Source organism: Helicobacter sp. 23-1045 (assembly GCF_053654655.1).
Genome location: NZ_JBSIUR010000005.1, coordinates 113,447 through 157,166 on the forward strand (window position 1 = coordinate 113,447; position 43,720 = coordinate 157,166).

Annotated in this window: 50 protein-coding genes and 1 pseudogene (1 of these 51 only partly in view); 31 read left to right on the forward strand and 20 right to left on the reverse strand. The window is 41.4% G+C overall.

All coding sequences use genetic code 11. From position 1 onward, the window contains the following. The 6 genes in view from leuS to ACWIUE_RS06710 are tightly spaced (at most 33 nt apart) and all read left to right on the forward strand, a layout consistent with a single transcriptional unit that may run on beyond the window. Positions 1 to 1,960, forward strand: partial view of a leucine--tRNA ligase gene (gene leuS / locus ACWIUE_RS06685; protein WP_454135938.1) — the 3' portion only. Its footprint begins 545 nt before the window's first position; only the last 1,960 of its 2,505 coding nucleotides appear in the window; its start codon lies off the left edge, out of view; it ends in the stop codon at positions 1,958 to 1,960. Further along, positions 1,957 to 2,460: an LPS assembly lipoprotein LptE gene (gene lptE, locus ACWIUE_RS06690; protein ID WP_454135939.1), complete on the forward strand. Its 504-nt coding sequence runs from the start codon at positions 1,957 to 1,959 to the stop codon at positions 2,458 to 2,460. Before leuS ends, lptE begins: the two co-directional genes overlap by 4 nt. Before the next feature lie 2 nt (positions 2,461 to 2,462). Continuing rightward, positions 2,463 to 4,517 (forward strand): Mur ligase family protein, encoded by a 2,055-nt coding sequence (locus ACWIUE_RS06695; RefSeq protein WP_454135940.1) that lies wholly within the window; start codon positions 2,463 to 2,465, stop codon positions 4,515 to 4,517. After that, positions 4,456 to 5,499 (forward strand): M23 family metallopeptidase, encoded by a 1,044-nt coding sequence (locus tag ACWIUE_RS06700; protein ID WP_454135941.1) that lies wholly within the window; start codon positions 4,456 to 4,458, stop codon positions 5,497 to 5,499. The genes ACWIUE_RS06695 and ACWIUE_RS06700 overlap by 62 nt, the downstream gene beginning before the upstream one ends. Before the next feature lie 33 nt (positions 5,500 to 5,532). After that, positions 5,533 to 6,480 (forward strand): M23 family metallopeptidase, encoded by a 948-nt coding sequence (locus ACWIUE_RS06705; protein WP_454135942.1) that lies wholly within the window; start codon positions 5,533 to 5,535, stop codon positions 6,478 to 6,480. Beyond that, positions 6,384 to 6,755 carry a bactofilin family protein gene (locus tag ACWIUE_RS06710; protein WP_454135943.1) on the forward strand — a complete coding sequence of 124 codons (372 nt, stop codon included), beginning with the start codon at positions 6,384 to 6,386 and terminating at the stop codon, positions 6,753 to 6,755. The genes ACWIUE_RS06705 and ACWIUE_RS06710 overlap by 97 nt, the downstream gene beginning before the upstream one ends. 352 nt (positions 6,756 to 7,107) lie before the next feature. Here the strand turns inward: ACWIUE_RS06710 and ACWIUE_RS06715 are convergent, their stop codons facing one another. Further along, complete coding sequence (locus ACWIUE_RS06715; RefSeq protein ID WP_454135944.1) at positions 7,108 to 7,806, reverse strand: hypothetical protein; 699 nt, start codon at positions 7,804 to 7,806, stop codon at positions 7,108 to 7,110. Positions 7,807 to 7,915: 109 nt separating this feature from the next. On the opposite strand from ACWIUE_RS06715, the gene mfd reads away from it, so the two are divergent. Both mfd and ACWIUE_RS06725 read left to right on the forward strand, forming a co-directional pair. Beyond that, positions 7,916 to 10,903 carry a transcription-repair coupling factor gene (mfd, locus tag ACWIUE_RS06720; RefSeq protein ID WP_454135945.1) on the forward strand — a complete coding sequence of 996 codons (2,988 nt, stop codon included), beginning with the start codon at positions 7,916 to 7,918 and terminating at the stop codon, positions 10,901 to 10,903. Between the two features lie 5 nt (positions 10,904 to 10,908). Then, positions 10,909 to 11,064: a hypothetical protein gene (locus ACWIUE_RS06725; RefSeq protein WP_454135946.1), complete on the forward strand. Its 156-nt coding sequence runs from the start codon at positions 10,909 to 10,911 to the stop codon at positions 11,062 to 11,064. Positions 11,065 to 11,082: 18 nt separating this feature from the next. Here ACWIUE_RS06725 and ACWIUE_RS06730 read toward each other — a convergent pair whose 3' ends face one another. The 3 genes from ACWIUE_RS06730 to ACWIUE_RS06740 all read right to left on the reverse strand — a co-directional run bounded on the left by ACWIUE_RS06730 (position 11,083) and on the right by ACWIUE_RS06740 (position 12,003). Beyond that, a complete protein-coding gene (locus tag ACWIUE_RS06730) occupies positions 11,083 to 11,556 on the reverse strand; it encodes a hypothetical protein (protein WP_454135947.1) in 474 nt (157 codons plus the stop codon). A 68-nt stretch (positions 11,557 to 11,624) separates the two neighbouring features. Further along, positions 11,625 to 11,792 carry a hypothetical protein gene (locus tag ACWIUE_RS06735; RefSeq protein WP_454135948.1) on the reverse strand — a complete coding sequence of 56 codons (168 nt, stop codon included), beginning with the start codon at positions 11,790 to 11,792 and terminating at the stop codon, positions 11,625 to 11,627. After that, positions 11,773 to 12,003, reverse strand: coding sequence for a transcriptional regulator (locus ACWIUE_RS06740; protein WP_454135949.1), 231 nt, complete (start codon positions 12,001 to 12,003; stop codon positions 11,773 to 11,775). The genes ACWIUE_RS06735 and ACWIUE_RS06740 overlap by 20 nt, the downstream gene beginning before the upstream one ends. Positions 12,004 to 12,178: 175 nt before the next feature. Between ACWIUE_RS06740 and ACWIUE_RS06745 the strand changes: the two genes are divergently transcribed. The 12 genes from ACWIUE_RS06745 to gltX all read left to right on the forward strand — a co-directional run bounded on the left by ACWIUE_RS06745 (position 12,179) and on the right by gltX (position 20,898). Beyond that, entirely contained in the window at positions 12,179 to 12,454 is a 276-nt protein-coding gene (locus ACWIUE_RS06745; RefSeq protein ID WP_454135950.1) for a DUF6150 family protein, read from the forward strand. 14 nt (positions 12,455 to 12,468) lie between these two features. Further along, the gene (locus ACWIUE_RS06750) at positions 12,469 to 12,936 is read left to right on the forward strand and encodes a hypothetical protein (RefSeq protein WP_454135951.1); all 468 of its coding nucleotides are present in this window, start codon (positions 12,469 to 12,471) and stop codon (positions 12,934 to 12,936) included. Continuing rightward, on the forward strand, positions 12,933 to 13,829 hold the full coding sequence (locus tag ACWIUE_RS06755; RefSeq protein ID WP_454135952.1) for an HTH domain-containing protein: 897 nt from the start codon (positions 12,933 to 12,935) through the stop codon (positions 13,827 to 13,829). The genes ACWIUE_RS06750 and ACWIUE_RS06755 overlap by 4 nt, the downstream gene beginning before the upstream one ends. Before the next feature lie 168 nt (positions 13,830 to 13,997). Next, a complete protein-coding gene (gene plsY, locus ACWIUE_RS06760) occupies positions 13,998 to 14,660 on the forward strand; it encodes a glycerol-3-phosphate 1-O-acyltransferase PlsY (protein WP_454135953.1) in 663 nt (220 codons plus the stop codon). 1 nt (position 14,661) lies between these two features. Further along, entirely contained in the window at positions 14,662 to 15,390 is a 729-nt protein-coding gene (locus ACWIUE_RS06765; RefSeq protein ID WP_454135954.1) for a hypothetical protein, read from the forward strand. Next, the gene (locus ACWIUE_RS06770; protein ID WP_454135955.1) at positions 15,371 to 16,495 is read left to right on the forward strand and encodes an MlaE family ABC transporter permease; all 1,125 of its coding nucleotides are present in this window, start codon (positions 15,371 to 15,373) and stop codon (positions 16,493 to 16,495) included. Before ACWIUE_RS06765 ends, ACWIUE_RS06770 begins: the two co-directional genes overlap by 20 nt. Positions 16,496 to 16,498: 3 nt before the next feature. Next, positions 16,499 to 17,521 carry an ABC transporter ATP-binding protein gene (locus ACWIUE_RS06775; protein ID WP_454135956.1) on the forward strand — a complete coding sequence of 341 codons (1,023 nt, stop codon included), beginning with the start codon at positions 16,499 to 16,501 and terminating at the stop codon, positions 17,519 to 17,521. Continuing rightward, on the forward strand, positions 17,506 to 18,318 hold the full coding sequence (locus ACWIUE_RS06780) for an MlaD family protein (RefSeq protein WP_454135957.1): 813 nt from the start codon (positions 17,506 to 17,508) through the stop codon (positions 18,316 to 18,318). Before ACWIUE_RS06775 ends, ACWIUE_RS06780 begins: the two co-directional genes overlap by 16 nt. Then, positions 18,315 to 19,007 (forward strand): hypothetical protein, encoded by a 693-nt coding sequence (locus ACWIUE_RS06785; protein ID WP_454135958.1) that lies wholly within the window; start codon positions 18,315 to 18,317, stop codon positions 19,005 to 19,007. The genes ACWIUE_RS06780 and ACWIUE_RS06785 overlap by 4 nt, the downstream gene beginning before the upstream one ends. A 31-nt stretch (positions 19,008 to 19,038) precedes the next feature. Continuing rightward, positions 19,039 to 19,254 (forward strand): hypothetical protein, encoded by a 216-nt coding sequence (locus tag ACWIUE_RS06790; RefSeq protein ID WP_454135959.1) that lies wholly within the window; start codon positions 19,039 to 19,041, stop codon positions 19,252 to 19,254. Further along, positions 19,251 to 19,511 (forward strand): type II toxin-antitoxin system RelE family toxin, encoded by a 261-nt coding sequence (locus tag ACWIUE_RS06795; protein ID WP_454135960.1) that lies wholly within the window; start codon positions 19,251 to 19,253, stop codon positions 19,509 to 19,511. The genes ACWIUE_RS06790 and ACWIUE_RS06795 overlap by 4 nt, the downstream gene beginning before the upstream one ends. 10 nt (positions 19,512 to 19,521) lie before the next feature. Next, entirely contained in the window at positions 19,522 to 20,898 is a 1,377-nt protein-coding gene (gene gltX, locus ACWIUE_RS06800; protein ID WP_454135961.1) for a glutamate--tRNA ligase, read from the forward strand. A gap of 118 nt (positions 20,899 to 21,016) precedes the next feature. Here gltX and ACWIUE_RS06805 read toward each other — a convergent pair whose 3' ends face one another. Then, entirely contained in the window at positions 21,017 to 21,955 is a 939-nt protein-coding gene (locus ACWIUE_RS06805; protein WP_454135962.1) for a methyltransferase FkbM, read from the reverse strand. Between the two features lie 270 nt (positions 21,956 to 22,225). Then, entirely contained in the window at positions 22,226 to 23,209 is a 984-nt protein-coding gene (locus tag ACWIUE_RS06810) for a hypothetical protein (RefSeq protein ID WP_454135963.1), read from the reverse strand. Positions 23,210 to 23,228: 19 nt separating this feature from the next. Here ACWIUE_RS06810 and ACWIUE_RS06815 point away from each other — a divergent pair, with 19 nt between their 5' ends. Next, on the forward strand, positions 23,229 to 23,423 hold the full coding sequence (locus ACWIUE_RS06815; RefSeq protein ID WP_454135964.1) for a hypothetical protein: 195 nt from the start codon (positions 23,229 to 23,231) through the stop codon (positions 23,421 to 23,423). Here the strand turns inward: ACWIUE_RS06815 and ACWIUE_RS06820 are convergent. Next, on the reverse strand, positions 23,381 to 25,888 hold the full coding sequence (locus tag ACWIUE_RS06820; protein ID WP_454135965.1) for an ATP-dependent helicase: 2,508 nt from the start codon (positions 25,886 to 25,888) through the stop codon (positions 23,381 to 23,383). The two genes, ACWIUE_RS06815 and ACWIUE_RS06820, sit on opposite strands and share 43 nt — an antisense overlap. After that, the gene (fliW, locus tag ACWIUE_RS06825) at positions 25,889 to 26,266 is read right to left on the reverse strand and encodes a flagellar assembly protein FliW (protein WP_454135966.1); all 378 of its coding nucleotides are present in this window, start codon (positions 26,264 to 26,266) and stop codon (positions 25,889 to 25,891) included. A 61-nt stretch (positions 26,267 to 26,327) separates the two neighbouring features. Between fliW and ACWIUE_RS06830 the strand changes: the two genes are divergently transcribed. Genes ACWIUE_RS06830 through ACWIUE_RS06855 form a run of 6 tightly spaced genes read left to right on the forward strand, consistent with a single transcriptional unit; the run spans position 26,328 to position 32,560 of the window. Further along, positions 26,328 to 29,606, forward strand: coding sequence for a valine--tRNA ligase (locus tag ACWIUE_RS06830; protein ID WP_454135967.1), 3,279 nt, complete (start codon positions 26,328 to 26,330; stop codon positions 29,604 to 29,606). Beyond that, the gene (locus tag ACWIUE_RS06835; protein ID WP_454135968.1) at positions 29,603 to 30,550 is read left to right on the forward strand and encodes a glycosyltransferase family 2 protein; all 948 of its coding nucleotides are present in this window, start codon (positions 29,603 to 29,605) and stop codon (positions 30,548 to 30,550) included. Before ACWIUE_RS06830 ends, ACWIUE_RS06835 begins: the two co-directional genes overlap by 4 nt. 21 nt (positions 30,551 to 30,571) lie before the next feature. Then, the gene (locus ACWIUE_RS06840; RefSeq protein WP_454135969.1) at positions 30,572 to 30,940 is read left to right on the forward strand and encodes a hypothetical protein; all 369 of its coding nucleotides are present in this window, start codon (positions 30,572 to 30,574) and stop codon (positions 30,938 to 30,940) included. 39 nt (positions 30,941 to 30,979) lie between these two features. Next, positions 30,980 to 31,291: a hypothetical protein gene (locus ACWIUE_RS06845; protein WP_454135970.1), complete on the forward strand. Its 312-nt coding sequence runs from the start codon at positions 30,980 to 30,982 to the stop codon at positions 31,289 to 31,291. Positions 31,292 to 31,346: 55 nt separating this feature from the next. Next, positions 31,347 to 31,862, forward strand: coding sequence for a hypothetical protein (locus ACWIUE_RS06850; RefSeq protein WP_454135971.1), 516 nt, complete (start codon positions 31,347 to 31,349; stop codon positions 31,860 to 31,862). Continuing rightward, complete coding sequence (locus ACWIUE_RS06855; RefSeq protein WP_454135972.1) at positions 31,862 to 32,560, forward strand: hypothetical protein; 699 nt, start codon at positions 31,862 to 31,864, stop codon at positions 32,558 to 32,560. Before ACWIUE_RS06850 ends, ACWIUE_RS06855 begins: the two co-directional genes overlap by 1 nt. 134 nt (positions 32,561 to 32,694) lie before the next feature. Here ACWIUE_RS06855 and ACWIUE_RS06860 read toward each other — a convergent pair whose 3' ends face one another. The 3 genes from ACWIUE_RS06860 to ACWIUE_RS06870 all read right to left on the reverse strand — a co-directional run bounded on the left by ACWIUE_RS06860 (position 32,695) and on the right by ACWIUE_RS06870 (position 34,688). After that, positions 32,695 to 32,907 carry a hypothetical protein gene (locus ACWIUE_RS06860; RefSeq protein ID WP_454135973.1) on the reverse strand — a complete coding sequence of 71 codons (213 nt, stop codon included), beginning with the start codon at positions 32,905 to 32,907 and terminating at the stop codon, positions 32,695 to 32,697. A gap of 66 nt (positions 32,908 to 32,973) precedes the next feature. Beyond that, a complete protein-coding gene (gene pseI / locus ACWIUE_RS06865) occupies positions 32,974 to 33,981 on the reverse strand; it encodes a pseudaminic acid synthase (protein WP_454135974.1) in 1,008 nt (335 codons plus the stop codon). After that, a complete protein-coding gene (locus tag ACWIUE_RS06870; RefSeq protein WP_454135975.1) occupies positions 33,978 to 34,688 on the reverse strand; it encodes a GNAT family N-acetyltransferase in 711 nt (236 codons plus the stop codon). The genes pseI and ACWIUE_RS06870 overlap by 4 nt, the downstream gene beginning before the upstream one ends. A 71-nt stretch (positions 34,689 to 34,759) precedes the next feature. Here ACWIUE_RS06870 and glmS point away from each other — a divergent pair, with 71 nt between their 5' ends. From glmS to ACWIUE_RS06885, 3 genes are read left to right on the forward strand one after another with little or no spacing between them, the layout of a single operon-like run. After that, positions 34,760 to 36,658, forward strand: a complete 1,899-nt coding sequence (glmS, locus tag ACWIUE_RS06875; protein WP_454135976.1) for a glutamine--fructose-6-phosphate transaminase (isomerizing) — start codon at positions 34,760 to 34,762, stop codon at positions 36,656 to 36,658. Positions 36,659 to 36,693: 35 nt separating this feature from the next. Then, positions 36,694 to 38,673: a GGDEF domain-containing protein gene (locus ACWIUE_RS06880; RefSeq protein WP_454135977.1), complete on the forward strand. Its 1,980-nt coding sequence runs from the start codon at positions 36,694 to 36,696 to the stop codon at positions 38,671 to 38,673. A gap of 14 nt (positions 38,674 to 38,687) precedes the next feature. Continuing rightward, entirely contained in the window at positions 38,688 to 39,344 is a 657-nt protein-coding gene (locus tag ACWIUE_RS06885) for an RBBP9/YdeN family alpha/beta hydrolase (protein WP_454135978.1), read from the forward strand. A gap of 58 nt (positions 39,345 to 39,402) precedes the next feature. Here the strand turns inward: ACWIUE_RS06885 and ACWIUE_RS06890 are convergent, their stop codons facing one another. Genes ACWIUE_RS06890 through ACWIUE_RS06900 form a run of 3 tightly spaced genes read right to left on the reverse strand, consistent with a single transcriptional unit; the run spans position 39,403 to position 40,122 of the window. Continuing rightward, positions 39,403 to 39,651 (reverse strand): hypothetical protein, encoded by a 249-nt coding sequence (locus ACWIUE_RS06890; RefSeq protein ID WP_454135979.1) that lies wholly within the window; start codon positions 39,649 to 39,651, stop codon positions 39,403 to 39,405. Positions 39,652 to 39,675: 24 nt separating this feature from the next. Further along, positions 39,676 to 39,885, reverse strand: coding sequence for a hypothetical protein (locus ACWIUE_RS06895; RefSeq protein ID WP_454135980.1), 210 nt, complete (start codon positions 39,883 to 39,885; stop codon positions 39,676 to 39,678). A 9-nt stretch (positions 39,886 to 39,894) separates the two neighbouring features. Beyond that, positions 39,895 to 40,122, reverse strand: coding sequence for a hypothetical protein (locus tag ACWIUE_RS06900; protein ID WP_454135981.1), 228 nt, complete (start codon positions 40,120 to 40,122; stop codon positions 39,895 to 39,897). Here ACWIUE_RS06900 and ACWIUE_RS06905 point away from each other — a divergent pair. Next, positions 40,095 to 40,277: a hypothetical protein gene (locus ACWIUE_RS06905; RefSeq protein WP_454135982.1), complete on the forward strand. Its 183-nt coding sequence runs from the start codon at positions 40,095 to 40,097 to the stop codon at positions 40,275 to 40,277. The two genes, ACWIUE_RS06900 and ACWIUE_RS06905, sit on opposite strands and share 28 nt — an antisense overlap. A gap of 57 nt (positions 40,278 to 40,334) precedes the next feature. Here the strand turns inward: ACWIUE_RS06905 and ACWIUE_RS06910 are convergent. The 6 genes and pseudogenes from ACWIUE_RS06910 to ACWIUE_RS06935 all read right to left on the reverse strand — a co-directional run. Then, a pseudogene (locus ACWIUE_RS06910) lies at positions 40,335 to 40,559 on the reverse strand (BRCT domain-containing protein); the annotation flags it as partial. A 368-nt stretch (positions 40,560 to 40,927) separates the two neighbouring features. Beyond that, complete coding sequence (locus tag ACWIUE_RS06915) at positions 40,928 to 41,224, reverse strand: hypothetical protein (protein ID WP_454135983.1); 297 nt, start codon at positions 41,222 to 41,224, stop codon at positions 40,928 to 40,930. Further along, positions 41,187 to 42,251: a protoporphyrinogen/coproporphyrinogen oxidase gene (locus ACWIUE_RS06920; RefSeq protein WP_454135984.1), complete on the reverse strand. Its 1,065-nt coding sequence runs from the start codon at positions 42,249 to 42,251 to the stop codon at positions 41,187 to 41,189. The genes ACWIUE_RS06915 and ACWIUE_RS06920 overlap by 38 nt, the downstream gene beginning before the upstream one ends. 37 nt (positions 42,252 to 42,288) lie before the next feature. After that, positions 42,289 to 42,681: a glycosyltransferase 61 family protein gene (locus ACWIUE_RS06925; RefSeq protein ID WP_454135985.1), complete on the reverse strand. Its 393-nt coding sequence runs from the start codon at positions 42,679 to 42,681 to the stop codon at positions 42,289 to 42,291. After that, positions 42,678 to 42,881, reverse strand: a complete 204-nt coding sequence (locus tag ACWIUE_RS06930) for a hypothetical protein (protein WP_454135986.1) — start codon at positions 42,879 to 42,881, stop codon at positions 42,678 to 42,680. The genes ACWIUE_RS06925 and ACWIUE_RS06930 overlap by 4 nt, the downstream gene beginning before the upstream one ends. Before the next feature lie 142 nt (positions 42,882 to 43,023). Beyond that, positions 43,024 to 43,581 carry a hypothetical protein gene (locus ACWIUE_RS06935; RefSeq protein WP_454135987.1) on the reverse strand — a complete coding sequence of 186 codons (558 nt, stop codon included), beginning with the start codon at positions 43,579 to 43,581 and terminating at the stop codon, positions 43,024 to 43,026. Positions 43,582 to 43,720 lie beyond the last annotated feature (139 nt).

Genomic DNA, 43,720 nt, shown 5'->3' on the forward strand with positions numbered 1-43,720 from the left:
GCAAAAAGAGATGTATCAATATTATTTGAAAATCACGGATTATGCTGATGAGTTGCTTCGCGATTTGGGGCGTTTGGAGTGGAGCAATCAAGTGCTAACAATGCAAAAAAATTGGATTGGCAAATCTAGCGGTTTGGAGTTTAGTTTTAAATTGGATTTTGGGGATTTGGGCGATTTTGGCGCGAATCTAAATGCAAATAATGACGCGGATTTGTGCGAATCTAGCGAATTTTTTACCGAACTGCCCGTTTTTACCACGCGCCCTGATACGATTTATGGCGTAACTTATTGTGCTTTGTCGCCTGAACACCCGCTAGTGCGACATTTGATTGAAAAAAATGCGATTGATTCGGCAAAAATCGCAGAGATTAAAGCCATTCAAAACACAAGTGCGCGGGATAGGTTGAGCAAAGAAAAAATCGGCATTAAGTTAGGGATTCACGCCATTCACCCGCTGAGCGGCGAAAAGTTAGAAATCTTTGTGGCAAATTTCGTGCTTATGGATTATGGTAGCGGGGCGATTATGTGCGTCCCTGCGCACGATGAGAGAGACTTTGAGTTTGCCAAAAAATACGGACTAAAAATCATTGATGTAATCGAAAATGACAATCGATTCGAGGCAAATGGCACTCTAAAAAATAGCTTTGAGTTTGACAATTTAAGCGTGAAAGAGGCGCAAGAGAAAATCATAGCGCATTTTGAAGCGCACGATTTAGGACGGCGCGTGATAAATTACAAACTGCGCGATTGGGGCATTTCTAGGCAGCGATATTGGGGGACGCCCATACCGCTTATAAATTGCCCAAAATGTGGCATTGTCCAAGAGCCAAATTTGCCCGTGATTTTGCCAGAGCGCGTAGATTTTAGTGCGGAGGGCAATCCGCTTTTGTCAAACAAAGAGTGGCTTTGCGTGAAATGCCCCAAATGTGGCGCAGACGCGGAGCGCGAATCTGATACGATGGATACATTTGTTGAATCTAGCTGGTATTTTTTGCGCTACACAACGCCCCGCCAATTGTGGGAAAAAAGCGCGTTTGATGCGGATTCGCTTCGATATTGGCTAAATGTCGATGAATATATCGGTGGCATCGAACACGCAGTGCTTCATTTGCTCTATGCGCGGTTTTTTACGAAAGTTTTAAGGGATTTGGGATATTTAGATATTGATGAGCCGTTTGCTAGGCTTCTTACGCAAGGAATGGTGCTAAAAAGTGGCGCGAAAATGAGCAAATCCAAAGGCAATGTCGTTGAGCCAAAAAGCATTATTGAGAGCTATGGCGCGGATTCGGCAAGGCTTTTTATACTTTTTGCTGCGCCACCTACAAAAGAATTAGAATGGAATGATGACGCGCTAAAAGGCGCGTATAACTTTTTAAATCGCCTTTATAATAACGCTTCGCATTTGGATTTGCTAAAAAACGCGGACTTTGAATCGCTCACATTTGACAATCTAAATGACGCTCAAAAACTCGCACGGCGCAAGGTTTATGAGGCTTTGCAAAAAAGCAACGCCGTTTTTAGCAATAAAGATTATCCATTTAATACGCTTATTGCTGCTTGTATGGAGGCGTTAAATGCGCTGGTTGCGATGGATTTGGCTGAATCGGGCAACGAATCTAACGCCGAATCGCAAAAAGTTTGGTATGAATCCTATTACATTTTGCTAAACATTTTAGAGCCGATAATCCCACATATTTGCTATGAATTAAGCGATAAATATTTTGGTTGCAAAAATTTTCGCAATATTGCAATCGACAAATCCGCGCTAAAAAGCGACACAATCACCCTTGCCGTCTCAATCAACGGCAAACGCCGCGCTGAAATTAGTGTGAGCGCGGATTCTCCAAAAGAAGTCATTTTAGATTCGGCAAAAAGCGCAGTGGCAAAGTGGCTTGAAAACGCCCAAATCGCAAAAGAAATCATCGTCCCAAATAAACTAATAAATTTCGTCCTAAAATGAGAGCTGTTTTTTCACTAATTTGCGCCATAATTTTTGCCACAAATTTCAGCGGTTGCGGATATTACCCGATGTCATATTTTGTCAAAAAATCGCTTGGCGAAAATATCTATGTCGAATCTGTGGTAAATCTATCCGACCCTGAAAACTCGCTAATCGCCAAAGACGCGCTAAATCAAGCCATCGCACAAAAATTTCACTTGCGCCTTGTGGATAAAGAAAGTGCCGACACCATTATCCGCACGGAGATTACCGCCGTTAGCGTGGATTCAATCGCTGATAATGACGCGGGATTTGCGAACTTTTATCGCGCAAGTGTGACTATGAGCTTTGACTACACGGACAAAAACGGCAATGCAAGGCGATTTCAAAACTACGGCTTTTATGACTTCCCTGTCGATGTCGTCTCCACAATCACCGATGAAACCCGCTTCAACGCGATAAAAGAAGCCTCCATTAGCGCGATTGATAAATTCATCGCGCAAGTGGCATTTTGGCAATGAAAATGGCGAAAAATAGGGTAGATTCTGCGAATTTTGCGCTAGATTCGCAGAATCTAAACGAAGTTGAAATTTATATGACAAAAAAAGGGCAAGAATATCGCACAATCAATAAAAGCCGCTCTGCGCGCATTTATGTGGAGTTAAAAACGCATATCGCCCCGCCAAAGCGTGTCATTCAAGTGCTTGGCACAAATGGCAAGGGTAGCACGGGGCGATTTATCGCGCAGATTTTGGCACAAAGTGGCTATAAAATCTTGCATTTTACAAGTCCGCATATTTTTAGCTTTAATGAGCGATTTTACGATAATAACGGCGTTGTGAGTGATGAAAATCTCACAAAAGCGCATAGATTTTTGCAAAAGTTTGCGTTTGCAAGTGAATGCAGTTATTTTGAGTATGCGACATTTTTGGCGCTCTTTTTATCGCAGGGCGTGGATTTTGCGATTTTGGAGGCGGGAGTTGGCGGGGAGTTGGATAGCACTAGCGTTGTGCGCCGTGATTTGTGTGTGTTTAGCGTGATTGACTGCGACCACACCGATATTTTGGGCGATTCGATAGAAGCAATCGCCACGACAAAATTAAATGCTGTTTTTTACCCAAACAAAGTGCCAAAAATGCTTTTGGGTGCGCAAAAATATGAGATTGTCCAAAAAATCGCAGAATCTATTGCAAAAAAGCACGAAGTGGAGATTTTTGCGTTAGATTCGCGTGAATACAATAATCCCCCCTCCCTTGCGGAGGGTAACTCCAATTCTCTCTCCCTCCCAAATGCGCGCGGGGGATTAAGGGGGTGGGTAGATTCACAAAATAATAGTAGCGCGAAATTTGTAAATAGCGACTTTACCCACCCCCTAACCCCCTCCGCAAGGGAGGGGGAACAAAAGGTAGAATCTGCCCCCACGCCGTCATTGCGAGGCGCACAAAGCGAAGCGAGTGCAACGAAGCAATCCAAATTAAATTGTCATACTGAGCGAAGCGAAGTATCTCTTTTGGATTCTGCGAATCCATCGCCAAACCCCACCTTAAAGTCTCTTTCTTTTTCGCAAAAAGGGCTGCACCCCCCGCCCCGCTCCCCCTACGCGCCAAAAAGCAGCCGCTTTTTCGCTTTTAGGGGGAGTGCCTCGCTTTCTCCGCTTCTAGCAAAAAATCGGCACTCGCACTACTGCTCGTTTGAATCCGATTTTTTGCACCACGAAGTGGGCGAGATTAAGGGTGCTTCGCACGAATTTTTATTAGATTCTGCGAAAAACGCTTCATTTTGTCATACTGAGCGAAGCGAAGTATCTCAAAAAAATAGAGATTTTTCGCCTACGGCTCAAAATGACAATTTTAATTTGGATTGCCACGATTCGCAAAGCGAATCTCGCAATGACGAATCTTTTGTGGATTGCTTCGGCGATAAATCGTCTCGCAATGACGAATTGAGCGTAGATTCACGCCATTTGGATTGCCACGATTTGCCTTTGGCAAATCTCGCAATGACGAAAAAAATGCAGAATCTAAATAGAGATTCTTCGCTCGTTTCACTTGCTCAGAATGACGAAATTCATATCGAATCCTACATTCAAAAGCATAATCTTGCCCCGTTTTTGGCGCAGAATCTCGCCCTTGCCTTAAAAGCAACGCAGATTTTTGGCATAAATGCGAATCTCAAAACGCTCCCAAAGCTCGACTTGCACGGGCGATTCGAGTGCATTTCGCCAAATATCACAATCGATGTGGGGCATAATGAAAACGCCGCATTTGCGATTAAGCAACTTTTGGGCGACAAAAAAGTGATTTTAGTGTATAATAGCTATTTTCAAAAAAATATTGGCGAAATTTTAGGCATTTTGAAAGATAATATTTTGCGTGTGGAGATTTTGCCTGTTCGCGGGAATCCTCGCATTATAAAAAGGGATATTTTGGAGGGCATTTTGACAAATCTAAAAATCAAATTTTGCGAGTTTGGTGGCGCAGAATCTATCAAGGATTCAGCGCAAAATTATCTAATCTTTGGTAGTTTTAGCGTGGTGGAGGCATTTATGCGTGATTTTGCAAAGGCGAAGCGAATCTAAAATGAAAAATATCCGCGAAAAGTTCATCATCTCAATCATCGATAATGACGGCGTTAGGCAGTTTAATGTGCATCGATTTATCACAAAGGTTCTTGCGTATTTTGTGGGATTTTTTGTGATTGCCTCTGTGGTGCTGTTTTTCACCATTCGATTTTTGGCAGATGAGCTCAAAAGTATGCAAGGGCACAAGGACGATACGCTCGATAAATACGCCGAAGTTTATAAAGAAAATCTCGCTTTGAAAGGCGAGATTAAAAAAAGCAAAGAGCATTTAGAAGAGATAAATCAAAAAATCGTGGATTTGGAGGATGTCATCTCGATGAAAAATGCGATAATTGAGGCAAAAGAGACAAATCCATTTGACATTAGCACGCTCACGCTCGCGCAAAAAAAGATGATTTTACAGATAATCCCGCACTCTACGCCTTTTAAAAGCAAAAACGCAGAATCTAGCGTAGATTCTGAAGCGAAAAATCCAAAAGATTCTGCGAAAAAATCCACAGATTCTGCGAATCAAAAAGATTCTACAAAAGCGCAATTTCAGCGAATCGGCGTCCTTTTTGAAGTGCCAAAATCAACTCCCATCATCGCTGCCGCCGATGGTATCGTGGATTTAACGCGGGGCAATGATACAAAGGGCATCGGCAAATTTGTCAAAATCGTCCATACTTTTGGTTTCAACTCAATCTATGGGCATCTCTCAAAGGTTAGCGTAAAGCGGGGCGATGTCGTGAAAAAGGGGCAAATCATCGGTTACAGCGGGACGCACAACAACAAAAATATGCTTTATTACGATATCCGCTTTCTTGGGAGCAAGGTGAATATGGAGGCGTTTTTGAAGTGGGATATTGGCAACTTTGATGATATGATGAATGCGCCAAGTATCGTGAATTGGGATAGTTTGCTATGGACATTTAATGATATGGTGCAGATTAGTTCGCATAAGGTGCTCTCAGATTCTGCGCCAAAAATGAAAAATTAGCGCGAAAAAAGGGCGGGGGCAAGAAGGTTTAAAATGAAAAGTAAGATTGATGATAGATTGATTTTGATGATTTCAAGTCCGTATGGATATAAATATTACAATATCAACGCATTTTTCAAGCACTCGCTTATTTATCTTGCGGTTTTCATCGCTTCGATGGCGTTTTTATCGCTTGTGGTGCTGTATTCATTCTCCGCGGAGATTAAGGATATTGATTACAAATACAAATACATTCAAGATGAATACGCGAAATTAGTCTCCCACCACATCGACTTAACCGCGCAAATCACGGCAAAAAAAGAAGAAACGCTACTTGTCTCAGATAAAATCGAAGAGTTAGAAGGCGAGATTGGCATTAGCAAAAGCGAAGGTTACGGATTAAAAGGGCGGGTTGAGACGGCGAGTATCACGGGGTTACAAAAACTTTTTATTATGAAATTTATCCCAAATGGTATCCCGCTTACTTCATATAAGCGCATTTCATCGCCCTATGGTTATAGGACGCACCCACTTTCAAACACGCGAGAAATCCACACAGGCACGGATTTGGCGGCGGATAAAGATACGCCTGTGTATGCCACCGCCGATGGCGTGGTGGATTTCGCGCAAAGCGGGTGGAATGGCGGATATGGGACGCTTGTAAAAATCGACCATAGTTTTGGATTTCGCACCTATTATGCGCACCTAAATGGTATCGCTGTGAAAAAAGGCGAGTTTGTCCGCAAGGGGCAGTTAATCGCCTATGTGGGTAACACAGGGGCGAGTTCGGGCAATCATTTGCATTATGAAGTGCGATTTTTAGGGGCGCATATCAATCCTAAAAATTTCTTGGAATGGAATATGGGAAATTTTGATATAATATTCAAAAAGGAGAAAAACATAGCATGGCAATCTTTACTTCAAACGATAAACAATTTGATGCAGCACACGCCAATGGCGCAACAATCATCGCTGCTGGGACAAAAATCAAAGGCGAGTTAAATAGCGAGTGCCACATTCACATAGATGGCGAGTTTGACGGGAATATCCACTCGACAAACACCGTAATGGTAGGCAAAAATGGCATTGTAAATGGCGATATTTTCGCACAGCGCGTAATCGTAGGCGGTATCACAAAAGGGGTGGTGGATTCGGAATTCATAGAGATTTTGCCGGAGGGGAAAATCGAAGGCACAATCATCTGCAACGAACTTTATGTAGAGAAAAAGGGCGTATTTATTGGAGAGAGCAAAATAAAGGCAAAAGATTACGAATAGAGATTCTGCGAATTTTGCGGGATTTTGTCTTGGATCTGCGAAATTTGGGCGAAACGCAGAATCTAGTGTGAAAAATTACTAAAATCGCAGAATCTAATATGAAAATATCGCAGAATCTCCGCTAGATTCTGCGAATTTTGCAACATTGCAGAATCTCACACAAAACAAAATTTATCATCGCCTATAATTGCCGTTGCCACTGATTTTTTATCTCGTAGTCGCTTTTCTATCACTATAATACTATCGTAGTAATGTATCGAAAATGTGGTATTTGTGAATTTAGTAATATTTAGATTATCGCTTTTTGTAGCGTGATATGCGTTTAATTCGTCAATTAAGTGTTTTGTGTATTCTATGAAAGAAGTTTTGCGTTCTGCCCCCCCCCCCCATAAGCCTTCCAATAGCTTGTATGTAGGTCTTCACACCAATAAATTCCATCGTGTTTGATATGTGGATACATTTCCTCAAAAGTAACGATTTGCTGTCGCATCGTATGTCCGCCATCATCAATCAAAATATCAACCTTTGGAATCTGCTCTTTTACACTACGCCAAAATCCCCTATCCTCTTGCGAACCGATAAAAATCTTAATATTCTCATCCTCCATCTTTTTGCATCTGGGGTCAATATCAACGCCATAAATATTTACCTTTGCGCCATTTACGCCAAAATAATGCTTCCACATTTTCGTGCTTCCGCCATTTTGAATACCAATCTCTAAAATATTCACATCTCTCCCGCGCAAACGCGAGAAATGCTTCTCATACACATCAAAATACCCATACCATTTATGAATCGCCTCGTGCTTGTTGTTTAAAAAATAATTATGCAGAGTTTTATCGATATTTTCATTATATTCCGTCCATAAAATCTCCCGCACAAGTGCCTTTTTTGCCGTATTTTCATCGCTAGATTCTGCGCTAATTCGCATAGTTTGCGGATATGGCACTTTTAGAGTATCCGCATTCAAATACGCCAAAATGTGATTTTTTAGCGCAATCACCCATCCTAACTTCATTTTTAGCAGAATCTGCTTGATTTTTTGTCTCATTGTTGCTCCCTTACATTAAAATTAAAAGTGTGATTATAGCAGATTCTGCGAATTGCAGAATCTAACTCATAAATTTAGATATAATTCGCACTTTTTATAAGGATACCATTTGTTAAACTCAAATTTTTATAAAATCTTGCAAAGCAAATTTGATTTCAAAATCGCCATTTTTAAGGACTACGGCGAAGCGTTAGAAGCGCGTGAAGTGTGTAAATTTTGCAAAATCAAAGATTCAAACTTCCCAAATGCGTATTTGCTAAATGATTTTTGCGCAAAAAAGGGCGATGATTTGCGTAGCTATGCCTTTGAATTGGGCGAACTTTTGCTAAATTTGGCACGATTTTACAATGATAAAAACGGCATTTTACTTGCGCCCATTCATTCGCTACTTCACCCGCTCCCACCGCCAAAATGGCTTCAATCCATATCCTTGCAAAAGGCGCAAAAATGCGACTTTGAAAAGCTAAAAGAGACGCTTTTAAATTTTGGATTTGAGAATATGGATTTGGTGTATGCGCCCAAAGAAATGGCGATTCACGGCGATATAATCGATATTTTTCCGCAAAATGCGCCACACCCCTTGCGAATCTCATTTTTTGATGATGAGATTGAGGATATTGCGTCCTTTGACGCGGAGACGCAAAAAATCATTGAGCGAATCGAATCTGCTGAAATTTTCCCCGCGCTGTTTTCGCTTGATTCGGGCGAATATGCGGATTTGGAGCGATTGGCGGTTGAATCGCCATTTGACGCATTTACAAAGGACATTCATTCGCTTGGATTTTGGTTTATCCGCCAAAAACCGCTTACTGCGCAATATAAAAGCATTATTTCGCCCACTGCGTTAAATGAAATCGCTGAATTAGAAGGGCTTCGCTCACTAAATTACATAGATTTTAGCGCGTTTAAGGCATTGGATTTGATAGCATTAAATCCATCTTTTAGCGACATTAGCGCACGGGGTGCGGATATTATAAATAAAATTTTGCCACTTCACAAAGACAAAAAAATCACTATTTTAAGTCAAAATGAGCTGATTTTAGATTCGCTTCAAATCCCGCAAAATGCGCAAAAAAACACGATAATTTTGCGCGAATCCATTGCCCTAAATATCATTACGCCAAATGAAATCATTTTATCGCTAAATGCGCTCCCTAAAAAACGCGCCAAAAAGCCCACGACAATCCGCCTAAATGAGCTAAATGCGGGCGATTATATCGTGCATAGCGAGTATGGTATCGGGCGATTTAGTGGTATCACGCAAACGCGAGTGCTTGGCAATATCAGCGATTTTATTGAGATTATTTATTTGGGCGATGATAAGTTGCTGTTGCCTGTGCATAATCTAAATCTAATCGACAAATATATCGCAAATACCGCAAGTGTGCCGACTTTGGATAAGCTAGGCAAGGGCAGTTTTGCAAAAATCAAAGAGAAGATTCGCCCAAAACTGCTCCAAATCGCACAAGAAATCATCGATATTGCCGCAGCACGCGAACTAATCAAAGGCAAGATTATTGACAAAGACAATGTCGAATTAGCGATTTTTAAGCAAAGCGCGGGATTTGAGCTAACCGCAGACCAAGATAAAAGCATTGATGAAATTTTGCGTGATTTGGGTAGTGGGAGGGTTATGGATAGGCTGCTTGTGGGCGATGTGGGCTTTGGCAAAACGGAGGTTGCGATGAATGCGATTTTTGCGTGTGCCAAAAGTGGCTTTCAATCCGCGCTAATCGTGCCTACAACACTTTTAAGCAATCAGCATTTTAAAACTTTGTCAGCTAGATTCGCACCACACGGGCTAAAAATCGCCAAATTAGATAGATTCGCCACTAAAAAAAGCGCGATTTTGGATAGTTTGAAAAATGGTAGCGTTGATATTGTCGTAGGGACGCATAGTTTGCTAAATGCGGAGTTTAAAAATCTCGCGTTAATCGTGCTTGATGAAGAGCATAAATTTGGCGTAAAGCAAAAAGAAAAGCTAAAAAATCTCACAAAAGATGTCCATATTTTATCGATGAGTGCGACACCAATCCCGCGCACACTAAATCTAGCACTTTCAAAAATCAAAACGCAATCGCATCTAAATATCCCGCCAGATTCGCGAATCGCGCCAAAAACATTTGTGAAAAATTACAGCGATGAAGTTTTGCGTGATGCGATTTTGCGTGAATTAAAGCGCAATGGGCAGATTTTTTACATTCACAACAATATCGCAAGTATGGAGCAACGAAAGCGTGAGATTTTAAAACTAATGCCGAATCTAAAAATCGCCATTTTGCACTCCAAAATCCCGCAAACACAAAGCGAGGACATAATGATAGACTTCGCAAATGGCGCGTTTAATGTGCTACTATCCACTTCGATTGTCGAATCGGGCATTCACTTGCCAAACGCAAATACGATTATTGTCGATAGCGCGGATTGCTTTGGTATGGCGGATTTGCACCAGCTTCGTGGGCGAATCGGGCGCGGGGACAAAGAGGGCTATTGCTATTTCTTTGTGGATAGCAAAGAAAATATCACGGCAGAGGCGCGAAAACGGCTCATTTCGCTTGAATCAAACTCATTTTTGGGCGCGGGTGGGATTTTGAGCTACAATGACTTGGAGATTCGCGGTGGCGGAAACATTTTGGGCGAGGCGCAAAGCGGACATATCGAAAATATCGGGTATAGTTTGTATCTAAAAATGTTGGAGGATAGTATCAATTTTTTAAGTGGCAAGGGCGATTTGGCGATTCAAAAGGGCGTGGATTTGAAGCTAAATATTTCGGCATTTTTGAATGCGGAGCTGATAAATAGCGATAGGATAAGGCTTGATTTGTATCGCCGTCTTTCAAATGCGAGTGCGAAAAGCGAGATTTATGAGATTGAGGGCGAGATTGCGGAGCGATTTGGCAAAATCGATAGCTACACACGGCGATTTTTGCAACTAATGCTAGTCAAAATTCTTGCAAATGCGCGTGGATTAAAGGCGATTACAAACTACAATGAAAATATCACGCTAACGCTTGAAAATGGCGAAAAGGTTAGCTTAAAGGCGGAGGAGCGCGATGATGAGAATATAATGGAGGCGATTTTGGCGTATTTGAGATAAAGCGCGTGGCAATTTGTTCTGGGGTATGCAATTTTGCAGATTTGCTAAATTTCGGGCGTTCGCAGACCATTAGTCTAGTCTCACGCCCAAAATTTAGCAAAAACTCCAAAAGCCATACCGCCATTACTTCGATTGTGATTCGCAATGCGAATCAACTTTAATAATCCGCCATTGCAAAACTAAACGCTAGATTCGTGCGAATCTAAAAATTCCCCCTCCCTTGCGGAGGCGATTTTTCTCCATTTTTCCCCTCCCTTGCGGAGGGGGCTAGGGGGTGGGTAAAAATAAAAAAATCCCGTCATTGCGAGATTCTGCGAATTATTCTGTGTCGTTATTGCGAGAAAATGAGCGTAAGCGAATTTTCGTGGCAATCCACAAAAAATAATTTCGTCATTGCGAGACTTACTTGTAAGCCCTGCAAATGAGCATAGCGAATTTTCGTGGCAATCCAAGATTCTGCGAATCGCAGAATCTAAAATACCCACCCTAAATCCCTCCCGCAAGGGGAGGGACTTTTTTTGATTCCCCCTCCCTTGCGGAGGCGATTTTTTCATTCTTTCCCCCTCCCTTGCGGAGGGGGCTAGGGGGTGGGTAATTTTTTCGTCATTGCGAGAAAATGAGCGTAAGCGAATTTTCGTGGCAATCCAAATCACGCGAATCTAAAAGGCAAAGAAAATCAATGACCCAAAATTGAATCAATAAATTTTGCATTTAGATTCACTTAAAGTAAGCAATTCACATTTGATTCACGATTCGCATTAGTGGATTGCTTCGATTCGGCGTTGCCGAATCTCGCAATGACAGGGTGGAGCGTGATTCGTGGATTGCTTTGGGCATTTGCCCTCGCAATGACGATGAGATTCACAGCCTCACATTCGCAATCTATCATCTAACTCTTTTTCGATGCTCTCTAATTCATCGCAGATTTCGCGGCTCAAACGCACTAGCTCTTTGAAGCGGAAGCCTAGTAGCACGATTTTGTAGAGTTCGGGCTTGTTTTTGCGCCAATTATAAAGTGTCTTTGTGTCGATTTGCAAAATCCCTGCAATGTCGCGCTGTGAGAGTTTTTTGGGTGTGGTGCTGAAATTTTTTGTCGCCATTGTGATTCCTTAAAATATGAATTTTTTAAGGAATGTAGTAGGATTTCTTATAAAATCTAACAAAGGAATTATTGCTGATAAAATCTAATTATCAAGTAATAATTTCTTATTTTTTAGTAAAAATTAAGCGAAAATGTAATATGCTTCACCCATATTTAATTACAAGGAGAAAAAAATGGCAAAAATTTGCGTAGTTGATGAAAGAAAGGCGAAATTCAAAGCCTTTAAGGTTGATAGGGACAATAAGGCGGATTTGCTTGTGTTTGTAGTTGATAAGGATACAAAGGCAAAGGGCGATGCGCTTTGGTATATGGAGCAAAAGGATAGTAAGGCAACTAGCACTATTTGCTGGGTTGGTAGCGAAAATAAAGCGCAACTTAAAGTGTTTTTTGTGGATAGAGAAAATAAAGCAAAGTGGAATAAACCACACAATCTACAAAATCAGCTTTAATTAAGGAGGATAAAATGAGCGTAGTAAGTTGTTTTATGGAAAAATGTGAAGTGCTTGGTTGGAATAAGGGCATTATTGGATACATTTTTTGGCTTATGAGTCCATCGTTGTCTAAAAGCAAAACTTGGATGCCACTTTGCACCTATGATATAAGTAAGGGAGTGCCATCGCCTATCACCGAAGAGGAGGCTAGATTTTTGATAAAGAAAAAAATAAAAAGATTTGATGAATTTAAACAAGACACAATGTGCCCAAGTTGCAAAAAGACATTTTGTATCGAACACACAGACAAAGAAATAGTAAGCGATTTTATCACATCAAGCAATACAGATACAGTCGTTGAAGGAAATATGATGGTGCATTGGCGTTGCAAAGAATGTGGCGAAAGTGGTAGCGGTAAAGTTAAATACAAAATAGATGAGTTTAGTAGAGATAATTTAGGTATAGACATAGAGCAAATGTTAAGGGGAGGCAAACAATGACATTCTTATCATTGGCAAAAGAAGTGCTATCAAAGGCGGAGATTCCGCTGAATTATAGCGAAATATGGGATAGCGCAAAGACTATGGGATTAGATAAGCAGATTCGTAGCGAGGGCAAAACGCCACAGCATACGCTACGCGTGGCACTCACAAATGACATAAAAAACCACGCGGATTCGCCATTTTGCATTGTCAGTAAGCACCCTATGACATTTTGGCTAGATTCACGCAAAGATGAGATTGTGGATAAAGAGAGCGAAATTGAGCAAAAACGACAAGAATCTTACGCAAAAGAGTTGCAAAGCAAAGAAAAGGGCTTTTTGGAGATTGATTTGCACCCGTTGCTTGTGAAGTTTGCGAGTGAAAATTTTGGGCTTTATTGCAAAACTATCAATGCAAATACGAGCAAATCTACACAAAAGGGCTTAAATGAGTGGATTCACCCTGATATTGTGGGCATTTATTTTCCCTTTGATGACTATGAGAGTGCCACATTTGACTTGCTAGGCAAATTTAGCAAGGCAGACTATAAACTCTACTCTTTTGAACTCAAACGCGTGATAAACAATGCAAATCTAAAAGAATGCTATTTTCAAGTTGTATCAAATTCTAGCTGGGCAAATTGGGGCTATTTGGTAGCATATCAAATAGATGAGAGCGCACAGGGCGAGTTGGAGCGACTAAATGCAAGTTTTGGGATAGGCGTGATTGAGCTACAAAGCGAAAAGATTATGTTTGAAGCGCGAGAGAGGGAGCTAGATAGTAGAACGCTAAATATGCTTGTGGCAAAAAATACGGATTTTAGGAAATTTATAGAAAATATCAATAAGGACATAGAAACTTATTTGGCTTCGGGGGATACGGCGCGAATCGCTAGGGATAAATATGATTAGGGGTTGGTGCGATTTGCATTTTGTTTCCCATCCCTTGCGGAGTTCCTGTATTTAATCCCCTTCCTTCGCACGAAAAATCTCCACTAGATTCTGCGAATTTGATGTAAATCGCTTAAATCCAAAATTTTTTGCTAAAATACGCATTTTAAATCCAAAAAAGGCGAGTTTATGGTAGATTTTTTCATCAGCGCATTTAGCAATGTAAATGTGATTTTTTACCTTTTGGCGTATTTGATTGGGGCGGTTCCATTTGGGTATATTATCGTGCGGTGGGGATATAAAATCGATTTGCTAAACATCGGCAGCGGTAGCATTGGCGCGACAAATGTCTATCGCGCACTCAAAGACATCACGCCCCGCGCAAAAACGCTATCTATCTTAACGATTTTGCTAGATTCATCAAAGGGGCTAATCATCGTGCTTTGCGCTAAAATCGCGGATTTGAGCTTTGAAACGCAGTGGGCTGTGGCACTTCTCTCTGTGCTGGGGCATTGTTATAGCCCGTATTTGGGATTTAACGGCGGTAAGGGCGTGGCGACAAGCATTGGCGCGGTGATTTTGCTTGTGCCATTTGAAGGGGCGGTGGGACTTTTGGCGTGGTATCTCATCGGCAAGGTTTTTAAAGTTAGCTCATTATCATCACTGATTGGCGTTAGTGTGGGGATTTTGGCGACTTTTATCGTGCCGTATATGGGCTTACCGCCGAGCATTTCGATAATGCACCAAATCGGCACACACACGCCTTTAATCGTGCTTTTGGCGCTCATTTTATACACGCACGCGCCAAATATTATGCGACTAATCAAGCGGCAAGAGGGCAAGATACTCTAAAATGTGCTTTGAGATTTGCTTGGAGGATTTTAGGGTAAGTGCGATTATAGGCATATTGCCAAGTGAGCGAGAAAAAGCGCAGAATCTAGTGGTAAATTTAAGGGTAGAGTTTCGCAATTCGTTCTCGGGTAATCATTCCGCAGATTTGGCGAATCGCCTTAAAGCGCACAGGACACAAAGTCCGCTATCCTTGTGTCGATTCACCAAAAACTACGAAAGCACTACTGCGATTCCTTCCGTTGTAGATTCTGCGAATCTAAAATCGAAAAACAATCCGTCATTGCGAGGCAGTGTGAGCGTAGCGAACACAACGAAGCAATCCAAAAAAAATAATATTGTGGATTGCCACGATTTTGCTACGCAAAATCTCGCAATGACAAAAAAAACACACAAAATCGCAGAATCTAATGCGAAAAATACCCACCCCCTAGCCCCCTCCGCAAGGGAGGGGGGATTTTTGGATTCAGCCTCCGCAAGGGAGGGGGGAGAAAATGTAGATTCTACAAATATCATCGATTATGCCATCTTGCGTGAGATGATTTTGGCGACTTTAAAAACAAATCAATTTTTTTATTTAGAAAATGCGCTGGTGGCGATAAAAGAAGCGATTTTGGCGCAGTATCCGCAGATTCTGCGATTAGAGATAGGCATTGCGAAGTTAGAGATTTTTGATGATTGTGTGCCAAGAGTGCGCTTGAAGTGGAGTGCAAATGATAGATTCAGCGATTAAAAATAACTCCGCAAATATCACGCTTCACGGCGATTTTGGTAAAAATATCCCAAAAGCCGATATCGAAGCCTTGCAAAATCTATCGCAAAATCTGCAATTAAAGCACTATGCGCTAAATTTGGATTTTATCAACTCTTTTGATTTTTCATTTCTAATTTTTATCTACACTTTGGGGCAGGATATTACCAAGCGCGGGGGCGAAATCACGCTCACCGCCACCACTGAAAAGGCAAAGCACATCGCAAATCTTTTGCGCGAAATCGAGATAAAAGAAGCGCAAATCATACCCCCGCCAAAAGAAAATATTTTCATCAAATCCGCGCACGAGATTGGCGTGCTACTTTATGGCTGGTGGGCGGCGTTTGTGGAGTTTTTGAATTTTGTCGGGGTGCTACTTTATTTTCTATCAAAGTCCATTTTGCACCCAAAAGAAATCCGCCTACGCGCGATAAATTACCATATTTTTAATAGCGTGATTGCCGCAATGCCCGTGATTTTTATCGTATCTTTTGTCGTAGGTGGCGTGATTGCATATCAAGGGGCGGCGACTTTGGAGCGAATGGGCTTTGTGAATCTAAGCGTAGAGATGACTGCAAAGCTCACTTTGCGCGAAATTGGTCCATTTGTCGTTGCGATGATTGTAGCTGGGCGTTCGGCGTCCGCTTACACGGCGCAAATTGGCGTTATGAAAATGACAGAAGAAATTAGCGCGATGAAAACAATGCAACTAAATTTGATGAATTTTATCGTTCTGCCACGATTTTACGCGCTTGTGATTAGCTTCCCGCTGATGGTGTTTTTGTCGGATTTGATTAGTCTTTTTGGGTGTATGGTGTTTTTGCATTTTGGATTTGAGATTGGATTTGGCGAGTATGTGGCGCAGATTAAGAGTTCTGTGGGGATGAATAGCTTTTGGACGGGCATTATCAAAGCGCCGTTTTATGCCGCTGCGGTGGTGATAATTGGCTGTTTTATCGGGTTTCGCGTGGAGGGCAATACGCAAAGCGTGGGCGAGAAAACAACCACAAGCGTGGTTTGCGCACTTTTTGGCGTGATAATAATAAACGCGCTTTTTTCGCTGATTTTTACGGAGTTAAGGTTTTAAAAAATGCAAAAAAATACGCAAAAAAACATTCAAAATATTATTGAAGTGCGAAATCTCTACACGAAATATAAGGATACTTTTATCCAAGAAAATGTGAGTTTTAGTGTCGCTAAAAGCGAGATTTTTGGCATTTTGGGCGGGAGCGGGAGCGGTAAAAGCACGCTTTTAAGTGCGATGATTCGCCTAAAAAAGCCTGAAAGCGGGAGTATTCGCATATTTGGGGAGGATATTTGGCAGAGCAATTCGTTCTCGAGTAATCATTCCGCAGATTCGCTAGATTTGGAGCGTTCGCAGACCGCTAGTCTAGTCTCACACCCCAAATCTAGCGAAAACTACGAAAGCACTACTGCGATTCCTTCCGTTGTAGATTCTGCGAATCAAACAAAATTCGCAGAATCTAAAATAAAAATAGATGGTTACTTCGCTTCGCTCGTAAATCCTACGGATTACCACGATTTGGCGTCCGCCAAATCTCGCAATGACAATGTGGGGGAGAAAATCCTAAATCGCTGTGGCGTTTTGTTTCAATTTGGTGCGCTTTTTTCAAGTTTAAGCGTCCTTGATAATGTCGGCATTATGTTAGAAGAATATAGCGCCTATCCAAAAAGAGTCATAAATGAAATCGCCGCATATTACATTAACGCCGTAGGACTGCCCCAAAGCGTGAAAGAAATGTATCCTTATGAATTAAGTGGCGGTATGAAAAAGCGCGTGGGACTTGCACGGGCGTTAGTTTATAACCCTGAAATTTTATTTTTAGATGAGCCCACAAGCGGACTTGACCCCAAAAGTGCGGAGAATTTTGATAAACTTATAAAGCGACTAAAAGATGAGTTTCGCCTAACAATCGTTATGATTACGCACGATTTGGATTCAATCAAAGATGCAACGGATAGATTTATTTTGCTTGATAGCGGAAAAGTGCTGTTTGAAGGCAGTTTGGAGGATTTTAAGATGAGCGAAGTCGCACACAAAGAGACACTTTTGAAATCAAAAAGAGGAGAGCGATTATGGAGAGAGGGGTAAATTATATTTTCATCGGCGCGTGTTTTATGCTCTCGCTTGTGGGGTTTGTGGTGTTTATATTTTGGTTTAGCGATAGTGGGATTTTTAAAGATTCGACAAAAATTTATAAAAGTTACACGATGCAACCGCTAAATATTAAGGTAGATTCAGCGGTGAAATATAAGGGCATAAATGTCGGGCGCGTGAGTGCGGTGAGATTTCGCGATGAGAGTTTTAGCGAGATTGAGATAATTGTAGAGATTTTAAAAGATTTGCCCGTTAGGGTAGATTCTGCGCTAAAAGTCGAGCAAAGCGGGATTTTGGGGGCGAGCTTCTTAACGCTCTTGCAAAATGAAAAAAGTAATAAAATCGCAGAATCTGGCGCGACTTTAAAGATTAGCGGTGATTCGCTCTCACAAATTATGGAGGCTATCCCAAGTATCACAGGCAAAGTTGATTACTTGCTAAATAACGCAAATGAGGTTTTAAGCGAGGATAATGCAAGGCAAATCACCGCGATTTTGCTATCCATAAATGAAGCGACAAAAAATATCAACATTTTGGCGCAGACGCTAGGCAAAAACACGCAAGACATCGATAAAATCATCGCAAACATTAGCAAAATCACAGACTTGCTAAATGCCAAAATCACAAATGGCGAATATGATTTGAAAACTACGATTATGCCGATGCTTGGGGCGATTGAGAGTGCGATGAATGATATTAGCGCGTTTGCCAAAAATGGCAATGCGTTTGTCGAGCGACTGGATAATGACCCGTATAACACGATTTTTGGATATCGAAAGGATGAGAAATGAGAAAAATTGCGATGATTTTTGTGGCACTTTGCGGGGCGATAATGTCCGCGTGCGTGGATATAAACCTAAAAAGCGAATTGCCAAAAGTGGAGTATTATGAGCTAGATAATGTTCGCGTTGAAGTGCCAAAGTGCGGTGCGTGGGAGATTATCGCGCTAGAAGGTATCGAAATCCCGCAGAGCTTGGCGGGTAAAAATATCTTGCGAAAAAATGGCGATTTGGTGCGGAGCGTAGATGGTGTGCGCCTAAATGAAGGCATAAAATCTAGCTTTGAATCAATGCTAATAAAGACTTTTGCAAAACATTGCTTAAAAATCATCACACCGCCTTTTAGCGGGATAAAAGTGGAGAAATTTTTGCGAATAAAGGTGCTTGATTTTGGGGCGGATTTTGCGAATCGCGCGGGAGATTCGGCGAATCGTGCGAAAATCGCAGAATCTAGCGGAGATTCAGCGATAGATTCAGCGAAAAATGGGCGAGATTCAGCGGTAGATTCAGCAAACGCAAAATCTTATGCAAATGTAAATTTTGCCTTTTTGCTTCACCAAAATGGTAGTATTTTGCAAAGCGACATAATCGCAGAATCTAGCGCGATTAGCGACTTTAAAAGCGAAGCGATTGTCAAAGCATTGCAAGATTCGGCAAATAGCGCAATTGCAAATTTAGCAAATAAAATCATTCCAAAATAGTGTAAAATTCTAAAAATTTAAGGGGGAAAATATGACTTTGAGTGTCCAAATTAGCGATAAAAATAAAAGCGAGATTATGAGTGCAATTCGCCTTTTGCGCGGTGTGCGCGAAGTAAAAGAGAGCGATGATGAAAAACTACCCATCGAAACAAAGGCGGATTACAAAGCGTGGAAAAAAGCACGAAAGGAATTAGAACGCGGCGAAGCGATAAGCCACGAAGCATTGAAAAAGAAGTATGGACTATGAGTTACGCAATACAATATTCAAAGCAGGTAGAAAAATTTTTAGACAGCCACAAAGAATTGCAGGCGAAAATTTTATCTGCATTAGAAACAATCGCGCAAAATCCTTATGAAAATGCGCTTGATATTAAAAAACTGCAAGGCGAAACGCACAAATATCGCTTGCGAATCGGCAAATATCGCTTGCTTTATGAGATTATCGAACAGCAAATTTTAATTTACGCATACAAAATAGGCTCACGAGGCGATATCTATAAATAAAGGACTTCAAATGACAATCACGCGTTTTGCGCCAAGCCCTACGGGATTTTTGCATATTGGTGGGCTTCGCACGGCACTTTTTAACTATCTCTACGCCAAAAAAAACGGCGGAAAATTTCTCTTGCGAATCGAGGACACAGACTTTTCGCGCAATAGCGATGAGGCGGTGGGCGCGATTTTGGAGGCGTTTAGCTGGGTGGGATTAGAATACGACAATAAAGAAGTCGTTTTTCAATCCAAGCGGTTAGAGATTTACCGCAAATACGCGCAAGCTTTGGTGCAAAATGGCAAGGCGTATTTTTGCTATATGACAAAGGATGAGTTGGACGCCGAGCGACAAAAGGCGCAATCGCAAAACAAAATCTATCGCTACGACAATCGCTACCGCGATTTTAGCGGGACGCCACCAAAGGGAGTCGCCCCTGCGATTCGTATCAAAGCCCCTCTTGATGGCGAAGTGTGCTTTTATGACGCGCTAAAAGGCAAAGTGGCGATTAGCGCAAAAGAAATCGATGATTATATCATTATGCGAAGCGATGGGACGCCTACTTACAATTTTGTCGTGGCTGTCGATGACGCAGAGATGGGGATTAGCGATGTGATTCGTGGCGATGACCATTTAAGCAACACGCCAAAGCAAGTGATTGTTTATGATGCGCTGGGCTTTCAAATCCCGCGCTTTTGCCACATACCGATGATTTTAAATGAAAAAGGGCATAAATTAAGCAAACGCGATGGCGCGATGAATGTGATGGATTACAAGGCTATGGGATTTTTGCCCGAAGCGTTGCTAAATTTTCTCTTGCGACTTGGGTTTAGCCACAACGACAAAGAGATTTTTAGTTTGAGCGAAATGATAGAGCTGTTTAATTTAGGCGCGTTAAGCCACTCGCCTAGCGCGTATAATCTCTCCAAACTGCATTGGCTAAACAATCACTACATAAAAGAATGCGATGATTCGCGATTGGAGCGACTTTTGGGGGATTTTTTGGGCTGTGAAATTGCATTAGATTCTGCGAAAAAAGCGACTCTTTTTGCTGAAATCAAACCGCGCGTTGAAACGCTAAAAGATTTTGGTGCGATGATAGATTCTGTGCTAAATGCGCCACAAAATTACGATGAAAAGATGATGAAAAAATGCGATTTGCACCACAATAATTTAGATTTTGGCGCGATTATTGAGCGCGTGGATTTTGGTAGCGTAGAATCTATCAGCGATTCGCTTCACGCCTACGCCGATAAAAGCAACATAAAAATTGGCAAAATTATGATGAGTTTGCGCCTAATAATGCTTGGGCAAAGTGGCGGGATTGGCGTAAATGAGACGCTTTTTATCATCGGCAAGGATGAGGCACTTCGCAGAATCCACCACTTTAAATCCCGCTAGATTTTGCGCTAAATTTTGCGAGATTCTGCGCTAGATTCTGCGAGTTCGCGCCAAATTTTACGAGATTCTGCAAATAGATTCTGCTAGATTCTGCGAAATACATTAAAATCGCAGAATCTTAGCTCACCTTAATCGCATTTCGCCCAAAAATCATTCGCGAGAGTTTATTTATCACACGCACAAGGATATTTGGCGGAGCAAATACCGCCTTAAAATTCGCCTTATCCATCTCTACATTGCGCTTGATTTCGCAAGGGTGCGTTAGGGGGAAGGGCATTTCTTCTACGCGCATATTTTCAAACTTGCTTTCCCCTGTGGTGTGCGCTGCATCGGCGCGATTTAGACCGATATTTTGGATTAAATTATGTTTTGGATAAATGCAAAGCATCTCATTTTGCCAGTTGCAAAAACTCATAGGATAGTCCCAAGTGTCAATCTCCCCAGCGTAATAACTTTTAAAGGTTTTATGCCAATATTTTTGCTCCGCCTTGCTATCAAATGTAAGTTTTGCAAAGTCGCACTCAAAGTTTGCATTCTCTAACTCATATTTTTCCCACGCACGCGCCCACGAGGCAAATCCCCAAATGTGATTATATTTTGAGAAATAGTAACTCTCTTTCAAGATTTCCTTTGCCTTTGGCGCGAAGTCTAGCGCGCTCCACCCGCTAACCATTGAGATTTGCGGTGCGTCTTTATATATTTCTAGCATCTCATCGCAGAATCTATAAAAAGACTCATTCCCCACATCATCATCCTCTAAGATTATGCCTTGCTTTTCGTAGGAGAAAAACCACAATATCGCGCTACTTAGCGAGTGCTTGCACCCCAAGTGCTGCTCCAAAAAGCGTGTTTTGACTTCGCACTCCCAAGTGATATTTTGCAATACAAAGTCTCTGCATTCTGCGACTTTTTGCGATTCTGCGTGATTTCGCGCAGAATTACCCGCGATGTATAATCTCTTTGGTTTGACCTTTGCGATGCTTTCAAAGACTTTTTTGGTGGTCTCAATGCGATTAAAGATTAAAAACAAAATGGGATTTTGGACTAAATAACTCATTATGCGACCTTTTTGATGGGATAAAAATGATGTGTGCGAGAATCTATTAAAGATAATTTGCGTGAATATGCTAAAAACTTTGCTTGCTTTGCAGTGTGAAAAATGGGAGAATTTTTAAAATAGATTTTGGCAAATATCGCAGAATCTAATGAAATCTCCGTAGATTCTGCGTTTTTTAAGGTTTTAAGATAATTTTGGAAGGCAAAATATGAAGCAAAAAAATGGAAATTAAGAAAATGTGGATTTAAGCGGCAGTTTGCGCAGGCGCGCCTACTCTCTCTCTCTCTCTCTCTCTCTCTCTCTCGTTGCGCGAACTAAATTAGTAGCGACTTTGATGATTTTATTTTTAATACGCGTAGGCAGTGGTTTTTTAAGACTTGCATAGAAGTTTTGAAAGCGAGTTAGGGCGATTTTATTTTCCTCCAAATAATGGGGAAAAGTTTGCGGAAGCGCAAGATTTAGCGCGTCATTTTCATAAATATCGCTCTTTCCGCAATGCACTCCACTTCCATCAAATCCAATTTGGCGAATGTAGGGCACTTTTGGCACTAGATGAAGTCCGCTATGCTTGTATGCGATGAGGTAAAAAAATATTGCCCAGCTTTTAATTTTCCCCTTTTCATTTAAAATAAAGTCGCCATACGCATTTGTAAATCCATCTAAATTCGCGCCATAAATGTCATTTTCATTAAAATTCGCCCTAATCCACGCAATATCTCGCTTAAACAACTGCCATCTATCCGCCCAGCTCGCCCATCCCCAGCAGTAAAACGCACGAGAGAAAAAGCAGTCACTTAAACTATCATCGCAAATCTTTGGCACCCACGCATCAATACTAAAAACCTTTGGTTCGCTTTGATATTTTGCAAGTCCTAAATTCATATATTCCAAAAACGCAGGACTAACAACAATATCATCCTCCAAAATAATCGCCCTGTTATTTTCGCTCATCACGGCACTTACGCCATCAATAATATTATCTGCCAAACCAAAATTCTGCGTTCGTTTAACCAAAATAATGCGTTTAAAATCTGCGCTAGATTCTGCGAAATGCTCTAAAAATGCGGTGATTTTGTTGTGCGTTTGGACTTCCTTTTGCGAGGCATTTGCCTTTGGCGCGTCTAAAAAAATATATAGCGCAGAATCTTTTGCAAGATTATTTTGCGCCAATGCACTCAAAGTCTCTTTTAAATGCCAGAGGCGATTGTAGGCAAAAAGTGCGATGGGTGCTGGGGAAATCAAAGTATTTTGCAAAAATATTCCTTTTTAAAAAATGCGAAATTATAGCGAAATTAAAAATAAAATAAAGGTAGATTCTGCGATTTTGCTTCAATTTGCAGAATCTAGCGCAAAAAACGCAGAATCTATCGCAGATTCTGCGAATGGCGAAAATTTCGCAGAATCCACCGCAAAAAGCGCAGAATCTCAAATCAATCCCGCTTCTTTTAAAAAAATCGATGGCAAATAATTTGTATTTTTTGTCGAATCAAAATACGCAAAGCAGTAGTAGAGATTGCGCTTTGCGCGTGTGGTAGCGACATAAAAAAGTCTGCGCTCTTCCTCCAAACTCCCTGTTTTAGCCATAAGCTTAAAGTTTGGGAATCGTCCGTCCATCAAATCGATGATATAAACGCTCTCAAATTCTAATCCTTTGGAGGCGTGGATTGTGAGTAAATGGACGCCATCGCCACTGCTTGATTCCGCGCTATTTAGGATAATTTGGTTTAAAAAATGCGTCAAAGTGTCGTATTTTTGGGACAAGTTTTGCAAAATGGATAATTTTTTGTCGATGGCTTTGGTAAAATCATCGATTGCGCTTGAATCTGTGCCTTTTGCGCGAGTAGTGGCGATTTGTGATTTTAAATCGCTCCAAAATGCTGACTTTTCTATGTGGCTAAAAAGTGCGTTTAAATCTCTGCTTTTAAATTCAAATAACTGATAAAAATTATTTAAAAAAATCGCGCTTTTTTTATTTAGCTTTGGGTGGCAAAGAATGGGGTGAGAGTGAAAATTTTTGCTAATTGCGCTATTAAATCGCGCCGAATCTTCTTTGACAAAAATCTCATCAAATAGCCCAAGTTGCGCGTTTCGTGCACGGCTTTTGTAAGGATTTGCGCCGTGCGTGAGTTTTGGGCGAATCAAACCGCTGATAATATCGCCACCGCCTAAAAAACTCAATGCTTCATAAATCTCTTTTGCGATAACTTCCCCGATTTGCGCACCATTTGAGATAATATTCACAAATGCCATCATATCTGCGCGATTGCTAAAAAGGCTCAAAATATCGATAAATAGGGCGATTTCACGGCTTTCAAAAAAACTGCGTCCGCCCTTTTTGCGACACGCAATGCCATATTCGCGCAGTCCTGCTTCAATCAAATCCGAGCTAGTGTTGTTGCGAAAAATCACCGCAATATCGCCGAGTTTTGCGCCGTGTAGGGTAGAATCGGCGATATGTTTGGCGATGAAACTATATTGCTCTTTTGTTTGCTTAAAGCGCAAAATCTCCACGCGCGAATCATCGCTGTCGCGGACAACTTGTAGGCTTTTTGGGTAGATTCGCGGGTTGTTTGCGATGACTTTGTTTGCGACATTTAAAATCTTGCGCGTGGAGCGGTAATTTTTGTTTAGGCTAAAAATCTGCGCATCTTTATATCGCGCAGAAAAACTAGCGATAATGCCGATGTCTGCGCCATTAAAGGCATAAATGCTTTGGTCATAATCGCCCACGCAAAATAGCGAATCCGCGCAATACGCGCTAATAATGCTATTTTGCAAAGGATTTGTATCTTGGTATTCATCAACCAAAACTTCGCAAAATCCCACGCCACGCGCTAAAATCTGCTCTCTATACAAAAGCAATAAATCATCGTAACTTGCATAGTGATAGTGCTTTTTTACCTCCATAAATTCGGCGAAAATGTCGTCATAGATTGCGCTGTGGATTGATTGGTCGGGGTTGCGTGAAGTTATAAAATCACTAAAAGATTGTGGTGTTTGTGTTTGATTCGCAGAATCTGAGATATTGTCGTCATTTTTTGGATTAAATTCGCTAATTTTTTCTCGCAAAAAGGGCTGCACCCCCCGCCCCGCTCCCCCTACGCGCCAAAAAGCAGCTGCTTTTTCGCTTTTAGGGGGAGTGCCTCGCTTATCCGCTTCTAGCAAAAAATCGGCACTTGCACTACTGCTCGCTTGCTCCCGATTTTTTGCACCACGAAGCGGGCGAGATTTGGGTGCTTCGCACGGATTTGATTTTATTGTGGATTGCTTCGTTGTGGCTTCGCCACTGCCTCGCAATGACGGATTTTTTTCATTAGATTCTGCGATTTTCGCAGAATCTACAACGGAAGGAATCGCAGTAGTGCTTTCGTAGTTTTCGCTAGATTTGGGGCGTGAGACTAGACTAGCGGTCTGCGAACGCTCCAAATCTAGCGAATCTGCGGAATGATTACCCGAGAACGAATTGTGCGACTCCAAAGACGAATTGTCCGCACGGGGCGCATTTGTATTTATGTATAGCGACATTAAGTCATATAAATACTCCGCCTTATAATGCGCCACGCTTTCATCAAATCGCCGAACATTTACAATCGATTTTAGTAGCGTTTTTAGCTCTCGGGGCTGTTTTAGCGTGATATGCGAATGCTCTTTTAGGTAGCGATAAGCCACTGCGTGAAAAGTCCCCGCGTTTATTTGTTTTGTGATTGCGCTATCAAAATGTCGCTCCAAGCGCGAAATCATCTCATTTGCGGCTTTGTTTGTAAATGTCAGCAATAAAATCTCGCGCGGATTTATCCCGTCATTTAGCAACTTTGCGATGCGTCCTACAATCGTTGAAGTTTTGCCCGTGCCAGCGGAGGCGATGATTAGATTATGCCCAAATGGCGCATTTATCGCCGATAGTTGCTCGGCATTTAGATTGCGTAACGGCACTTAATTTATAAAAGCGCGTAATGATTCTAACTTAAAATACTGCGGATAGTCGCTTAAATGGCAGTGAAATTGCAATAATTTTTTGTTGCTAAAATTTAAAATTAGTGGCGATAAAAAATTCACACGCGAATCTTCGAGTGGCTTTTGGATTATCATCATACACCACACTTCTAATTGCGAATCTTGCGCCACATCAAGCAATGCTTGTGAGCTGACAGATAGCGCAAGTTTGTAATCACGCAAAACATAAGGATTTGCCAAACTCCAACTTACGCCATTTTCCGCACGAATCGTGGCAAAGTTATCATCGATTCGCATAAACTCCAACGCCTTAATATCCTCAAAGCCCATTATGGGCGCAACGACTTCAAATTTCACTTTGCTAATCCTAAATTTAATATATTTTGGATAAAATCCTGCATTTTTTAAAGCAAATTTTATGCCACAAATTTATCATAAAAAAGGTTATGCTATGGATTACAATGCGCAGGATTTTGAGAAAAAATGCTATGAGATTTGGGAGAAGCGGGGATATTTTGAAGTGGATTCAAATGCCAAAATCGCAAATGGCAAAAATTTTTGCATTATGATGCCACCGCCAAATATCACAGGTTCGCTCCACATAGGACACGCGCTAACCTACACTCTGCAAGATATTATCGTGAGATTTAAGCGAATGCAGGGCTTTCGCACACTTTGGCAACCCGGAATCGACCACGCGGGGATTGCTACGCAAAATGTAGTTGAGCGACAACTTTTAGCAAAGGGCATTAAAAAAGAGCAAATCGGGCGAGAGGCGTTTTTGCGCGAAGTGTGGGCGTGGAAAGAAAAAAGCGGTGGCGATATAATATCGCAATTAAAGCGTTTGGGTGCAAGTGCTGCGTGGAGCAGGACACGATTTACGATGGATAAAGGCTTGCAAAATGCCGTGAAAAAGGCATTTGTCGCGTGGTATGATAGGGGGCTAATATTTCAGGGCGATTATATGGTGAATTGGTGCACCCACGATGGCGCGCTTAGCGACATAGAAGTGGAGTTTGAGGAAAATAATGGCAAGTTGTATTATTTGCGATATTTTTTGAAAGATAGCGATAAATTCGTGGTGGTGGCGACTACGCGCCCTGAGACATATTTTGGCGATACGGCGGTAATGGTAAATCCAAATGATTTGCGATTCGCCCACTTAATCGGGCAAAAAGTGGTGTTGCCTTTGATTGAGAGAGAGATTGAAATCATCGCTGATGAAGTGGTGGATATGGAATTTGGCACGGGCGCGGTAAAAGTAACACCCGCACACGATAATAACGACTACGAAGTGGGATTGCGCCATAAGTTAGAATTTATAACGATTTTTGATAAAAATGGCATTTTAAATAGCCACTGCGGGGAGTTTGCGGGATTAGAGCGATTGGAGGCGCGAGAAGCGATAGTCGCACGGCTTGAAAGTGGCGGATTTGTAGAAAAAATAGAGGACTATACGAATCAAATAGGCAAATGCTATCGTTGCGGAAATGTCGTAGAGCCCTACATTTCAAAGCAGTGGTTTGTGAAAAAAGACATTGCAAAAGAGACGATAAAGCGCGTGAATGCGGGAGAATGCAAGTTTTATCCAAATGCGTGGCTAAATAATTTTAATGCGTGGATGAATGATTTGCGCGATTGGTGCATTTCTAGGCAGCTTTGGTGGGGGCATCGAATCCCTGTGTTTTACTGCGATAAATGCGGGATTAAGGTGGCTAGTGAAAAGGACAGCGAGGTTTGTGCGAAATGTGGCTCAGAGATGAGGCAAGATGAAGATGTGTTGGATACTTGGTTTAGTTCGGGGTTGTGGGCGTTTAGCACACTTGGTTGGGGTAATTCATCGTGTGGCAATTCGTCTCTTGATTTTGGCAATTCGTTCTCGGGTAATCATTCCGCAGATTCTGCGCTAGATTCTGCGATTCGCACAAAAATCGCAGAATCTGCCCCCACTTCGTCATTGCGAGGCAGTGGCGAAGCCACAACGAAGCAATCCACAAAAAATAATCATATGGATTGCCACGATTCTGCTACGCAGAATCTCGCAATGACGGAGAATAATACAGATTCTGCGAACGCAGAATCTAATAAAAATAATCAGTGCGAAGCACCAAAATCTCGCCCGCTTCGTGGTGCAAAAAATCGGATTCAAGGTTGCAGTAGTGCAACCGCCGATTTTTTGCTAGAAGCGGAAAAGCGAGGCACTCCCCCTAAAAGCGAAAAGCGGCAGCTTTTGGCGCGTAGGGGGAGCGGGGCGGGGGGTGCAGCCCTTTTGCGAGAAAAAACAAGCGAATCTAATCCAAAAAACGGCGATTTTATCGCAGATTCTGCGATTCAAACAACAAGTCTCCCCGATTTATCGCCACAAGACAACGCGCACAACGCGCTCTACACCGAATCCGATTTGACGGATTTCTACCCAAATTCGCTTCTTGTTACCAGCTTTGATATTCTCTTCTTTTGGGTGGCGCGAATGCTTTTTAGTGGCGAATCTTTGCTTGGCAAACTGCCTTTTAAGGACATTTATCTCCACGCCCTTGTGTGTGATGAAAATGGCAAAAAGATGAGCAAATCGCGGGGCAATGTCATAAATCCGCTAGTGCTGATTGAGACGCATAGTAGCGATATTTTGCGCTTTTCACTTGCATATAATTGCATTCAAGGGCGGGATATAAAAATCGGCGAAAATAGCCTAACTATCGGCAATGCGCTTGTTATAAAAATCATAAACGCGCTAAATTTTCTTTTGCTTTACAAAGAGCAACAAACAAATCAAACTTGTCATTTTGAGCGAAGCGAAAAATCTCAAAATAGAGATTCTTCGGCTTTTTCAAAGCCTCAGAATGACAATATGAAACGCGACTTTGCCACGCTTGATTCGATTAAATCTCCGCTTGGGCTTTATATCTACGCAAAATTCAACATTTGCGCAAAAGAAGTGCGAGACGCGCTTACTTCATATCGCTTCAATGACGGCGCAAACGCGCTTTATCGCTTTTTGTTTAATGATTTTTGCGATTTTGGCATTGAGGCGGTGAAGGCGCAAAAAGAGGCGGTTTTTGAAGTGGGCGCGATTTTGAGAGAGACTATGAAGTTGCTTCACCCATTTATGCCCTTTGTGAGCGAGTTTGTGTGGCAGAGTTTGCGTGGCAGTGAGATTGAAAATGCGGATTCGATTATGATTGAAAGATTCCCTGAATGTGAAAATAGTGTTAGCGCGAATCTATCCGTAAATAGCAACTTTGAAGTGATTAGAGATATTGTAACTACCATTAGACGCGCAAAAATTAGCATTGATTTGGCAAACAAGCCCATATCAACGGCATTTATTAAAGCAAATCTAAATGATACAAATTTAGCTGAAATTTTCATCAAAAAACTCGCAAAATGCGACAAAATCGACTTTGTAAAATCCAAAATGCCAAATTGTATCTTTGAAATTGGCGAATCTTGCGAAGTCTATATCCCCGCAAATGCGGTGGATTTGGGCGCACTTACTGCAAAATTAGAAGCCAAAATGCTAAAAACCCAAAAAGAAATCACCAAATTAGAACTTGTGCTAAATAACGCAAATTTCATCAAAAACGCGCCCAAAAATTTGGTAGATTCAAACCAAAACGCGCTAAATGAAGCAAATTCGCGCCTAAATAAAATCACCGAAGAGTTGCAGAATCTACGCAATTTAGGGGGAAATCAATGAAAACCATTAGCATTATAATCCCTTGCTTTAATGAAGCGCAAAATGTCGCGAGATTTTATAAAACAATAATGGGCGAAAAATGGCGTGAAATGGTGAGCGATTATGAGATGATTTTCATCGATGATGGTAGCACGGATGGGACGATTGATGAAGTCAAAACGCTACAAAAGAGCGATAAAAATATCCGCCTTATCAAATTTTCGCGCAATTTTGGCAAAGAGGGCGCAATACTTGCGGGGCTAAAAGGCGCGAAAAATGAGCTTATCACGCTTATGGATTGCGATTTGCAAGACCCTCCGAATCTTTTAAGCAAAATGATTGAGATTTATAATGCGAATGTTACTTCAAATGGCGTGGGGCGCGTGAAAATGATAGTCGCCAAACGCGCAAATCGCAGTGGTGATGGCAAAATCCGCGCATTTTTTAGCGAGATTTTCTACAAAGTCAATAATGCGCTTTCAAGCGTAAAGATTGTCTCTGGCGTGAGAGATTTTCGCCTAATGGAGCGCGAAGTGGTGCAGTCGATTTTGGCTATGAATGAATATCATCGCTTTTCAAAGGCGATTTTTGAGTTTGTGGGCTTTGAGAAGCAATATTTGGAGTATGAATATGTCGCAAGGGAGGGTGGCGAATCTAAATGGAGCTTTTTAAAGTTGCTACGATACGGGCTTGGCGGGATTGTGAGCTTTTCAATCACGCCACTTCGCGCAATCACAATCATCGGCATTGTGATTTTTGCGCTATCAGGCGCGTGGGGAAGCTATATTTTGATAAAAGCACTGATTTTCGGCGACCCTGTGAAAGGGTATCCTAGCCTAATGGTGCTAATATCATTCTTTGGCGGACTGCAAATCATAATGTTAGGCATTATCGGCGAGTATATAGGGCGGATTTATGAGCAGGGCAAGGGGAGACCGCATTATATTGTCGAATATGAATCTTAATGTTTTTTTGGTGGCGGCAATTTGTTCTGGGGTATGCAATTCACACGAAGTTTGCCCCATTGCGTCGTCAATGAACCACGAGTTCTATTTCCTAGCAACGGGGCAAACTTCGTGCAAAGCCACACCGCCATTACTTCGATTGTGATTCTGCGAATCGCAGAATCTAATAAACAAAATGGCAAAAATATCGCAGATTCTGCGAATCAAACGAAATTCGCAGAATCTCGCGTGTTTTTTCGTCATTGCGAGAAGTCGCACTTTGGGCGACTTCGTGGCAATCTACAACTTTGTCATTTTGAACGAACGAAATTAGCGAAGAATCTCAAAAAATCCCGTCATTGCGAGACTTGCGAATGCAAGTCGTGGCAATCCACAATTTTGTCATTTTGAGCGAACGAAATTAGCGAAGAATCTCAAAAAATCCCGTCATTGCGAGACTTGCGAATGCAAGTCGTGGCAATCCAAAAAAACATTATTAGATTCTGCGTTTTTTTGGTGCAGATTCTGCGAATCGTGCGAAAACGCAGAATCTACTTCACTTCGTCATTGCGAGATTTGGCAACGCCAAATCGAAGCAATCAGCGAATCGCTGAAATAGATTGCTTTGTTGTTTTCGCTTCGCTCAAACTTCCTCGCAATGACGGAACGAGTGTAGATTGCTTCGTTAGTCGCTACGCATTTCTTTGCAATGACGATTTATTGCGATTAGATTCACACAAAGCAACTTGCCATTTTAAATAGACAAAAATCTGTCCATTTTTTAGGCGATAAGCATTCAAACAAATGGGGGCAAAAAATGATATTTGACTTTTTACAAAAGTGCAGAGCGCGTATCAAAGCAAAAAACGAAGCCTTAAAATTGCTAGATGAAAACACAGCAAAAATCATTACAAACCTAGTGCGAATCGCAGTCATAGAGCGCGACAAAGAGGCGCGATTCGCGGTGTGGGAGCGTGAAATTGTCGCGTGGTTGGGCGAGATTTACCGCAAATGCGAAAATCTCAAATATGATGGCAAAATCACTTATGGTGAATATGACGAGGCGATTAAAAATGCCTTTTGGAATCCAAAGATTGTGTATGAAACTGCGCTATATGGCTTTGATGATAGGGATTTATATGAGAGCGATAAACACTTGAATAATAGCTACAATCCTAAAAGGATTGCCTATATAAGGCATAATGAGCGCGACATATATCACATAAAGCTTATTTTAAGTCATCAATTTTGTGAAATGTGTCAGTTGCAGTGGGCGGAAAAGACATTCACGCGCTATTGTTCATATTTAGATTTGAAGTTAAGGATGCCATAATGAAAACAAACAACAAAAGCAACATTTTTAAGCGAATTTGCCATTGGTATCGCTGGAATATATATTATAAATTGCCTGATTGGCTATTTTACTCGCCTAGCTTTTTTGTGTATGATTTGGGACTAACGCTCACAGGCAGACAAAGGGGCGTAGAGTATGTGGAATCGTATTTGGATAAAATAGCATTGGCATTGCATAAAATCGCTATTTATGATGAATCTAATAGAGAGCAAAGGATAGCGCAGTGGGTAGCAGAAGCTAATATTTATCTAAACAATATCCACTGCAAGTGTGATAATCTAAATAGCGGTATTTCGCACACTTCTATGTATAGAAAGCGACTTAGATTTAAAGATTATGTTTATGTTTTAAGGTATCTGCGAATCAGCGATGCAAAGTATGAGCTAGAAAATGAAGGTTTGGAAAATACTTGGGAAAGTGTGAATTTAGATGGACTTACAATCAAAGAGCAACGAGAAAAAATCCTAGCAATGTATCGCATAAAACCTAAAAAAATACAGATTAGAAAATGGGAGCACAAAGAGCTACACGAAGTCATCTACAATCTGCTAAAATGGGAATTTAGAGAGATGGCTAATGGCTGTGGATTTTATTTTGGCATTAGCGATGAAAATCCATATTATCAGCAAATATTAGACAAAAAGCCACTAAACCTATTTGCAAAGCATAAAGTATAGCATTGCAAGAGAGTTGAGCAAACTTTGAGCGACAAAGAAAAACAAGCCTTTTATATTGTGTGCAAGATTTTAAGTTAAAAAGTAGATTCTAATCGCATTATTCTTGGCAATCGCACAACAAATTATATCCCTCGCTAAAAATGCGATTGAAATAGGGGCAAATCTAGCGAGTGATTCGTCATTGCGAGTCCTTGCGATAGCAAGGGCGAAGCAATCCAAAAAAAGAGAATAAAGAAAATAAAATGGATTGCTTCGGCTTTTTCAAAGCCTCGCAATGACGGCGTGGTGTGCGATTCGCGTGATTCTTCTCGCAATGACGGAAAAAGGGCGCAGATTCTGCGTTTCAAACGAAAAACGCAGAATCTAATAAATTTTCGCGCTAGATTCTGCGAAATTTATCAAATTCGCAGAATCTACTCAAAATCCTCCCATTGTAGCGGTTTGCCAAAGGGTAAATTATGCGTTGCTTTTTTGCCTAAAATTTCATTTAAAAATTTCGGAGGCAGTCCCGCATTTGGGCGAATCGCGCGGATATTTTCGCTATTTAAAATCTCGCCTTTTTTTATGTCCTTTACCACAAAAAGACTTCGCGCAAATGTCCTGCCTTGCTTTTGATTCACAGAATCTGCGGTAGATTCTGCGTTTAAAGCAGATTCTGCGTTTCGAATCGCCCTTACAAACTCCGCAAACTCCGCCCTATCCAAGCTAAACGCGCTATCAGCACTGCGAATGCTCTTATCCAAAATAAAATGCTTCTCAATCATACTCGCACCCAAGCTAGTTGCGATAATCCCCGCCATATTGCCCAAGCTGTGGTCGCTTAGTCCAAATTTCACGCCAAATTTTTCGCCCAAAAAGCGCATTTCACGGAGATTCATATCCGCAATATTCGCAGGATAGGCACTCACGCATTTTAAAAGCGTTATATCACTCACGCCACGCGATTTTATCAGCTCTATTGCCGTTTTTAGCTCGTCATTTGTGGCAATTCCGCTTGATAATATCACAGGTTTGCCCTGCCTTGCGACATAATCCACCAAATCCAAATCCACCACTTCAAAACTTGCGATTTTGTAGATGGGATTGCCAATAGACTCCAATAAATCCACGCCACTGCGTGAAAAAGGCGTTGAAAAGCACTCTATCTCAATTTGGCGTGCGTAAGCAAACAGCTCGGCATTCCACTCACAAGGCATCGCGGCTTCTTTATATAAATCATAGAGATATTTTCCGCTCCACAGGGGCGAATCGGTGATTTTGAAAACTTCGCTTTTGCAATCAATCGTTAGGCAGTCCGCCGTGTAGGTTTGGAGTTTGATTGCGTCCGCACCGCATTCTTTGGCAGCCTTAATCGTGTCCTTTGCGACTTGCAAGTCGCCTCCGTGATTTGCGCTTAATTCAGCGACTATAAAAACGCTCATTTTAATTCCTTAATTTGTTTAGATTGCTTCGTCAGTCCTTGCGGACTTCCTCGCAATGACGGGACTTGTGATTTTAATGCCAAAATCTCCAAATCCAAAAATTTATCATCGCGCTTTATTGCCTCACAGAGTTTGCCACAGCGCACAAAGCCATTTTTGTCATAAAATCGCAAGGCGCGGGAGTTTGTGGATAGCACTTTGGCATATAAAATGTGTAAATTTAGCTCATCAAATGCGATAAATTTTAGGATTTTTAGTAGATTCGCGCCGTTGTTTGTGGTGTGATTTGGGATAGGATTCGCGGTGGGATTTGCGATTAGATTCGCATAGATTCCCAAAAATGCGTTTTTGTTTGCAAAGTCGATTTGATTTAGACAGATTACGCCGATAAATGCGCTAGATTCTGCGATTTTAGTCGCAGAATCTAGTAATGATGGATAATTTTTACCCACCCCCTTAATCCCCCTCCGCAAGGGAGGGGGAGTTTTAGATTCGCTTGATTCGCACTCATACACCGCAAAATAGGCATTTCTTTTGTCCTCACGCAACGATTCGATGAATCTAAAATGCTCCACCTCGCCTATCTCACGCGAAGTTAGCATAAATTCTCTAACCGCATTTCGCGCCTCCAAAACCGCCAAAGCACGAGATTTATCCAAATTCACAAAATTTACCGCAACCAAATTTTCAAACGCAAAATTCAACATTTGACTCCATTAAATAAAATTTGGCTAAAATTGCGAATTTTATAAAATTTTTGCTTAATTTTGGAGATGAAATGTGCGGAATCATAGGCTACATAGGCAATAGCGAGAAAAAGCAGATTTTATTAGATGGACTTAGCGAATTAGAATATCGTGGCTATGATAGCGCGGGAATCGCGGTGCTTTGCGGAGAAAATGGCGGCGATTTGAGCGTTTTTAAGAGTGCGGGAAAGCTAAAAAATCTAACTGCAAAATGCGCTGATTTTCAAAGTAGTGGCTTTGGTGTGGCAATCGGGCATACGCGCTGGGCTACGCACGGCAAAGTTAGCGACACAAACGCACACCCGCAAAGTGCGGAATTTAGCGCGGTAGTGCATAATGGAATCATCGAAAATTACAGCGAGATTCGCGCGGATTTGGAGCAAAAAGGGCATAAATTTAGCTCACAAACAGACACTGAAATCATCGTGCATTTATTTGAGGAAAATCTAAATGGCGCGGATTGCGCATTAAGCGCGTTTAAGGCAACGATAGCGCGTTTGCAAGGCTCTTATGCGTTGCTTTTAATCACAAAGGGCGAAAAAGATAAGATTTTTTATGCGAAAAATGGCTCACCGCTTATTATAGGACGCGCAAAATCACAAGATTCGTCATTGCGAACGAGCGAAGCGAGTGTGGCAATCCAAAAAAACAGCATAGATTGCCACGATTCGGCTATCGCCGAATCTCGCAATGACAATGTGGGAGATATTTATTTTGCGTCAAGCTCATCGCCACTTTTAGGCATTGTCAGCGAAGTTTGCTATTTGGAGGACGGCGAATATGGCTTTATGGATAGGACAAATTTTAGCACACTACCGCGAATCCAAAAATTAGTCGGCACAAAGCTATCTGCGCAAAAAGAGGGCTATCGCTATTTTATGGAAAAAGAGATTTATGAGCAAAGTGCGGTATTAAAGGACACTTTGGCAGGGCGAATCGCAAATGATAAAATCGCCCTTGAAATCGATGATGATTTTTTAGAAGGTGTCGAATCTATCACGCTTTGCGCTTGTGGGACAAGCCACAATGCCGCGCTAGTGGCAAAATACATTTTTGAGAGAGAAGCAAAAATCAAAACTAGCGTAGCCATCGCAAGTGAATTTCGCTACGCAGAGCCTGTGATGAATCCAAACGAACTTTTTATAGTAATCTCACAAAGTGGCGAAACGGCGGATACTTTGGAGGCACTCAAACTTGCCAAACGCGCAAATCTTAAAACCCTAGCGATTTGCAATGTGGAGGATAGCTCAATCGTGCGAGAGGCGCAGTGTAGTTTGCTTACCCGTGCGGGGATTGAAAAGGGCGTGGCTTCGACAAAGGCATTTGCCACGCAGGTAATGTTGCTATGGATTTTAGGCGTGTATTTGGGCAAAAAACGCGGAGCGATTTCAAGCGACAAACTAAAAGCCCACATTAAAAATATGAAAGACGCCACAAACGCCGCAAAAATCGATGAAGCAATGCACGATAGACTTAAAAAGCTCTCCAAGCGATATTTGCACGGACACGGCTTTTTCTTTATCGGACGCGATATTTTTTATCCACTTGCATTAGAGGGTGCGCTGAAATTAAAAGAGCTTAGCTATCTCCACGCGGAGGGCTATCCTAGCGGAGAGATGAAGCACGGACCCATTGCGTTAGCCGATAGCGAACTTTTTACCATTAGCCTTATGCCAAAACATTTGCTTTTTGACAAAATCAAAAACAACACCGCCGAGCTAAGCACCCGCGATGCGACAATATGTGTGATTAGCCAAGAGGATTGCGCTTTGGCTGATGATATGGTGAAAATCAAAAAATTTGATAGCTATATGGAGGAATTTTTTGCGATGATGGTGATTTTGCAGGTTTTGGCATTAGAAGTGGCGATAAGGTTAGGCAATGATGTCGATATGCCACGAAATTTGGCAAAAAGCGTAACGGTTGAGTGAAGATTCTGCGAATTTGCAAAAAATAAGGGGGAAAAATGTTACTTTTACGCATAAAGATTATTTTGTTATCAGCGATTGCGATTATCGCAAGTAGCGGATTTATCTTATACAAAGTGGATTTGTATAACAAAGAAAAAGATTTAGAGTTAATCAAAACGCAACTTATCAGCACTTCATCTGCTGCATTTGATGTTGCATACACCACAGGGCAGGGAGTAAATGCGCATATTTATGACATTATCAACTCCATAAAATATCAAAGGCAAGTCAAAGATTTGTGGATTAGTCGCAGTGATGAGTTTAGTGCCGCACTAAAAAAGCCAAAATCCACACTGCGCGACCAAATCGAGCGAAATATCTACCTCTCCAAAAATCGCGCCGAAATCTCTTTGCAAAAAAATGAAGGCACAAATAATCACACCGCTAGGGTTTCCATCCCCATCATCGCAAATCAAAAGTGCGTCACCTGCCATTCGCAAATAAAGTCCGGCGATGTTATCGGCGCGGTGAATGCTAGCTTGCTTTTGACGGATAACATTGTCGATATCGCCACAACTATGCAAAATGAATTTTTGGTATTTTTAGGGATGGCGACTTTATTTTTGATGATTATGCTGATGATTAGCATCGGGCAATTTACGCGCCTTAGCGCAAATATTCGCTCTGCGATTTTAGCAGCGATAAATGGAGACTTCACACTGCGGGTAAAAACGCACCTTGTAGGGATGAGCGAGATTACAAAGCTTACAAACCGCCTACTTGAAGGGTTAGATAAAAATATCTCGGCAATCGACACCAAAATCGCCCAAATTTTCACCTACAATCGCTCCGTTTATAATAAAAATCCGCTTATTCGTTTGAGTGAGGTGATAAATGAAATTGTCGTGCTGTTTTCTTTCAAAAATAAGATTGATTCTTTCAAGCAAACAGCGGACATTTATAAAGAAATACAACTCGTAATCCAAAAATATATCAAATACAAAAATCTCACTTTCGCCGAAATATCAAATGGCGAGGTGGTTAGCGGATATAAAATCGAAAATGATGTGACGATGAAAATCATTTCAGGCGAAATCACAACCATCCAAAAGCGACTAAACGCGGATAATAAAAATATCATTTTCCACGATGACAAGGGGAGCGTTTTCGTCTCAACCTCGCTTGGCGGACTGAATGTGATTGATTTGAAGTTTGTCATCTCAAATAAATTAGAGGTGCTCTACTCAATCGCCCTAGATTCCAAAAAAGAACTCATTGAAAAAGAAAAGTCAATCACGCGAATTTACAACTATATGCGCGAGGCACGGCACATTATAAATACAAAAATCCTTATGAAAGAAATCGAGGAAAATTCCTTCACCGACCCGCTCACAAAGGCATTTAACCGCTTCTTTTTGGATAAATATTCTAGCGAGATTAAGGCGAAGCTAGAAAAGCACGCGAATTTCGGCATTTTGATGCTTGATATCGACCACTTTAAAAATATCAACGACACTTACGGACACGCAATCGGCGATGCGGGGATTGTGCTGCTTGTGGAGACTATTCGCAAAATCATTCGCCCGGTGGATAAACTCATCCGCTATGGTGGCGAGGAATTTGTGGTAATTTTGGATGAAACCGATATTGATGAAGCGACAAGAGTTGCTGATAAAATCCGCAATGCCTTTGCAATGGCGAAAAAATGCTCGCGCGGTGAGTTGAAGTTTAGCAAATCCGTGAGTATCGGCGTAAGTGCAATGCCTGAATTTTCGCACGATGTGTGGGAGTGCATAAATCAAGCGGATTTGGCGTTGTATGAGGCAAAAGAAGGCGGTAGAAATCAAGTGGTAACCTACAACTTGGATTTAAAAGCAAATGCCGATGCAAAAAAGGCGGAAAGTAAGAAACTCGCAGAATCTAACGCGAAAAAAGACGCAGATTCTGCGATTTTGGGAGATTCTGCGGATAAAAACGCAGAATCTAGCGATGATGACGAGTTTATAGAGAGTTTAAAACTCAATAATTTAATTTAACGGAGGTAACAAAAATGAGAGTTTTTAGAATTGCGCTATTGGCGTTTGGGCTTGTGAGTGGGGCGTTTGCGAAGGATATAAGGATTTATATCATTCACGGATTTGAGGCGAATGCAGAATCTTATTGGTATCCGTGGCTAAAAAGCGAGCTAAGCAGCGAGATTGGCAAGGCGATAAAGGCGGAAAATATCGCACTGCCGGATATGCCAAAAAGTGCGGACATTCAACTTTGGAAAGATAAGATTAAGGAAGTCGCAGGGGAGATTGATGAGGCGACTTACTTCGTGGCGCACGGGGTTAGCGGGATTGCGGTGCTGAAATTCATCGAAGAGAGCGGGAAAAAAGTCGGTGGGATTGTGCTTGTGAGTGGATTTGTCGGGCAAGCACCGCAGGGGCAGAGTGCTTCTGCGTTTAATGCGGTGGAGTTAGATTACAAAAATTTGATGAAAAATATCCGCCACATTACGCTTCTTTCCACGAGGGATGATAAAATCGCGCCCTATAAATTAAGCGAGGATTTGGCAAATAAGCTCAATGCGAAGTTTATTTTAGAGCAAGGCGGGAAAATCAAGCAAGGCAAGGATGATTATGTAAGTCCGCGCATAATTTACAGCGAGACAAAGGCGATGATTGACGCGGACTTACCAAAGGAAAAAAGCGATAAGAAATAAGGGCAGATTCTGCGTTTTTTATTTTATTCGCAGATTTTGCTTCGCCATTTTTTCATTTTCATTCGCTTGTTTTTTTTGCAAATTCGCAGAATCTTACCCACCCCCTAACCCCCTCCGCAAGGGAAGTTTTTGTGCGAGATTCTGCGAAATAATTGCGTTGTTTTAGATTCTGCGAATTGCCTACCACGCCGTCATTGCGAGAAAATGAGCGTAGCGAATTTTCGTGGCAATCTATAATATTGTCATTCTCGCGCGTAGCACGAAGTGCGTAGCGAAGAATCTCTTTTATTTTTGAGATACTTCGCATTCGCCTAGTATGACAAAAGGGATTCTACGCTAGATTCTGATAATCGCACAAAAACACAGAATCTCGCACGAAATTTGCTCCGCAGAATCTAACTCCAAAACCCCTTGCGGAGGACAATTCCAAAAAATTCCCCCTCCCTTGCGGAGATTGAATCAACTTGCTCCCCCTCCCTTGCGGAGGGGGATTAAAGGGGTGGGTAAAATAATCAAAAAAATAATAGCGTAAAAACTTCATTCGCAGAATCTACACATAATTCGTCATTGTGAGAAAATCCGCAAGGATTTTCGTGGCAATCCAAAATTTTTGCGATAGCAAAAATATCGCAAAATCGCAGAATCTAATCCAAATTTCGCAGAATCTAGCGTGAAGTATGGCGCAGAATCTCACAAAAATCGCAGTATCTAGCATAGATTGCCACGATTTTGCTAACGCAGAATCTCGCAATGACGGAACGCAATGCAGATTCTGCAAATCACACGCAAATCGCAGAATCTAATCCAAGATTCGCAAAATCTCGCAATGACGAAGTGGTGGCAGATTCTGCGATTTTGGTGCATTTCGTTATCATAAACGAGCAGATTCTGCGAAATAATTGTATTGTTTTAGATTCTGCGAATTGCGTGTGATTTTGTAGAATCTAGCGTAGATTCTGCAAATTTGGCGCATTTTTATAACGCCGATTGCTATTTTATCATCTCAAAAAATTCGCCTTCATCGATACATTTTACGCCCAAAGTCCGCGCCTTTTGCAGTTTGCCACCCGCGTTTGCCCCGCAAAGCAAAAAATGCGTTTTGGATGAAATCGCCGAACTCACCCTCCCGCCCAAACGCTCAATAATCTCCACAAACTCATCTCGTGGGCGAGAAAGCGTGCCTGTTATCACAAAAATTTTCCCGTCAATCGCCGAAGTATTTTTTTGAGATTCTTCGCCAAAATGACAAAAATCAGCAGAATCTAAATTTGGTTTGCCTTCAAAATTCGCAGAATCTGTGGGGGATTTTGATACCCACCCCCTAACCCCCTCCGCAAGGGAGGGGGAAAAATTTGATTCAATCTCCGCAAGGGAGGGGGGACAAGTTGATTTAATTTCCGCAAGTGAGGGGGAATTTTTGGGATTACCCTCCGCAAGGGAAGTTTTCGCGTTAGATTCTGCGGATTTCACACGAGATTCTGCGAATTGCACGCAACGCAGAATCTAACACAAAAATCACAGAATCTAAAAAGAGATTCTTCGCTTCGCGCTAATAATGACAATCCAAATAAAATTCTACAAAATTAAATATTTTTCACTGCGTCCATCCCACTTAAAAAACTTTGGTCACTCCATAAATAATCCCACGCGCCAAATCGCCCGCAAGAGATTATGCCACGAGATTTGATAAAGTCTAATACGATTTTGCGGTAATGCTCCATTTTGTGTGTGAAAATGACATTGCCAAAGGGTAAGATTCTGCAATCCTCGCAAATTATATCGCCATCCTTGCAAATGCCTAATTTTACAAATTGCTCTTTTGTGTGGGAAATTAAGATTTGTTTATAATCGAATTGGGGGGGGATTTTTATAAATGCCAAGCATATTTTCCAGCGGTTTAAATGCGGAGAAATAAATTTCTGCTTGTAATGATGAGCAACCTTTGGGCGCATTGCTTGGACTTTTTAGCGATGGCGAATATACTCGCGCGAATAATTTATCCTCATCGTAGGAATAAAACCAAAGATTTTTCGCCACATCCGCTCTCTTAAATCCAAAACTAACGATTGCAACCGAAGTGGCGTGCAATTTTGCCGCTGCATTTTTAACCTTTTGCGGGATATTTTTTAGCAGTTTTACAATCTCATTTATAGGCAGTGTGGAGATGAGTTTATCAAACTTCGCGCCACTGCCATCGCTAAAAGTTACAGATTCTGCGTTTATTTCCACTGCTTCTTTTTTGTATGTGATATTTAAATTTTGCGCTAGATTTTTTACAAAAGAGCGATATTGCCCCTCTTTTGGATAGTGCATTTTTTGGGCGTAGTAGGTATTTGGCGTCTCATCGCTCATCGCTCCACGCAAGATTTCCTCTAAATTTGGCATATAAAATCGCCCACCCACCCAACTCGTGCTTAACTCCCTCGCTTCAAGTGTCCAATATTTTCGCGTGTATTTTTTGACGAAATTTTCCGTGAAAAAGTCGCCATATTGCGCCCTCAACCAATCCTCATAATTGCAAATTTTATTTTTATTTTTGTTGCCAATCATATCTTTTAGCGCGCTTATTTTGATATCAAGCGGGAGGTGGCAGAGATTATTTTGCGCGGGGTGCTTTATTGCGATATTTTCGTAATAATTTATGGGGTTTGGGATGTGCGTTAGGGGTGGGGCGTTTGTGTGGAAGGTGGATTTTGCGTAATTATCGCTTGTGAAACTTAAATGCACAGCATTATCAAACCAAAATTTCCCCTTCGCAGAATCTACCCAAAATCCTCCGCACAATCCGCCCCAATCGCTATTTTTTTCATACACATAAACTTCATATTTTCCGCCATCTTGCAAGTGATATGCCGCAGAAATCCCGGCAATCCCCGCGCCAAGCACAAGTGCCTTTTGCTTTTTCATAAATCCTCCATTTGTTGAAATAAAGTTGCGATTTTAACTAATTTATAGGGCAAATTCCATAAGCACTCAATCTATCCTCCAAATATTTAATATCCACGATTAAATTACTCGCCCACCACGACCCGATAAATCCATCCAAATGGTCGGTGTCTTTTTCCGTTTTTTTATCAATCTCGCAAATTATGGGTAAAAACTCCACGCCAAAAATATTTTCGATGGGATATTCAGCCATATTAAATGGACGCAACGCAATTGCCTTGCTACCTGCCTTCATATATCCATAATTCATCACCGAAGTGCCATCCACGCTTAAAAGCACCTTTGCGCGGGAGAGATAATTTATCTTATCTTTGAAACTAACTTCCTCCATAAAAAGCGTTTTAAACCCATATTTTTGCTCCAAAATCTCTCGCACTTCATTTTCATTCACCAAAATCGCTTTGCACTTTTTGCCCGTGAAATGTAAATACGCTCCACTCCACGCGTGAAATTTTCATCAAAATAAAATTCGCGTAAAAACTCCATCGCATCCACCAAATATTTTTTATTGCATTTTACAGGCGTGGGGATAAAGACATTTTTTGCTTTTAGCACCGCTTTTTGCGGGAGTTTGGCATTATTTACGCACACAATATTTTCCTTTTTTATGGCAAATGGGCAAGTAGGATTATGCTCTTTTGTAAGAGAAAGAAGTGCGGGATAAATGTATTGATTAAACTGCCAAGAGTGGCGGATGGGAGCGATTATTATGAGATTTTCAGATTCTGCATTTTTACTTGTGCTGCCCCCCCCCTATTTTAGAAAATGCTTTAAGCGTTGCTAAAAGTCTAGGAAATTCCTCAAAACTAAAATGACTAAAACAATCCCAATTTGGCGAGTGGAATAAAATCTTTGGATGATTATTTTGCAATCGCTTAGATTCTGCGCCAAAAATCGCACTTAAAAGCACCTTTACACTTTGCTTAAACTCCACAAAATTTAGCGGGATAAAAAATCGCCTTGCCAATCTCTTAAAATCGCTATAATTTTTACGCACAAATGTATGCTTGCCAAATCCAGCGGCATTTTCCTGTATCATCTCGCCATCCTTAAATGCCCCGCCACTCGTTGTCACAATCTCAATATTTTCAAAATGCAAAATATCAAACGCACTTAACTTAAACTCCATTTCCCGCGCCATTTTAACAGGCGCATTTGGCGTCCCTCGCGTGTTTAGCACGCACTCATTAAAATGCGCTAAATTGCCAAATTTCTGCATATCAAATATACTTGCAAACTCCCTAGAATCATCCGCCACTAAGGGCGAAATGCGAACTTTTAATGTTTCCATTTTTACCTTCCTTTATTTTAAATTTAAGGCGAAATTATAATATAATCCAAATTTTATTTTACATTTAAGGACTTTTAAGATGAGCAAAACCGCTAATTTTCCATACACAAACGCAAATTTTAACGGCGCGGAGTTTTTA

Coding starts and splice junctions, on each gene's coding strand:
- ACWIUE_RS06855 (WP_454135972.1), top strand. CDS start 31,862: ATGAAAACAAACAACAAAAGCAACATTTTTAAGCGAATTTGCCATTGG.
- ACWIUE_RS06765 (WP_454135954.1), top strand. CDS start 14,662: ATGTGCTTTGAGATTTGCTTGGAGGATTTTAGGGTAAGTGCGATTATA.
- ACWIUE_RS06895 (WP_454135980.1), bottom strand. CDS start 39,885: ATGAAGTTTTTACGCTATTATTTTTTTGATTATTTTACCCACCCCTTT.
- ACWIUE_RS06850 (WP_454135971.1), top strand. CDS start 31,347: ATGATATTTGACTTTTTACAAAAGTGCAGAGCGCGTATCAAAGCAAAA.
- gltX (WP_454135961.1), top strand. CDS start 19,522: ATGACAATCACGCGTTTTGCGCCAAGCCCTACGGGATTTTTGCATATT.
- ACWIUE_RS06775 (WP_454135956.1), top strand. CDS start 16,499: ATGCAAAAAAATACGCAAAAAAACATTCAAAATATTATTGAAGTGCGA.
- ACWIUE_RS06705 (WP_454135942.1), top strand. CDS start 5,533: ATGAAAAGTAAGATTGATGATAGATTGATTTTGATGATTTCAAGTCCG.
- ACWIUE_RS06755 (WP_454135952.1), top strand. CDS start 12,933: ATGACATTCTTATCATTGGCAAAAGAAGTGCTATCAAAGGCGGAGATT.
- ACWIUE_RS06735 (WP_454135948.1), bottom strand. CDS start 11,792: ATGATAGATTGCGAATGTGAGGCTGTGAATCTCATCGTCATTGCGAGG.
- ACWIUE_RS06745 (WP_454135950.1), top strand. CDS start 12,179: ATGGCAAAAATTTGCGTAGTTGATGAAAGAAAGGCGAAATTCAAAGCC.
- ACWIUE_RS06890 (WP_454135979.1), bottom strand. CDS start 39,651: ATGCGAAGTATCTCAAAAATAAAAGAGATTCTTCGCTACGCACTTCGT.
- ACWIUE_RS06920 (WP_454135984.1), bottom strand. CDS start 42,251: ATGAAAAAGCAAAAGGCACTTGTGCTTGGCGCGGGGATTGCCGGGATT.
- ACWIUE_RS06935 (WP_454135987.1), bottom strand. CDS start 43,581: ATGGAAACATTAAAAGTTCGCATTTCGCCCTTAGTGGCGGATGATTCT.
- ACWIUE_RS06780 (WP_454135957.1), top strand. CDS start 17,506: ATGGAGAGAGGGGTAAATTATATTTTCATCGGCGCGTGTTTTATGCTC.
- ACWIUE_RS06830 (WP_454135967.1), top strand. CDS start 26,328: ATGCCACAAATTTATCATAAAAAAGGTTATGCTATGGATTACAATGCG.
- ACWIUE_RS06715 (WP_454135944.1), bottom strand. CDS start 7,806: ATGAGACAAAAAATCAAGCAGATTCTGCTAAAAATGAAGTTAGGATGG.
- ACWIUE_RS06815 (WP_454135964.1), top strand. CDS start 23,229: ATGCGAAATTATAGCGAAATTAAAAATAAAATAAAGGTAGATTCTGCG.
- ACWIUE_RS06770 (WP_454135955.1), top strand. CDS start 15,371: ATGATAGATTCAGCGATTAAAAATAACTCCGCAAATATCACGCTTCAC.
- ACWIUE_RS06835 (WP_454135968.1), top strand. CDS start 29,603: ATGAAAACCATTAGCATTATAATCCCTTGCTTTAATGAAGCGCAAAAT.
- ACWIUE_RS06880 (WP_454135977.1), top strand. CDS start 36,694: ATGTTACTTTTACGCATAAAGATTATTTTGTTATCAGCGATTGCGATT.
- ACWIUE_RS06695 (WP_454135940.1), top strand. CDS start 2,463: ATGGCGAAAAATAGGGTAGATTCTGCGAATTTTGCGCTAGATTCGCAG.
- ACWIUE_RS06870 (WP_454135975.1), bottom strand. CDS start 34,688: ATGTTGAATTTTGCGTTTGAAAATTTGGTTGCGGTAAATTTTGTGAAT.
- glmS (WP_454135976.1), top strand. CDS start 34,760: ATGTGCGGAATCATAGGCTACATAGGCAATAGCGAGAAAAAGCAGATT.
- ACWIUE_RS06795 (WP_454135960.1), top strand. CDS start 19,251: ATGAGTTACGCAATACAATATTCAAAGCAGGTAGAAAAATTTTTAGAC.
- ACWIUE_RS06790 (WP_454135959.1), top strand. CDS start 19,039: ATGACTTTGAGTGTCCAAATTAGCGATAAAAATAAAAGCGAGATTATG.
- ACWIUE_RS06885 (WP_454135978.1), top strand. CDS start 38,688: ATGAGAGTTTTTAGAATTGCGCTATTGGCGTTTGGGCTTGTGAGTGGG.
- lptE (WP_454135939.1), top strand. CDS start 1,957: ATGAGAGCTGTTTTTTCACTAATTTGCGCCATAATTTTTGCCACAAAT.
- ACWIUE_RS06740 (WP_454135949.1), bottom strand. CDS start 12,003: ATGGCGACAAAAAATTTCAGCACCACACCCAAAAAACTCTCACAGCGC.
- ACWIUE_RS06805 (WP_454135962.1), bottom strand. CDS start 21,955: ATGAGTTATTTAGTCCAAAATCCCATTTTGTTTTTAATCTTTAATCGC.
- ACWIUE_RS06750 (WP_454135951.1), top strand. CDS start 12,469: ATGAGCGTAGTAAGTTGTTTTATGGAAAAATGTGAAGTGCTTGGTTGG.
- ACWIUE_RS06785 (WP_454135958.1), top strand. CDS start 18,315: ATGAGAAAAATTGCGATGATTTTTGTGGCACTTTGCGGGGCGATAATG.
- plsY (WP_454135953.1), top strand. CDS start 13,998: ATGGTAGATTTTTTCATCAGCGCATTTAGCAATGTAAATGTGATTTTT.
- ACWIUE_RS06710 (WP_454135943.1), top strand. CDS start 6,384: ATGGCAATCTTTACTTCAAACGATAAACAATTTGATGCAGCACACGCC.
- pseI (WP_454135974.1), bottom strand. CDS start 33,981: ATGAGCGTTTTTATAGTCGCTGAATTAAGCGCAAATCACGGAGGCGAC.
- ACWIUE_RS06905 (WP_454135982.1), top strand. CDS start 40,095: ATGACGGAACGCAATGCAGATTCTGCAAATCACACGCAAATCGCAGAA.